Here is a 45,072-nt window from a genome sequence, read left to right on the forward strand (position 1 = left end):
AGGAGGTTTTTACAGTTTCGCTAGCCGTATCAGACTTGATGACTGTATAGAAATTCTGCGCTGCAAAATCGCGGTGGTCGTAGGCGCTTCTTACACCCAGCGTCCAGTTTGGAGACAATGCATAATTCAGGGAAAGTGAAGCGGTATTATTGTGAAAATATCCTTTAATACCTCTCTGCTGCACGCCAGAAGCATTATTGGACAATAGTCCTCCCGATACCGACAGTTTATTGCGCTGAATGAATCCACCGACATTGGCAGAAAACAATCCGTATTCGCCGCCAGTAACTGCTGCATTCAGATTTGACTTTTTGCTGAATAAGCCATTCGTTTCTCCATCGCCGGTCTGCAATTTTGCCGCGAATGTTTTGGAAATCACATGAATAACCCCGCCCACGGCATCGGAGCCATAAATGGCGGAGGAAGCACCTTTCAAAACCTCGATCCGCTCAATTTCTGAGGGAGAAATGGGTATGTAGCTATTGAAATGCCCGGTATTAGGATCATTTAAACGCAATCCATCGAGGATCACAAGTACCTGCTGGAATGTTCCGCCGCGAAGTACAATGTCACTTTGCGAGCCCATCGGTCCGCGCGCCTGGATTTCGACGCCTGGTACGTAGCGCAAAAGATCATCGATACTATGTACGGGCAGATTTTGGAAATATTCACCTTTGATAACGGCAATGTTACGGCCAGTTTGAGAAGCTCTTTTTTCAGCGAGCGAGGAGGTTACCGTGACCGGGTCCAGTGAAATCTCCTGGGCTGAGGCGAGCGGTACTGCAAATAGGAAAGTGAGAGCGATTTGAATGTAATGTCTATTCATGTCGGGTGATTCAAAAAATATTACTTCTACAAAATTACTATCTTGCCGGACTGTTAACATGCTCCGGTTTTAATCTAATGAGTAGTCCGGTTGAAATACCATTCAAAAATGTAATACTGCTGGACCGGCTCTCCGGGACACCTGTATACCTGCAAATAGCCCGCCAAATGATCAATGCGATCCAGCGCGGCCTGCTTACCAAAGGCGTGAAATTGCCCGGTACCCGATCGCTTGCTGAAACACTGGAAGTACACCGGAAAACGGTGGTAGCAGCATACGATGAGCTGGATGCGCAGGGCTGGATCGAAATGTTGCCTAATAAAGGCACTTTTGTAACCAAAAAATCGCCGGTTTCTACTGCTAGTCCGCTGGAATTCAATGCAAATGACCTGGTTAGCTATCCGAAACAAACCGGTTTTGCCTTTGACCAAAGCATGCTGCTCGACCGCCCGGTGTCAGTTTCCAAAGTGGATCTTGAATTTACCGACGGACTCCCGGATGTAAGATTGGCACCCATGGACAAGCTCGCGAAAACCTATTCCAGTGTTTTAAAACGAAATAATAACCGTAAGTATCTGAGTTATTCGCACGTTGAAGGCAATGCGTTTTTCAGGGAAAAGCTGGCGGGCTATCTCAACAATACTCGTGGATTGCACGTCAGCAAAGAGAATATCATCACTACCCGGGGCATTCAAATGGGCATTTACCTGGCTTCGATGCTTCTGATCAAAAAGGGAGACAATGTGGTCGTGGGTAACCTGAGCTACTATGTGGCCAATATGATTTTTCAACAAGCCGGCGCGAATATTCTTTCGGTACCGGTTGATGATCAGGGGATTTCGGTGGAGGCGATCAAGCGGCTTTGCGAAACGACGCGGATCAGGATGCTTTACATTACACCTCACCATCATTACCCTACCACGGTTACACTGAGCGCTGAAAGACGGGTGGAACTGCTGAATTTGTCGGTCAAATATGGCTTTATCATTCTGGAAGACGACCACGATTATGATTTTCACTATCATAGTAGTCCGGTTTTACCGCTGGCCAGTGCCGATAGTGCGGGAATGGTGGTATATGTCGGTTCATTTTGCAAAGCTTTGGCGCCGGGACTTCGGTCGGGTTACATTGTCGCGCCGGAGAACCTGATCACAGAACTGGGTAAATTCAGGCGAATTATCGATAGGCAGGGTGATTTGATGATGGAGCAGGCATTGGGTGAGCTTTTGGATGAGGGAGAAATTCAGCGGCACATTAAAAAGGCGCAGAAAGTGTACCACCAGCGACGCGACCAGCTCAGTGGACTTCTGACGGATCATCTCAGCGAATTTTTGTCTTTCAAATCTCCGCCGGGCGGTCTCGCGATATGGACCGAATGGCGAAAAGACATCAACCTCATGCGGGTTAGCAAAGCATGCCTGAAACACAATCTGCATTTACCACAAACCTTATTATTTCAGACGGGCCAACTAAGTGCAATGCGGCTCGGATTTGGAAATATGGACACCGAAGAGCTGAGCGAATCGATTCATATTTTACAAAAGGTATTAGAAAGTGATGGTTCCTAGCTTATTGCTGTATCACTTTTCCATGCACATTCATGAAGAAACGAACTTTTATCAAACTATCATCTGCCTTAATGACCGCTCCTTTATTTTCACCATTAACCGGCTGGGCTGCAAGCAATGGAAACCCAAGCGATAAGCTAAAAAACTGGGCTGGTAATCTGGAATACAGTACCGAGCGGCTGGATAATGCAAAGTCTGTGAAGCAGGTTCAGGAAATTGTGAAGAAGTACGACAAGCTGAAAGTCCTTGGGACGCGGCATTGTTTCAATAACATTGCGGACACGAAAGATCAGTTTGTTTCTTTGGTGAATGCCGAGGAACAAATTGTAATAGATGAAAAAAATAAAACGGTAACGGTTAATTCCGGTTTGAAATATGGTCAGTTAAGCCCTTACCTGCATCAAAAAGGCTTTGCATTGCATAACCTGGCTTCGCTGCCGCACATATCCGTCGCAGGTGCTTGTGCAACGGCTACGCACGGGTCGGGTGAGAAAAATGGTAACCTTTCGACGGCCGTTTCGGCGATGGAGCTGGTCACCGCGAGTGGCGATGTGGTACAGCTAAGCCGTAAAAAGGACGCGGATCAATTCAATGGGGCGGTGGTGAACCTCGGTGCATTGGGCGTAGTGACGAAAGTGACGCTGGACATTCAGCCCACGTTCCTGATGGGACAATATGTGTACGAAAATATTCCATTGGATCAGTTAAGAGACAATTTTGACAAGATTCAGGATAGCGGATATAGTGTCAGCCTGTTTACGAATTGGGCTACAAATGACATTACGGAGATTTGGCTCAAATTCAAAATGAACAGCATGAACCCACTTAAAGTGCAGCCGGATAAAGAATTTTTTGGCGGGAAACTGGCTACTAAAAACCTCCATCCGATCCCCGAATTGTCAGCAGAAAACTGTACCGAACAAATGGGTGTCGCAGGGCCGTGGTATGAACGTATGCCGCATTTCAAAATGGGTTTTACACCTAGTAGCGGTGTAGAACTGCAATCCGAGTATTTTGTCCCCCGTAAACATGCGGTGGACGCGATCATGGCGGTTTCCAGGCTTGGAAAACAGATTACCCCGCATCTATTAACCTCCGAAATTCGTACCATTGTGGCGGATGATTTCTGGATGAGCCCGTGTTACAAGCAGGATTCGGTGGCAATCCACTTCACCTGGAAGCAGGATTGGCCGGCTGTTAGTAAGCTATTGCCTATCATTGAAAAGGAACTCGCACCTTACAATGTACGCCCGCATTGGGGCAAACTTTTTACGGTTTCACCCGATCTGCTGGAAAAACGATATCCACGTTTTGCAGACTTCCGGGAGCTTGCAAAAAAATATGATCCAAAGGGGAAATTTCGTAACGATTTCCTGAACCTCAATATTTTTGGAGCCTGAATTGAATGATTCCGGCCATTATTTTTGTTGTCTAAATGTCTGTACAGATCTTTTTCTTACGTTATCCGTAAGTAAGATTTTGCTAATTCATCACCTCAATTAATCAGGTAATATAATGGCTACTAAAATAAAGGACATACCTGCCGCCGCCCAGGAAATTACGGCAGACAGGATTACGGAGTTATTTATGCAATATGTTTTGGAGAATAGTAAAAAGCCGGAGTCGGTCTACTTATTCTGCAAGCACATTGGAATGGTTGAGAAGGATTTTTACAAACATTTTGCTTCCATTGATTCGATTGAGAAAAGTGTGTTTGTCAGCTTTCACAAACTGGCCGTGAACCTGATCAGCCAGAGCGGTGATCTGGATTTACTGGGCTTCCGGGATAAGCTGCTGACTTACTACTACACTTATTTTGAAATTCTGACGGCAAACCGGAGTTATGTGGTGCTTGCATTGAAGCAAGAGAAGAACAGACTGAACAGTTTATTGAAACTGAAAGAATTCAGAACACATTTCAAGGCATTTATTACCGAGATCAGCGCGGGCTATCTCAAAGTAAAAAGCGAGAGGATACATAAAGCGCAGCAGGATGCTTTGGAAGAGGGAGCGTGGATACAATTTATGGTTACGCTGAAATTCTGGCTGGATGACGAATCGATCGGGTTCGAAAAAACGGATCTTTTTATCGAGAAATCCATCAGAGCCACCTTTGACCTGATCGATACCACACCACTCGAAAGTGTGATCGATTTTGGTAAATTTCTCATTAAAGAAAAACTGAAGTAGGAATGGAGACCATAGATAGCATACCTACTTCGAAAATACAACGTGCCACCAGATTGATTACCACCGGAGTTAAAATCGGGGGTAATTATTTGAAATATTACGGTGAAAAGATTACTAATCCCGAGTCAGCGCGGGACAATCTTAATACGAATAACGCTGAGGACATTTACGACGGTCTCAAAAACCTGAAAGGCAGCGCGTTAAAGCTGGCGCAAATGCTGAGTATGGAGAAGAATTTCCTTCCGCAAGCGTATGTGGAGAAGTTTTCACTAGCTCAATTTTCGGTGCCGCCATTGTCAGCGCCGCTGGTAGTAAGGACTTTCAGGAAATATTTTGGCAAATCGCCATTGGACCTATTTGATACGTTCGATCCAAATGCGATCAATGCAGCAAGTATTGGTCAGGTTCACAAGGCTACTGCCAATGGAAAAAATCTGGCGGTGAAAATCCAGTACCCTGGCGTTGCGGAGAGTATTTCTTCCGATCTCGCATTGGTGAAACCGATCGCCATGAAAATGTTTAACATTCAGACGAAGGACTCAGACAAGTATTTTAAGGAAGTTGAGACGAAACTGACGGAGGAGACGAATTACATTCTGGAAATTGCCCAGAGTACTGAAATTGCAGAAGCTTGTGCACACATTCCGAATCTGAGATTTCCTAACTACTATCCTGAGTTTTCCAGCGAGCGTGTCATTACGATGGATTGGATGACTGGCAAGCATTTGTCAGAGTTTGTAAAGACAAATCCGGACCAGTATACCGCCAATAAGATCGGGCAAGCGTTGTGGGATTTTTACATGTTCCAGGTGCATCAGTTGCGTAAGGTGCACGCAGATCCGCACCCGGGAAATTTTCTGGTGGATGATCAGGACAATTTGATCGCCATTGATTTTGGTTGTATTAAGGAGATTCCGGAGGCATTTTACACGCCGTACTTCGAACTGGCAGAGCCGGAAAATCTGAATGATCCGGCAATATTTCATTCAAGGTTATTTGAACTGGAAATATTGACTGATAAGGACACCCGCGAAGAGACCATTTATTTTTCGAACCTCTTCCGGGAAATACTCACGCTGTTGACCCAGCCATTCCAATCTGAAACATTCGATTTTTCTGATGAGCAGTTTTTTGCGAAACTGGCAGCATTGGGAGAGAAATATGCGAATGACAAAGAGCTGCGCAAAATGAATATGAACCGCGGCTCGAAGCATTTTATCTACATCAACAGGACATTCTTCGGACTTTTTAGCTTGTTGCACGATTTGAAGGCGACCGTGGATACGAAACAGTTTGTGGCTTAACAAGTAACAAAAACCCCTTTTAATGCAGGCAACCCATATTGCCTGCATTTTTTATGCCTGATTTTCTTTCGGCGGCTTTCTGCGTTTCACCAGCCTGAACAAATTATTATTCGCCTGTTCGGGCGTCTGATCACCCAATAAGATACCCCAGGGTTTCAAGCCATCGACGCGGTCAAATATGACTTTCATCATAGCAATCGCGGGAATAGACAGGAACATTCCTGAAAAACCGGCCAATGCACCCCCTACCAGAACACCAACAATGGAAACCAGCGCATTGATTCTTACTTTGGAACCGACTATCAGAGGCACAAGGAAGTTGTTATCAATAAATTGAACCGCGATAAAAACCCCGACAACTCCGAGCAATGTGTCCGGCTCGGGATGACTGATGAATGTGACCATTACGGCAAGTGCGGTGGCAACCAGCCCGCCAATGTAGGGTACCAGGTTCAGGATTGCTGCCATAATACCCAATAGTACTGCATACTGGACATTCAAAATCAATAACCCAACTGAATTGAGGATAGCGACCGTTGTCGTTTCCAAAAGTAGACCTACCATATAGCTTTGAATGATCGATTTGATCTGTCCGAGTGCTTCGAGCACCTTTTCTTTGTGTTTTTCCGCAAAAAGTACCACCATGAAATGTAGTAACATGGTGCGGTAGTAGAGCAACAAAAATGCATATATGGGTATGAGGATCAATGTCCCCAGCGGGCCTGTCACTACGCCCAAAGTTTCGGCACCCTGAAAATTTTCCAGTGTTTTCGTCTGAGCGTTTTTAAGGTATTCGGCTTGCTGGCGATAACTTACGCTATATTCCCTGCGAATCCATCTCCTCGCGTCTCGGTAAAATTCGTTGATATTTTTTTTCAGCTTAGGCCATTCGTCTGAAAAATCAGAAAGTTGCATGGATAGCAATACTGCCACCCCGGACACAAGTACAACAGCCAGTAACACAGCAAGACTGATCGCAATGACTTTGGGGACGCCGATCCGCATCAGCCAACTTTCCACGGGGCGGAGTAGCACTGCAATGAGCCCAGCAAGAGCCAGTGGCACAATAATATCCTGACCGAGGAATATGGCCAGCATGACGAGACCTATGCCAAGAAGGGAAAGAGAAAATTTTTGATAAAATTGGGTTTCGCTGGACTCAGTCAATTTGGGTTTTGTTTAGGGATTCTAAATTAGTTTGTGAAATATTAAATTTTATTAACTTTGTGTAAACACACTATAATAATTCATAATGGTCGTAATCAGTTACAAGATGATTAGGGAATTTGCGCTAGCACACCACGATTCCGCTACTTCTTTAAACTTGTGGTACAAAATAGTCCAAAAAACAAATTGGGCCAATTTTCACCAATTAAAGGAAACATTTAACTCCGTTGATTCTGTCGGAAACGACCGCTACGTATTTAACATTAAAGGGAACAACTATCGACTGGTTGCATTAATCAATTTTAATGTCAGAACTATTTACATTCTTTTTATCGGGACGCATAACGATTATGACAAAATTGACGCTTCGACCATAAAATTTAGAAAGAAATAATCATGGAATTTGAAAAAATAAAAACTGAGCCAGAATACGAAAGTATAATGGAGGATATTTTGGACATCATGAACAAGGGAGAGGCCAATATCTCTGACGTTGAGTCAAAAAAATTATACAAAATGGCCCTGGCAGCCCAGGCTTACGAACAGGAGCATTACTACATTGAGCCGCCAAGGACGCTGGAAGGAATGATTGAACTGCGCATGTATGAGATGAAATTGAAACAAAAGGACCTGGCCAAAACGCTGGGTGTTAGCGGAGCTAAGCTTTCGCTGATCCTAAACGGAAAGCAAAAACCGGATATTCCTTTCATCAAAGCCGTCCATACCAAGCTGAATGTTCCTGCTGATTTTATTTTGCAGCATATTTAGGCAGCCCTATTCGACCTTAAATTCAGGATTATAGATCAAGCCAACCACATTTCCCCAGGGGTCTTTGACGGAAGCCACCATGATTTCTCCTCCAACATTGGTCGGAGCTTCGTGGGTGGTAGCGCCCGCGGCAATGAATTTTTCATATTCGGAATGAATGTCTTCCACGCCCCAGTAGGTTACAACATTGTCACTTTTTTGATCTGCCGGGGTTTCGTCAGGCTGTAATCCTAATTCAAAGCCTGCGATATTGAAGCCGACATAAAACGGCTCGTCGAAATAAGGATTTGTTTCAAACACCACAGCGTACCATTTTTTAGCCTCGCTGATGTTGGAAACTTTGTAAATGTTGGTTCTTAGCCCAAGGATTTTCTTTGTCATGGAAGTGTAATTGAAGTTTGAATTAAAAAGTAAGTACGACTGCATTTATAACTGCTTCCTCATACATATACTGTTGTCCCAATCGGAATACTGCCCGTACCGTTCGGTGAGTAGATATCCCAGTTTTTGATACATAGCAACGGCTTCCGGTTGTTTTTTTCCTGTTTCGAGTACAGCAAAGCTGTTTTTCAGTTCCAATGCCCAGGTTTCTAACTCATTTACAATGCCGGATGCAATGCCTTTTCCGCGAAAAGATGGCTCCACATACATTCGTTTGATTTCAATGGTGGTGTCATCATATTTTTTGAAACAACCACAACCCACCGGAATATCATCTTCATACGCCAGCACAACAGTCGGAAGATCGGTAATGCGGTTGAACTCTTCGTAGTCAGCCTGTTGGGTGTTATAGATTCTGCATAGCTCGATGTCGAGTGCGTTTGTAAGTTTTTGAAAATCCGGATCGTCGCTGTTGGTACGTTTGATGCGTGTCATAAATTACATTCTAAGGCTACAATTTACTATGTTCCTGGCTAACTGATGTGTAAATATTAAGGTTCTCCATTTTCTCAAATGCGAATTATTAGTGAATATTGCCGGGTCACTTCCCTAAATAAAATCATGCGAGCAACTAGTTTCATTTGCGTTTTACTCCTTTCATGCTTTGCGTCTTTCGCTCAGGAAGGCTTCAAAGTGGTTCCGCTCGGCGTGAAAGGTGGAAATATCGATGGTAATATGTCGGCGTACATGGTGGCGCCGGCCCATTCAAATGATTTTGTCTGTTTTGACGGCGGTAGTGTGAGTCAGGGGATTGAAAAAGCAATTGCAAATGGGGTATTCAATGTCAAGCCGGATGTTGTCTTGAAAAAATACCTCAAAGCATACCTGATCTCGCACCCGCATCTCGATCATTTGTCGGGCATGATCATTAACTCCATTGACGATACAGTCAAAAATCTGTACGGGTTCAATACATGCATGGAAGTAATCAAAAATCATTACTTCAACTGGCAGAGCTGGCCCAATATGGGAAGTGACGGAAATGCGCCAGCTTTGAAAAAATACAAATACAATGTCCTTGCCGAAGATGCAGAAATATCTGTTGAAAATACGCAAATGAGTATGAAGGCTTTTAAATTAAGCCATTCCAATCCCTATGAGAGCGCAGCTTTTCTAGTTGCGAACAATGGGGATTATGTACTCTATTTTGGAGATACTGGGCCAGATGAGGTGGAGGGGACGGGTAGAATGAAAGCGGTTTGGCAGGCAGTCGCTCCTTTGGTAAAGGCAAAAAAGCTGAAGGGAATATTTCTCGAAGTATCTTACCCCAATGAACAACCTGATAAAAAATTATATGGCCACCTAACTCCCAAATGGTTTATGAAAGAGTTAAGTCAGCTTGCCGAACTGAGCGGATTAGAAAATGTAAAGGGTCTCAATGTGGTCGTCACGCACATTAAACCAGCAGGTAACAATGAAGAGTTGATCAAAAAACAGCTTTTGGCTGCGAATACATTGGGAGTAAATCTGATCTTCACTGAGCAGGGTGTCGCATTCGATCTTAAATAGCAATGGCCCGGATTTTAAACCCGGGCCATTTGTTTAGAATATCTTGCCTTGTGTATCTTTTTTGGGGTCCGCCGGAATTTTTAGATCTGTTCCCAGCTCATCATTGAATTTCTTAATGAGGTAAGCCGACAGCAGTGGTGAAGCTTCTTCATGATTCTGATGCACAAAGAAGTAGATGTTCTGAATTCCTTCGCTTACCCAAAGTTTCAAACGCTCAAACCAGTCATCCAGCCGGGTATAGTCCGAATCTACATTGGCGCCATTGTAACGAATGAACGCAGTAGGCGTGGTCAGGCGCATGTGTAGCAGGTCACGACGACCGGCCGAATCGGTAACAATGTGCGTGATGTTTTTCTTTTCAAGCACATTGTAAAGGTCGTCACTGTTCCATGACCCATCGTACCAGCCTGTATGCCTCAGTTCCAGCGCCAGTGGGAAGCCTGATGGCCATTCTTCCAGATAGGCTTTTAATGCTTCCCAGTTTTTTGGGCCAAAATTATCAGGCAACTGAAGAAACAGCATACCCAGTTTCTCTTGCAGATTCGAAATGCCGTCCAGGTAAATATCCGTTGGTTCCTTTGCATCTTTCAGCCGTTTCCAATGACTGATTCCCTGATGCAATTTGGGGAAGAACCTGAATTCTGCCGGCGTTTTAGTGTACCAGCCCTCGATCGTTTCAACCGGGAAATTGTTGTAAAACGTCGCATTAAGCTCGATACTGTTGAACTGGGTAGCGTAATAGGCGAGTTCGTCCTTGGTACCTTTGGGGTAAAAACTTTTCAGATCGGCCTTATTCCACTTAGCACAACCAATGTAAATATTCGGCTTACCCGACTGCCTGGCGTCTTCCAAAAGCTTTTTATTTGCTGGCGGATCAGGGGGTAATGTAAAATCAATGCTATCTGGGTCATCTACTTTTCCGAATTTCATGACTGGTTAAGTTAAGTGGAATCTGTATTTTAAAGGATATTATCTTCCGAAATCATCCTGTACTCTTACTATATCATCTTCATCGGAAGGACTACTAGGATCGGTGTGCTGCCAGATTTCTGCAACAAACCCCCATTCATCAACACCAACCAAACGGTGACGTTCCCCTTTTTTCAAATTAATTACGGTACCGATGGGTAATTGTTGCAATTCGGTTTCCTCGTCCGTATCGCTGATCACGATTCCGGCCTTTCCTCCAATTACTTTCCATATTTCGGCACGGCGGTGGTGATATTGCCATGACAGACGCTTATTGGGTGCTACTACCAGTATTTTCGGGCTTAGCTTTTCGTATCCTGCAAAATCTTCCAGCGAGAGATGAGGAAAAAACGTGGAGATAAACTTAGGAGCTTCACTTTCTTCCAAAACAAAAAAGCCTCCCCATGGACGGGAATGATCCTTACTTACAACTGTGAATCCTTGTTCGTCTATAAATTGCTGGACTTTTGCAAAAACAACATCCTTGTCAGCTGCCGCTGTAAATGACTGTATCATATTGAAATGGATAATAAGTAGAAATGGCGTGAGTTTCAAAATTAGGATAAAAAACAAAAAGATGCCCCAAAATATTCAGGACATCTTTTGAATTATATCTACTAATTTATACTATTTGTCCCACCAAACTTTGGTAGTAAAGTCGTCCGGCAATGTTGCGCCGGTTTGATAATTTGGATTTCCTGCTACTTCGTTGGTCGGATATCTGAGTCTTACCGGGATCGTTCCTCCTGTTACATTGCCGGGATAATTAGTCGGCGTCAGTTTAGGAAATCCTGTTCTTCTCCAGTCCGACCATGCTTCCCACCAGTTAAAGAACTTATTGACCCATAGCTGCTCTCCGATCATTTCCAATGCAGGTTTGGTGACGCCGTACGGATAAGTGGTGAGATACTTGGTAACAGCCGCGTCAGCAACCGTCAGCGTAGCATCATAAGGGGTATACATTTGCATGGAAGCCTTCACACCTGCATCGTAATGCGATTTGGCAGTTCCGGCAATTCCTGATCCGATTTTACGCTCAATGGCCTCTGCCAGAAGGAATTCAACTTCTCCATAATTCATGATCATGTATGGGTCCGCATCCTGCAGCATTTTCACATTAATGCGGGAATACGTTTTCGAAACATCAACAGTTTTTCCTTCCAGCTTGTCCAGCATGGCCTGATCGAAACCGTTCGGCATTCCTTTTTGTTTCACCGGATCCAGTTGGGTAGGAGTATAGGAAGTCGCAGTCCAGTCGCCAATTCCTCCGCTGATGACCATCAAACGCGGATCATCATCGGTGGCCACAGCCTGATTTGTACCTTTAAGAAAGTTAACCAAGGTTGCGCTCAGATAGGAAGGTTGCCCGCCATCACCAGGATCAAATGCGCGTGAAATACCATTCTGGTTCACCCATTCGCTCGGTCCGTCCGACATAGTGACCCACACGTTGTCCGCATTGCTGGCAAACACGCCGCCTGCTGCCGCTTTGCTTACATAAGTCGCCGCCTTGGCTGCATCTACATTAGAAATACGCATCGCCAGACGAAGCATGAGGGAATATCCCCACTTTTTCCATTTGGTGATATCGCCTTTGTAAATGAAGTCGGCATCTGTGAAGCCTTCATCACCGTTAGCGGCATTTAAACCAGCGGTAGCTTCTTCGAGTTCTTTCAAAAGGTCGGCGTAAATGGCATCCTGTGTATCATATTTTGGAAAGAAAATTCCCTCAATACCTTGGTTTGCTTCGAAATAAGGAACATTGCCATAGAAGTCGGTCAGACGCGCGAAGCTAAATGCACGGATGATCCGGGCTGCATTGCGCATGTTTTTGTACTTACCTTCTGCAAACCCGCCCGGACCAGATTGTTTCAGAATCTCCGCAACGTTTTTAAGCTGGTCATTATATGTAAATTCGAATGGCGCTGCATTCGTTTCCGCATTGCTACTGTACTTGTCGCCCGGTGAAATACCTCCGCCAGAGCTCGCCAGATGCTGGATCGCATAGGCGCACATCCCGATGTTGGTCCGCCAGTCGATGTAGCGGTTATCACCGGTGGTACCATTGGAAGCGATCGCCAGCTCGGTTGAAGTAAATATGAAGTTCAAATCTACCTCATTCAGAGCCTGCGGGTTGATATTCAGGTCATGTAATTGCTGGGTATCGCAGCCCGTCACCAGTACCACAGCTAATCCGTACTTTATATATTTTTTCAAATTTTTCATTTTTCAGTAATTAAAATGTTGCTCTCAAATTGAAGCCATAGCTACGTGTCGAAGGAAATCCGAAGTAGTCGAAACCTTGTGAGTTACCATTTGCGTAGGTGGACTCTGGATCAATGTTTGGAGTATTCTTGAACAGGATCGCCAGGTTACGACCAACGAATGAAAGCGTCAGGTTTTGAAGTGGAGTCTTTTCCAATAATTTTTTCGGGAAAGTGTAACCCAATGTCAGTTGTCTCAGCTTGACAAATGAGGCATCATATAGGTACATGGAAGTGACACCGTCTGTTTCACCGCCTACTGATCCCCAGTAATTATATGCTTCCTGCGGGGTCAATGTTTTGGTGAAAGGCTTGTATTCTGTTCCTTCCTGCGTTACACCGGTAACCGTTAAAGGAGCCTCGCCTTCTCTTCCTTGCAGTGAGTTTTTGCTAACTCCCCAGCTATCAAGTCTCATGTTCGTACCTGAAAGAAGGTCGCCGCCCACTTTGAAGTCAACCAGGAATGAAAGGTCTATACCTTTGTAATTGAATGCATTGGTAAGTCCACCCGTCATTTTCGCGATACCGTTTCCGATGATTTCGTATCCTGCTGATCCTACCGGACGTCCGTCGGGATAGAAAACTGGCTGTCCATCAGGAGACATTTTTTGAACGCGACCGGTGATCATCCCGAAAGGCTGGCCCACGATATTTTTTACATACGAGTTTCTGGTACGAGGTTCGTCCATTACTAACTCGTTTACACCGTCGATCAGTGACTTCACTTTGTTGTTGTTTTTCGCAAGGTTCAAAGTCACGTCCCAGGTTACTACGCTGCTTTTCAATGGAGTAACTGTCAATAACAATTCAACACCTCTGTTTTGTAGCTTACCAAGGTTTACCGAAGTACTACCGAAACCGGACGCTCTTGAAATGGTTGCATTCAGGATATCGTCGGTAGTTTGCTGATCGTAGTAAGTGAAGTCAACACCCAGTTTGTTGTTGAACAAACGGAAGTCGATACCAAACTCAGTTTCTGTCACAGTAAGGGGTTTCAGGTTGGCATTTGGAATGTTACCGCCGTTACCCATTGCCGAAGAGAATGATGCCATGGAGTAACCCAGATGCGGGTTTCCATTCAATGAGTAAGTCAGGTTGGTCGCGTATGGCCCGATGGTAACGTTGCCCACCTGTGCCCACGACGCCCGTACTTTACCGTAAGAAATCCAGGATGGCAATCCTTTGATCGCATCAGAAAATACAAAACTTGACCCGATAGAAGGATAAAGAATGCTGTTTGTTTCCGGGTTCAGTACCGAGAACCAGTCATTACGTGCAGTTGCGGTCAGGAACAGGAACCCGTCATAGGATACCTCAGCAGATCCGAGCAGCGAGTTGATACCCGATTCTTCCGGATAGTAATCGAACGATTTGCCTTTGATGTTGTTCAAAGCAGGGAAGAACTGAACATTGAATCCATTACCATAGATATTGGTCGATTCGAACTTTCTTCTCATGCGGTTACCACCACCAAATGCAGTAATTCCGAATTTGCCAAATTCTTTGGTGATTCCGATGGTATACTCTGCATTGAGCTCTGAAACATTCCAGTTACCAAGGCTTCTTGCACCACCGCGCTGATAACCAGTTCCTTCCGGAGTAAGCCCTTCCGAGCGGCGGGTATATTTATCCAAACCAACACGTCCCTGAATGAAAAGCCAGTCAGTAAGTTGGTATTTCAACTGACCCGAGGTAATGATCCTGTTTTTCTGATCGGATTTAATGAACTGATAGGCAGTCCAGTATGGGTTTTGTCCCCAGTTGTTATTTGCCTGTTGCAATTCTTCTCCTACCTCTTTACCCCAGATATTCAGGCTTGCCGCGTCGGTTCCGGCCGGTATTGCACCTGGTTTACTTGGATCACCGTAATAGTCCAGCACATTCATATCACCCGGAATTCTCCAGAGCGTCTGGATTGCATTTCCCGGTGAGTCAGATACGTTTGGTCTGTTTTTTGCTTTTTCTTCTGAATAAAGCACCTTAGCATCCAAAGTTAGTTTTTTTCCAAACTTGGCTTGTGTCGAAAGTGAAATATTGATTCTGTCAAAACCTGAATTTGGTATAATGGATGTGCTTTTTAGGTTGGTAACAGATGCACGGAAATTCTGAGTTTCACTACCTCCCGAGAATGCTAGGTTGTTGGTAAATGCATGTCCGGTTTTGAGGTAGCGAGAGAAATTATCGCCTCCGTAGGAATATGGGTGCATTTTTCCGTCAAATCCCACTACTGAGCTACCATCAAACTTAGGTCCCCATGAGTCATCACCCCATTCGTAGGCCTGGTTCTGGTTAGCAGGTTTCGAAGCTACTTTTTCAACATAGGATCCGGCACCATATGAATGCTGCAGATCTGAAAGGTCATTCAATTTTTCAAATACATAGTTCGATCCGAATTCAATGCCTATGCCTTTCCTCTTTGTACCGCGTTTGGTGGTTACGTTGATAACACCATTGGCAGCGCGTGAGCCATAAAGTGCAGCTGCATTGGCTCCTTTTAATACTGTAATTGATTCAATGTCGTCGGGGTTGATACTGGACAAACCATCCCCTTCATCAGAACCGCCCCAAAGGCCGGCCTGTCCGAAGTTACTGTTATCCATTGGAATACCATCGATCACATACAGCGGCTGGTTATTACCCTGCAAAGATTTATTCCCCCTGATAATTACACGAGACGAACCAGCCGGTCCACTCGCGATTTTGCTGACGTTCACCCCAGCGACGCGGCCAGCCAATGCATTACCAAGGTTGGCTTCGCGGGCAGCGGTAAGATTGCTTCCGTTAACCTCGGTAATGGAGTACGCAAGCGCTCTCTTGTCCCTGCTGATACCGAGGGCAGTCACCACGACTTCATTCAATGCGGTGGCCTCGGCTGCAAGCGAAACGTTCATAGAAGTTGCATTCGCTACCACCTCTTTTGAGACGTAGCCGATGTAGCTGAATGTTAATGTTTTGCCTTTTTCTACGGAGATGCTGTAATCTCCTTTGTCATTGGTTGTAGTGCCTCTTGTAGTTCCTTTCACTACTACGTTCACTCCGGCTATTTCGCCGCCGCTCGCATCACTTACTTTCCCGGATACTGTCATGTCCTGTGCATAGCCCGGAAGAGCGAGCACAGAGAACAGTACCAACATCTTAATCAGTAGATTTTTTTTCATACACTTTTAATCTGGTACGTATTGGTTAGGTTACACAAAGGGCATAATGCTAAAACTTAAATCAAATATACCACCGGTCAATCCATACTTATATAGTGCTTTTTTATCTAAAAATAACACATTTTTAACCTCTTTTTAATAGTAATGTTAAAATTTATAGCCGAAAAATGTAATTGAACGATCTGAGGGCTTATTTATGACTTTTGAAATTCAGCCTGATATAAAAAAGCACTATGAACTATTTTATCCCTTTCGCTTTCGGAAATGTCGCCAACCTCTATACGCAGATACATTATCTGACGGACTCAGGATATTTTAAATTCAGATAGCTGAGATTCTTGTCGATCAGCATGGTTAATGTTTCGCTGGAAGATGCGGAGCTGAAACTGTCCTCGGGAGTGTTGCAGACATAGTTCAGGAGTTTTTCCAAAGTGGATGTTGCCACGTGAAGGCGGGTGTCGGAAGATGCATAATATATGTACACAGTCCCGTCATCGTCCAGGATCCAGCCATTGCAAAAAACGACATTGGATACATCACCCACGCGCTCTTCGCCTTCCGGGGCAAGAAAATAGCCGCCTGGTTTGCAAATGAGCTTTGTCAGGTCATGCAAGTCAGTCAAAAACAGATAAAGTACGTAACGGAGACCGGCAGCTGTATTGCGGACGCCATGTGCCAGGTGCAACCAGCCGTCACTTGTCTTGATCGGAGCAGGGCCTTGTCCGTTTTTTAATTCGTAAATGGTATGATATTGCTTTTGGTCAACAATGTTCTCTTTTTCAATTTCAGCATTTTCAATGGATTTTGACAAACCCAAAGCAATTCCCCCGCCAGTTCCGGCTTCGATAAAACCATCCTGTGGACGTGTATAGAAGGCGTATTGACCATCTATGAACTCGGGATGAAGAACTACATTGCGCTGCTGAGGTGAAGGTGTTTTGAGATCAGGGAGGCGCTGCCAGGTTTTTAAATCTTGGGTACGCGCAATCCCGCATTGCGCAATGGCGGCCGACTGATCTTCCGGTGCCGCGTCCGGGTCCCGGCGTTCGGTACAGAATAGTCCGTAGATCCAGCCGTCTTCGTGCTTGGTAAGCCGGATGTCGTATACATTTCCGTCAGGTATCTCTGTTTCGGGAATGTGCAGCGGGTATTCCCAAAATTTGAAATGATCGATGCCGTTATCGCTTTCTGCCACGGCAAAAAAAGACTTGCGGTCATAACCTTCCACACGTGCTACTACGAGATACTTGCCGTTCAATTTAATAGCTCCGGCATTGAATGTAGAGTTGATGCCAAACCGCTTCATCAGAAAAGGATTGGTGTCGGGATTAAGATCATATTCCCAGTAAACCGGTACATGCGCGGCAGTAAGTACTGGATTTTGGTAACGGTCATAAATACCGTTACCCGTTTCCGCAGGCTGGTTTTGTCGGGAAAGCAGTTGCTCGTGTTCCTTTTGAATACCTAGTAGTCTTTTTTCAAAAATAGTCATAGTGCTGTTCGTATTTTGTCTTTTGACTCAGTGATTCGGTAATGTCTGATACCAGGTTTTCCAAAGTACAAACACGCATATCAATAACACAGCTGCGGTGATGCCAGCTTGCATGGGCATCAACAGGACGGCAAACACAGGCAAGGCGGTAATGGCTGTTTGTGCGGTAACGCCTGTTGCTGCATTGAACATGTCCCTTTTGAAATGATGATCGGGTACAAAGTCGGGACATTCTTTCTTTACAGCCTGTTCGACCGGTTCCCAAAATCCCCATGGCCGTACCGTTTTATAAAATTTCTTCAGTACTTCAATGTCCGTGGGGGGCGTAAGCAATGAGCCGGTTATCGCTCCGATAGTTGAAATCAATAAAATGAGTGGGAAATAAAACAATGGTAAGGTGCCCCGAAAGACGTAGGGACAGATCAATGCGCAAATGATACCGCCAAGCATCCCCCAAAAGAAACCATTGCCATTGAACCTCCACCAGTGCCATTTGAGTACATTGGAAGCAATGTAGCCACCATAAAGTGCAGATACGATCCATTGCAAGATGCTGTTCACGTCTTTTGCTAAAAATCCAAGCAGAATGCTGATCGTGACGACGATGAGGCCCAGTATGTAGTTCATGCGGGTGATCTGCACATTGCTGGCCCCGGGATTAAAGGATTTCAGGTAAATGTCATTGACCAAATACGCCTGGGCTGCATTGAAAGTACCTGCAAACGTTCCCATAAAAGCGCCCATTAGTCCGACGAGTACCAAACCGAGCAGGCCGGACGGAATATAGGCGTTCATTACTGCGGGAAGAATGCGTTCAAAATCGGTTTGCTGAAAGTGGGTAATGGGCAATGTATCATAGAAGAGCAGACCCAAAATCGTGATACCAATGATCAGAAGATAGCGAGTTGGTAGCAGTACTACATTGACGACCATGCTCATTAGCGCAGCCTCCCTCGGCGATTTGGAAGACAATATTTTTTGCATATCGTAATTGGGTGCAGGCCCGGCAAGACTTGCAAGAATACCTTTGGCAGTCATTAATGCGAAAAAATAGCCGAAAGGAGAGAAATGATCTTTTTTGATCTTCTCGTTGGCGGCAGGAATTATATCAGACCAGTCCAGACCTAATTCTTTTCCAAAAAACGGATTTGACCAACCTTCGGGAACCGGCAGACTGCCTGCGTCGGCCAACGCGAACACAGCAATGGCAGCGATTGAAACGGAAACAAAGACCATGATAATGTAATGGATCAGATCCACCCAGACAATGCTTTTCATGCCGCCCAGTAATGAATAGAAAACTGTAAACAGCGTGAATATAACTCCGTAAAAATGAGGTACATATTCAGGATTGATCGTAAAGGGGACGAAGGGATCAACTACCTGCCATGGAATAAAGATTTCGAGAAATTTGCCTAGTCCTATGAAGCCATAGGCCATAAAACCCAGGCAACTTATCAATGCAAAAGCGATGATGATCTTGTGCGACAGGCGGGCGTCGACCTGGTTGCCAAAGCGCGTCAGCATCCACTCGGCACCGGTGGAAACATTGGATCTGCGCAGCCATATCGACAAATACACCATCATGAAAATCTGATTGAAAACTGGCCACAGCCAGGGCAGCCATATGCTTTTTATCCCATAAACGAACATGATAGAAACCATCCAGACGGTACCGGAAATGTCGAACATCCCTGACGCATTGGATATACCAAGCATCCAGAATGGCATGGATTTTCCACCTAATAAATAGTCATTTTTACTTCGTCCGGCTTGTTTTTTAAGAACAATTCCGATCACTGTCACCAGCACCAGATAGGCGATGATGACCAGAAAATCAATCAGCTGTATCTTCATTAAGGCTTCACAAATTCGGGTTGTCCCGCAGTTTTGTGCTATTTAATGAAAATTAGATACAATCACAGATTGAATTATTTCGAATTCATACAAACATATTTACTATTCCAACGAGGTGTATAATACTATTTTATCAATAACTAGAATTATAAGTACTGATTTTATGAATATTATGATGATATATTGTGCTTTATGATGTACTATTCTCGTCAGTTGTTCCTAATTTGCACTATAAGGCCAATTTTTGTTGGTAAAATAACATTAGTGGCTTAATACATAATCTACCAGTACTGAATACATTTAAACCTAACTAATCTATAATAAGCCGGGCCTATGAGTGAAATTTACCGTGAAATAACTCCGCTAACGCAGTATGACTGTTTTACTGTATTCGCAAGGAGAAAAACCATTTTTGATTTTCCGCTCCACAGCCACGACGAGTATGAGCTTAATCTTATATTGTCGGGTGGTGGAGTCAAACGCATTATCGGCGACCATACCGAAGTAATCGACGACGCGGAACTGGTTCTGGTAGGCAATAATCTACCACATGGCTGGCTCATGAACTCGTATCAATGGCAGGAAGGAATGCCCGAAGTGTACGAGATCACTGTGCAGTTCCATCGCGACCTGTTCGATGATAAATTTCTCAAACGTAATCAGCTCTTTTTTGTCCGCTCGCTATTGGAGAAATCGGCCAAAGGGATATCGTTTTCGAAGGAGACCATTGAGCGAATTATGCCGAGGCTGAAAGGCCTGGTAGAGAAAAGCGGGTTTGACTCGATTCTGGAACTGATGTCTATTTTGCATGACCTTTCGGTTTCCAGAAATATGCGGACGCTATCCAACAGTACTTTTACGGACGATAATGTCAATTTTAACAGCCGGAGAATTGAGAAAGTCTTTGCGCATATGCGGGACCATTATGATAAGGAAATCAATCTGGAAGGAGTTTCTAAGCTGGCAGGTATGTCGGAAGTATCGTTCAGCAGGTTTATCAAGAAAAGAACGGGGAAGACATTCATTGAAAGCCTAAATGAAATACGGCTGGGCCATGCTTCGAGGTCTTTGATCAATACTACGAATACCATTTCGGAAATCGCGTACAAATGCGGGTTTAATAATCTGTCATATTTCAACCGGATCTTTAAGTCCAAAAACGGATGCACTCCGAAGGAATTCAGGGATAACTATTCGGGTACGCGGACATTTGTGTAAAGTCTATGAGTTTAAAGTAAAAGAGTCCAAAGTTTAGGATAAACCTGACTTTGGACTCTTTTACTTATAAACTTTAAACTCATGAACTATACTTTCAGCATCCAGCCAAAGACATCCTCTTCTTTGCCGGTTCTTAAATCTGTCAGGTATGTTTTTACTTTATTTACAAAAGAATCTTCTTTGATCTCCGGAAGCGGATAATCCACACCTTCGTAGGCGATGGTTGCGAACGGAGAAATCACTACCGCTGTTCCTGCGCCGAAAGCAGCTTCGAGAGTACCGTCTTTCAAGCCGTCAATAATCTCTTTCACACTGATCCTGCGCTCTTCCACGGGAATTCCCCAATGCTGTGCGATGGCGACAATGCTTTTGCGGGTAATACCGTCAAGCGTGGTTTCGGAAACGTATGGAGTTACCAGTTTACCATCAAGTATGAACATAATGTTCATCGTTCCCGATTCTTCTATGTAGGCATGCTCACGCGCGTCGGTCCAGATCAGTTGATCGTAACCTTCCTGCTGTGCAAGCTTGGCCGGGTATAATGAGCCGGCATAGTTACCTGCACACTTCGTTCCGCCGACACCACCTTCTGCGGCGCGGATGTAATGTGTTTCCACTTTAACACGCGGAGGTTTGGCGTAATAGGTGCCTACCGGGCTTGTGAATATGATGAAATAGTAAGAGTCAGATGGTTTGACGCCAATGTATGGGTCGGTTGCAAACATGTAGGGGCGAATGTACAGGGAGCATCCCGGTTGTGACGGAACCCAGCCTGCATCGAGACGAAGCAATTCTGTCAGTCCGTTCATAAAAACTTCTTCCGGAATGGTCGGCATGCAAAGGCGTTCAGCTGACTTATTCAGCCTTTTCCAGTTATCGATAGCACGGAAAAGAAGGACTTCGCCTTCCTCGTTTTTGTAGGCTTTCATGCCTTCAAAAATAGCCTGTCCGTAATGTAGCGCTGCTGTTGCAGGGCTTAGCGAAAGGTCGCCATAAGGAACTATCCGGGGATCGTGCCATTGGCCTTCCCGGTATTCGGCTATAAACATATGGTCGGAGATGTTCCGTCCAAAAACGAGATTGTCGAAATCAACCTCCTGCAAGCGGGACTTTGCCGTCTGCTGAACCTCTATTTGTATTGTGTCGGCTGTCATAATGCCAAAAATTTGGTTTTCAAAACACTGTTGTACGTGGCTGTCATTGCTGACTTTTTCTTAAATGCGGCTTCTTTCTATAGTCCCGCAATTTAAAAAAATAAATCTATAAATAACAGATATTTAGTACAACAATTATTTTTTTGCAGATAGCCTTGGTTGCCACGTAACTTCTTCAATTTCCAGCTCATACGTCATGATACGGCAGAGCATAAAAAGGTAATCAGACAACCGGTTGAGGTAACGGATCACAATGGATTCGACCTCTTCGCCCTGCTGCAAATGGATGACAGCTCTTTCGGCGCGACGGCAGACAGTCCGGGCAATATGGCCGAATGAAACGGACTGATGTCCGCCTGGTAAAACAAAAGATCTTAATGGGGGAATTTGCGAATCGATCTGATCCATTTCATTTTCAAGCAACACGATATCGTCTTCTGTGAGATCGGGCAGCATTTTCTTTTTCTTGTCAGATTCGGAAGCGAGATGTGAGCCCATTGTAAAGAGCCTGTCCTGAATTTCTTTCAATAAATCCCTCCGTTTTTCATTGACAGGCTGATCGCGGAGCATTCCGATATAACTATTCAATTCATCCACTGTGCCGTATGCATCAATCCGGACATGTGCTTTGCTCAGGCGCGTTCCTCCAATGAGGGACGTTGTGCCTTTATCGCCGGTCTTTGTGTAAATTTTCATTGCGGCTCATTTCGATAAGTTGTTGAAGAGTGTATGGTGATTTTTCGCTGGAAATAAACTCTTTCTCGATTTCCTCCATCTCTTTTTTGGAGTGTTGATTTATCAAGACAGCGACGGCCTTAGTTTTCAATGCTTTCATAGTATCTCATAGTTTGCGACGAATAACCATTGCCAATTAGGTTTTAGAAACTCCCCAACCTAATTTTGCACCCAAATTACTATGGCGAAAAAGACCTCTTCAGGTTACTGATTCATGAAAGTTACAACATTTGCAATAAAAATCTGGCGGTGGCTATCTCTATTATTCGTCATCGGGGCATTGATGTGGACTTATTCCCTGTTCCCGGATATGGTCGCGGTAGACTTCTCTGATAGCGGTCTGGCGGAGAAATATGTAAGTAAAGAACATGTGTTTTACATTGTGATGGGACTGTTTTTGCTGAACAATGTCCTCATCACCGGATTAGCAAAGCACATTCATAAAGTCGATGTAAATAATTTACCGATTTTGAACAAGAAGGCCTGGGCCGCAAACCGCCCGGAGCTGGACGAACATCTTACGAATTGGCTTTACTGTCTGGTTGCGGTAATCAACACCATTATCGGGTTCAGCCTTTTGGCCCTGGCGACTATCAATAGCATGCAGTATAAAATGGATGTTTTTGATTTTTCCTGGATTTACTACGCTGCCTGCGGCCTTATCCTTTTTGTATTTTTGCTTCCACTACGCCTGCTTTGGGCGCCCGCTCCGGAAGACAAGCTGTAATTGTTAAAAGGATGAAAGGAGAGGATATTCAGCTGGATAACTATGTTTACGAGCTGCCTGATGACAGGATTGCTCGTTACCCGCTCGACCAAAGGGATAGCTCCAAGTTACTGGTCTACAATAACGGCACCATTGCTCACGAACATTTTACTGATTTACCTTCGAATTTACCTGCGGAAACGCTTCTCGTTTTCAATGATACCAAAGTAATACCTGCCCGAGCATATTTTAAGAAGGAAACTGGCGCGGTCATTGAAATACTTTTACTACATCCCGAAGCTCCCACACGCGTCATTAATGATGCCATGCTCGTGATGCATTCCTGTGTTTGGGAATGTATGATCGGGAATAAAAAACGATGGAAATTAAAGGATACGCTCACCACAGAAATAACGGTTGGCAATGAGCTGGTGAAATTGCAGGTTGAGTATGCTGATTATGAGCGTAATCATGTGAAGCTTTCCTGGGATCAGGACATTGTATTTTTGGAAATTGTAAAGGCTTTGGGAGAAATTCCACTGCCGCCATACCTGAATCGGGATACAGAAGAACGCGACAGCCAGACTTACCAGACGGTTTACGCCCATCACGATGGAGCAGTAGCGGCGCCCACGGCGGGTCTTCATTTTACTCCCCATATTTTTGAAAAACTGAATGCGAAAGGCATCAGAAAGTCATTTCTGACATTGCATGTCGGTGCGGGGACATTCCAGCCTATCAAGGTGAGTTCGATCATTGAGCATCGTATGCATTCCGAGCAGGTTGTTTTTACGAAAGAGCTGATCGATGACCTTATTCAAAGCCCGGACATGATCGTTCCGGTGGGTACTACGTCGTTGCGTTCGCTGGAAAGTTTGTACTGGTATGGCGTCAAATTGTTCAGGAAGGAGACTTCTGCATTTCAGATTGAAAAATTGTATCCCTACACTTTTGAAAACCAGGAGCTTCCCACTGCTTCGGAATCCTTAAAAGCGATCTCGGATTTTATGGATCAGGAGAATCTGGCTGAACTGGTAGGGGAGACAGAGATCTTTATTTTTCCTGGTTACCAGTTTCGTTTGTGTAAAGGATTGATTACCAACTACCATCAGCCAGGCTCCACCCTGATATTACTGGTGGCAGCATTGGTCGGGAATGATTGGAAAAGGATTTATTCCGAAGCATTAAACAATGACTATCGTTTTTTGAGCTACGGCGATTCATCATTGCTTTGGAGGAATGAATGAAGGGGTTCGGTATTTCATTTGAAATAATTTTTGGTTAATTTGTCCACTGTTAACCGTACGATTATGGGACACCCGCAAGTTTCTGAGCAAAAATACTCCGTCGCAGAATATCTGCAAATGGAGGAGGAAAGTGAAATCCGTCATGAATATTATGACGGGGATATCTATGCTATGGCCGGAACTACGATGAATCATAACAGGATTGTGGGGAAAATCCGAAATCTCCTGGAAAGAAATTTTTTACCTGCGGGCTGCGATGTGTTTGCTGAAAACGTCAAAGTGGAGGTTATCCCTAACTTTTACTATCCATATCCCGATGTCATTGTAACTTGTTCTGCGGATGATATTAATGGGACATATATTGTAAAAGAACCTACGATTTTGGTTGAAGTGTTATCCAAATCATCGGCGTCATACGACCGCGAATTTAAATTAAGGCGTTATAAAAGCATTCCATCTCTTCAGTATTATTTGCTGGTTTCGCAAAATGAATATTATGTAGAGCTTTTCACACGAACAGAGCAGAAGGATATCTGGACCTATCAAACTTTCGATAATGTAAATGATGTGATCCGTTTCGAAAGAATGAATTTTGAAATGCAAGTTTCTTTAATCTATGAAAACATTAAGTTTATTACAGAAGAAGAAACGGTGTAGATAAATCATTTAACACTTACGACCTCACTCACCGCCGACACCCCATTCTCATTAAAGGCCTCAATCGCAAAGTAATAAGGTACTCCCACATTCAATGCTCTGAGCTCGAATGTATTCGGATCATCATTCCAAAATTGGTAGGTCTGATATAGTTTATCAGGAGCGATACCCCAAAGTACATTGTATCCGATCACGCCCGGGATTTTCTCCCACTTCAAATCTGCATTCCGCGTGTCTTTCTGTCTGACTGCTGTAAAGTTTTTAGGAGTAGGAGGGACTTTCCCAAAACCATTTCCAAAAACCCTGAATTCACTGATGGCCAGGTTCGGCGACGCTACGTGAATGTGCTCGTAGCGTACATAGCGGGCGCGCACGGGTGGGGCAAGCTCAATGTACGCACATGGCCGGTCCCGTTTGGGTTCCTGCGAGAGGTCACTCGCGAGATCCCACTTCTTCCCGTCTTTGGAAGTCAATATTTTAAACTGCGTGTAAACCCGTGCCGGATCATTATCGAAAATGTCGGATTTATAGTCTGTATAGTTGACCTGAATAGCTTTTACATCTTGTTCCGTCTGCAAATCAATGGTTAATGTTTCACCTGGTTTGTTTTGTTTTGCGGCCCAAAAGGTCCTGGGATTTTCGTCGGTAATTTTGGCGGCGGTCATTGTATCGAGCGTCGAGGAAGCATTAACTGGCTTTTTATAAGACAAAAGCATCCAGCCGGTAAATAATTCATCCGCTTTTCCCTGCCAGGTTTTGGTAGTCATTTTATGCGGAAAGTCACCAAATCGGGTGTTAGCGAACATCTGCCCGTCTTTATCAAATCCGGTTGGATACATTACAATGCGACGTTCCATTGCCCAATTCAGCCCGATCCACGAAGTTCCGGTATTCCAGTAGTTGCCATAATTATCCTGAAAAGTATTGCCGTGACCTGCTCCGGTTGCGAATCCACCCGGCTTGTAAGATACCGGATTGTAATTGGCATAGGTAAATGGCCCGAGGGGATCATCGCTCACATAGGTTCCGTTCGCGTAAACATTGTATTCGGTTCCCGGCGCGCCATATTGCAGGTAATATTTTCCTTTATGCTTGGTCATCCAAGCGCCTTCTGTAAACGGTTTGAAGGGATCAGAATGGTTGGGCCCGAAACGCTCCCAGCCGTGTTCGTACTGATTGAGCCAGAACATTGATTTGTACTGGCCTTTGAAAGCCAACCTTTTAGAATAGTCTAATTCTGAACCAAAAATCGGGTATACATTTGAAGAACCCCAGTACATAAACCATTTATCAGTATCGGGATCGTGGAAAAGTGCGGGGTCCCAGGGGCCGATGTCTTTGGGTAACCGGGGCGTCCAGCGGTTATAAAACTCCCAGATACCTTTTTCAGGGGCTACTGAATACAGGATAGGGCGCGACTCAAACGTAGATTGGAATAAAAACAATGTATCGCGAACGGAAACGGCAGCCGGGGCGCACATATCTTCAAACGGCCACCGGTTTGCGGTCAGGTACTTCCAATGGATCAAATCTTTGGAATGCCAGTAACCTCCCGAAATGGTTACGAAAAGGAAGTATTCATTCTTACCAGCGACTTTGTGGTTAATGATCACAGGGTCAGCGCCAGATCGGTAACTGATGTTATCATTCAATTGCTCGAAATTGTATTTGTAATCAATATCCATCGGATTGCAGTAGGTCGTTTGTGCAGAACCCGTGTAAGAGATTACCAATAAGAGAACTGATAACAAAATATAAGACAGCCGGGTGATCATGGTATGTTAGTGATTGTGTGCAGAAAAATCTTTTAATGATGCTAAAATAGGCACTTTTGAAATAATAAGTTTGACCGATTTTTAAAACATCCATGGATTGCCAAGGTTTAAAACTGATAACGTTTACCTTTGCCCTTCGATTTTTTTGAAATAAGAAATAGCATTAAAAATGACGATTGATTTTATTGAAGAGCTGCGCTGGCGCGGTATGCTTCACGATATGATGCCCGGTACACATGAGCAATTGCAAAAGGAAATGACCGCAGGTTATATCGGTTTTGACCCAACAGCGTCTTCTTTGCACATCGGTAATCTGGCTACGATTATGTTGCTGGTGCATTTTCAACGTGCTGGGCATAAGCCTTTTGCATTGGTGGGTGGTGCTACGGGAATGATCGGTGATCCGTCGTTCAAAGCATCTGAGCGCTCTTTTCTGGATGAGGATACCTTGCGTTTCAACCAGGAAGGGATCCGCAAACAGCTGGAACAATTCCTGGATTTTGATTGCGGGGAGAATTCGGCGGAAATGGTCAATAATTACGATTGGTTCAAGGATATTGGTTTTTTGCAGTTTCTCAGAGAGGCAGGCAAGTTTTTGAGTGTCAACTATATGATGTCCAAAGATTCTGTAAAAAAACGTCTGGAAACCGGGATTTCTTTTACGGAGTTCTCATACCAGCTTTTGCAGGGTTACGACTTTTACCATTTATATAAGCATAAGAATGTCCGGCTGCAAATGGGTGGTTCGGATCAATGGGGCAACATTACGACCGGTACCGAGATCATTCGCAGGAAGGAAGGGGACGAAGAAGGGTATTTCAAGGCATACGCATTAACTACGCCGCTTTTGACCAAATCGGACGGTTCAAAATTTGGAAAAAGCGAAGGTGGAAATATCTGGTTGGATGCTTCCAAAACCTCCCCTTATGAATTCTACCAGTTTTGGCTCAACCAAAGTGACGAGGATCTGCCGCGTTATTTGAGAGTTTTTTCTTTTAAAAACAAAGAGGAAATTGAAGCTTTGGAAACAAGCCACGCCGCTGAGCCGCATTTGCGGATCATGCAAAAAACACTGGCTGCTGAGCTTACTTCGCGCATTCACTCGGAAAAAGCATATCAGCTGGTGTTGAAAGCTTCGGAGGTTTTGTTTGGAAAAGCAACGTTGGAAACCTTGCAAAGCATTGAGGAAGATGAATTTGATACGATTTTTGATGGAGTTCCTCAAACCGAGATTACGAGTCAGGAATGGAGTGAATGTGGGAACATTACGGATTTGATCTCGACGGTAACCAGATCTGAGGTTTACGCTTCCAAAGGCGAAGCTCGCCGGGCGATCCAGCAGAATGCGGTGAGTGTGAACAAGGTGAAAGTAACTTCTGCTGAGCAGACATTAGGTGATTTTTCTTTGTTGCAAAATCGGTTTTTGCTGATTTCTAAGGGTAAGAAGAATCATTTGATTAAGGTGGTTTGATAGGTTGGTAGAAAGAAAGACTTGCCAAGTCTACATTCTGCCAATTAGGAAAAGTCCACGGCAGTTGTTCGTTTTCATACAAGAATATTAAACTTGAATGTCAGAGTCATTTAATTCAATTGAGGATGCATTTGCCTGGTTTTTAGAAAACATCTATAAAAACTTACCAGCTGACGAGAAAAAGGGTGAGTTGGTTATAGCTTGGCGCAATTTCACCCACAAGCAAGGGATATCTCAAAAGAAAATGATTACGATTTTAAAGCGATTTGGTTTTGACGTCAATATTTCTGTGACTTATAAGAAATAATCGTTTGAGAGACTTGGTAAGTCTTCAAGACTTGTCAAGTCTACATTCTGTCAATCATAAAAAATTCAATATCATTTGTAGGGTTTTCTTACAAAATTAATATCTTTGAATGTCAAAATCATTTAGTTCTATCGAAGAAGCATTTGCTTGGTTTTTGGAACACGTCTACAAAAACTTACCGCCCGAAGAAAAAAAAGGCGAATTGGTAAGTGCCTGGCGAAGTTTCAAGTTCAAACAAGGTATATCTCAAAAGCGGATGATTTCCATTTTAGAGCGTTACGGGTTTGATGTGAATATTTCGGTGACTTACAAGAAGTAACTTTTTTTGCGTCAAATTTGTAGGAAAATCTTACATTTTATCAAAACAAACTATAAACCACTATATCAATGAAAGCACTATCTAATTCTCAAAAAGATTTCAGTTCGATCACGGCGGCAGAAGCCGAGTTGTTGTCGGAGCAGTTTCATGTCGTCAAAGATTTGTTTCAAACCATTAGCTGTCATGAAATGATTGAATCCGTAAACACGATGGTCGAAAGTTTTTTATTTGACGAAGGGCTTGAAAATGTTAGTGTCAAAATGCGCGGTCATATAGCCAATAATCTTAGGCTGACTACATTCCTGGCTAGTTTGGACGAGATTTCTAGGAAGATAATGTATATTTATCCGTGAAAAATATTCAAAAAGCATCGAATTTTGAAGATATAGTTTCTTATGACAAAGCTTTTTGGTGGAGCAAATCTCCCGAAGAGCGACTGGAAGCAGCATTAAAATTGATCCAGTCTGCAAAGGAAATCTATAAGGCAAATTCCAAAAACAAGCCTTTAACAGATGGAACCAGAATATTTAAGTCTGATTCGCCTATTGAACGAAGAAAAAGTAAGACTTGGTAAGTCTTGAAGACTTGCCAAGTCCGTCTATCTATATAATCAACTTTTCCCGGAATAAGTATTCAAAACCGGCGCGGCGGTAGGGTTGTATTGATAAGACTGCCAGGTGCTATCTTCATAAATTTCGACAATCCGGTAACCTTTGTAAGCCGTTCCCCAGTTACCGCCGAAGTGGCCGTCGAAGAAGTATGGTTTTTTGCCGTACATTTTGGTACTGTCCTGATCGTGGTCATGACCATTGAAAATGGCTTTGATATTGGGCGTTTTCTCAAATAAATCGATCACTTCTTTGCATTCAATGCCATTGACCGTCCATTTGGCCGGAGTAATGTGCAGGAATACAAAAATTCCCTTCTTATCGCTGTATTTGGCTATTTCAGTACGCAGCCAGTTGGCATCCGGACACACATATTCGCCTTTTTCGTTGGAAGTATCGCCTACTACAAATGCATATTCGCCTTTTGAAAAACTATGATTGGTAGGATAGCCCCAGGTACTTTGCCAAACATCCAGCCCAACTTTATCATGGTTTCCGCGGCTTACATAATAGGGTACGCGTAAGTTTCCGAGCGTGCTTTTGAAATCGTAAAGTAAAGTAGGATCGTCGTGTATAAGGTCACCATTGAAAAAGAGGAAATCCACTCCTTTTTGGAGCTTTTCTTTATTGACCCAACTGATCAAATCCGAGTGAAATGATTTGAAATCAGTATCCGGCTGACCATAATGTCCGTCGGAGGCCACGATAAACCGCATTGAGATTCTGGCGGGAGACTCGTTTTTTTCAGGCCCGGAAAAATAGGTAAGCCCGGGAAGTACAGGGAGCAATTTTAGGAAAGAACGTCTCTCGAAATGCATGGTTTATCGGCTTGGGTTAGATTAGGTCAGGGGTAGTTTATTCTTTCAAAAATAGTTATTCATCCGTGATATTTTCTTTATTCTTGCACGTTGTTAACAATAATTAATATAAAATTCTAATTCATGGATCGCCTTATTCTGCAAAAAGCGGCGTCGTATTGTGCTTATCAGGAAAGGACACAAGATGAGGTTAGGCAGCGTTTGAAAAAATGGAATGTATGGGGCGAAGAGGCCGACGAACTGATTGCTGAGCTGATTTCGATGAATTACCTGAGTGAAGAACGCTTTGCGAAAACTTATGCGGGTGGTAAATTCAGGATCAAGAATTGGGGCCGAATGAAGATCAAGCAGGAGTTACAACGGCGGGGCCTGAGTACTTATAGCATTGAAAAGGGAATGAACGAAATTGAGGATAAGGCTTATATCGAGGGTCTTAGAATACTTTTGGAGAAAAAAAGAATTTTACTTTCTAAAACGGAAACAGATCAGTTTAAACTTAAAAATAAACTGGCACGGTTTGCACTAGGGAAAGGATATGAGAGCGAGCTGGTATGGAAGGAGTTGGAGAACTTGTAGGAAGACTTGCCAGGTTTTCAAAACCTGGCAAGTCTAAGGCATTAAAAATCTGAATCGAACGAAATTTTGTGGCCTGAGTCTTTGTCTTTTACTCCGCTCATTACACCAGCCTTTTGGTACTCACCCACGCGTTTTTCGAAGAAATTGGTTTTGCCTGGAAGCGAGATCAGTTCCATGAAATCGAACGGATTGGCTGAACCAAACTGTTTCGGGCAGCCTAATCTTTCGAGCCAGAAATCGGCAATGTATTCGATATATTGTTTCATCAGCTCCGCATTCATTCCTATCAGGGAAACGGGAAGCGACTCAGTTACAAATTCTTTTTCTATCTCAACGGCGTCCATCATAATCTCGATCACCCTTTCCTGTGGTAACTGATTGACAATGTGCCTGGTATAAAGCAGACATGCGAATTCACAATGCAGTCCTTCATCACGCGAAATCAGTTCGTTTGAAAACGAAAGTCCTGGCATTAGCCCACGTTTTTTCAACCAGAAAATAGAGCAGAAAGAGCCTGAAAAGAAAATACCTTCCACCGCGGCAAAAGCGATAATCCTTTCAGCAAAAATGGGGCTGTTGATCCATTTAAGAGCCCATTCTGCTTTTTTCTGAACACATGGAATGGTGTCAATGGCTCTCAACAAATGGTCTTTTTCAGTAGGGTCTTTGATATAGGTATCAATCAGCAAAGAGTAGGTCTCGGAATGGATGTTTTCCATCGCGATCTGAAAACCATAGAAGCATTTGGCTTCTGCATATTGTACTTCACTCAGAAAATTAACGGCAAGGTTTTCATTAACTATACCATCGGAAGCTGCAAAAAATGCAAGAACGTGAGAGATAAAATGCCGTTCTCCGTCACTGAGGTTCTCCCAGTCTTTCTGATCTTGTGACAGATCTATTTCTTCTGCAGTCCAGAATGAAGCTTCGTGGCGTTTGTACATTTCCCAGATATCGGAATGCTTGATCGGAAATAATACAAACCGCAATGGATCTTCAATCAACAGGGGCTCCTGCCTGGTAAGTTCTTGTGACATAGTGACTTTAAATTGTTACGGGGATCAGATTTATATAAATTTATAAGAATCCTGGCCGGAAGGGCGAGCCCGAAGGAAAACAAATCTACACGCTTTGAGCCGAAAATTCAAGGAGAAATCATGCAAATTGGTGAGGTATAGTCTTGCTTCTAGTGGAGCTTAAATGAGGAATGGTGGTATAATCCTCATAGTCCTTTGGTTACCGGTAATTCACTTTAAATTACTAAATAGCGATGATGAGAAAGGAATTGATATATTTGGTCAATTAAAATATACTAATCCATGGCGGTAACAGGGTTGAGAAGATATAAGCAATTGTTCGAAAACCTGGCTAATCCTGGCAGATATCTCTTCGATAAGCTTCAAGTTCGGGGGAAAACTCTGAATTTTGTCACTCGCCCTCATCCATTAAAATTTGAAGTCCCGGCCTGTCTGTATCTCGTGTTCAAGGAGATTTTCATGTCGGATGTTTACGACATTAAAAACCTGGTAGAAAGATTACCTGAAAGACCGTTAGTCATTGATGTAGGTGCCAATGTTGGATTTTTCGATATTTTGCTGTTGTCGAAGATCGGTAAGGCTGATATTTACGCATACGAGCCTCTTGAAAGCAATCTGAGGCAGCTGAAAAATACTTCCGAATCGAACATCCTTTTTAAGGAGAGCGTCAATATCAAGCCGTTCGCGGTGACTGGGTTGCCAGTGGAAGCTTTGAGCCTCTATGCAAACGATACCGACGATGCTCAGGTCGTAGCGTCAACCATCGGAGGCTTTAATGAAAGTAATGTGAAGGAGATCTCGGTATCTGCCATATCGTTATGTGATATATTGCAGGACATGCCGAGGGAAACCATAGATTTGCTGAAGATGGATTGTGAAGGAAGCGAGTATGAAATCATTTTCAACACACCGGTTGACCTGCTATCCAGAATCAACGTCATGTTAATCGAAGTCCATGATCTGGATGAAAAATTGAATGTGAAGACATTTAGTAGTTACCTTATTAATATAGGATACAAGGTGTCTTACACGCCCATTAACGGATTCTGCTACGCCTTAGAGGCTTGCAAGCGTATTTAAATTGGCATGATTAAAAACATTATCATAGACTGCGAAAGGATGCGCCATTCTTACAATGGGCTGTATCATTATTGCTATCATCTAGGAAATTCAATACTTAAGGTAATTAATGAAGATCAAGAGAATATCTCATTTTATTTGCCAGACCAAGCAGAGAATGTATTTGGAAAAGATATAAATCGACTTCCGCAGAATTTCACTCATAAGTTTTTGTTTCCAAACATTAAAAAAATCGATGTTTGGCATTGCACTTATCAAGGCTCTAAATATTACCCTTTTGGAAAAAATCTGGCGAAGATACTGACGGTCCATGATCTCAACTTCTTGTATGACAGAAACAGATCGAAGGCGAAGATCAGAAGACATTTGAGCGATTTGCAACGTAAGATTGACGATTCGCAACATATTGTTGCTATTTCTTCTTTTGTCCTGGATGATTTAAATAAGCATTTATCCTTATCAAATAAGTCGACTTCCGTGATTTACAATGGGTGTAATGTAGATGATTTGTCACCTATAATACAACCGGAAGTCATTTACAATGAGCCCTTTTTGTTCACAATAGGTACGATTGTCAATAAGAAGAACTTTCATGTTCTCCCTCCGCTATTGCACAGTAACAATTATAAGCTTGTGATTGCGGGGATTGAAAGCAGTAGGGATTATAAGAAGCAAATTCTCAAAGTAGCAGAAGCGTGGAATGTTGCAGACCGTATCGTATTTACGGGCCCTATATCTGAAAATGATAAAAAGTGGTATTTAAGCAATTGTACGGCATTTTTATTTCCGTCGATTGCTGAGGGATTTGGCTTGCCAGTGATTGAAGCGATGTATTTTGGAAAACCGGTGATATTGTCGAAATGTACGTCGTTACCGGAAATTGGCGGAGATTCAGCCTATTATTTTGAAAACTTCGACCCCTCACACATGCAAGAAGTCCTTGTGAATAGTCTGGAACACTATAATCGGACTAATCCTCACGACAAGATCAAAGAACGGGCCAAAAGCTTCTCCTGGGAGCGAACGGCTATGCAGTATTTGGAGCTATACCGGACTATATCTGTCTAGAAAATAAAGGATATTTGGGGCGCAGAGCTTTCAAATCCATTTTTTTCTCCTAAAAAACCACAGTACCACGAGCGAAGAGAGGATCATTAATAAAAGTGAAACCCAGAATCCCCAAGGCTCACCAGTCGAAGGGATATGATTGTAATTCATTCCGAAAATACCGGCGATGAGTGTGGGTGGCATAAAAATGATCGTTACCACCGTGAATATCTTGATAACCTGGCTTTGTTCCAGATTGATCAAACCCATGAACGTATTCTGAAGGTATTCCAGCCGTTCAAAATTGAAGGTGGTGTACTCCAGCAGCGAGCTGATATCTTTGAGAATGATCCTCAAATGTTCTTTCCTGTCCTCAGGAAAATACTGGCTTCTTAATATACCTGAGAGGACGCGCTGCTTATCAATGCTCGTTTCGCGCAGCATCATCGTGATTTCCTGCAGTCCACTGATTCGGATCAATACTTCCTGTCTCGCTTTTTGCTCGTGCGTAAGGTCTTTACTGATCGCCGAAATATCCCTGGAAATGCCTTCCAGAGAGTCAGCGTCTGCCTCAATGCGTGTTTCGAGCAGCAGCAGCATAAAATCCACTCCGCCTTGTATACCTTCCGGGCTGACCTTCATCTTTTTAACCGTGTCAGCAAACGTTTTTGAATCGCCACGGCGATAGGTAAACAGGACATTTTGATGAAGTATGAAAGAGACCGGGTATGTTTCGTAACCGTCACGATCTATCTTCAAAAAGTTAGAGTTCGCGTTAATGGTCTCGTTTTGTTCAAAAAAGCGGGAGCTGCTTTCAATCTCCACAATCTCCTGCGGCGTTTGAAAACTGATGTTACATTTGTTCTCCACCCATTCCTCTTCCTCGGCTGTTGGCGACTGCAGATCCACCCAGACAAGGTTTTTAACTTTACCTAATTCGCGAATGTCATTTTCGCGTTTGATCAGCCGCCCTTCTTTGAAAAATATACGTACCATTTTTTAAAGGTGGGAAAAAAGGGTGATGCAGGAAAGCCGCTCAGGAGAATTTTCTGCATTACTAGGAAGTAAATCGTATTTTTGCGTGATGCGAAATACTGCTTCTCCTGGGATCTTCACGACGCAATTCTGGTTGCTGGGCCTCAGCTCGTTCCTCTTTTCTTCCAGCTTTAACATGCTCATACCCGAACTACCGGGTTACCTTTCGTCCATGGGAGGGGCTGAATACAAAGGTGCTATCATTGGATTATTTACATTAACCGCCGGTTTGTCAAGACCATTCAGCGGCAGGTTGACCGATAGGGTGGGCAGGGTGCCTGTTATGGCTTTTGGGTCGATCGTTTGCTTCATCTGCGGGTTTTTGTACCCTATATTCACGACGGTAATGCCTTTTTTGCTTTTGCGGCTCGTTCACGGATTTTCCACAGGGTTCAAACCGACCGGAACAGCTGCTTATGTGGCCGACATCGTTCCAGCCAATCGCAGAGGAGAAGCGATGGGGATTCATGGAATGTGTATGGGAGTAGGTTCTGCATTTGGACCAGCAGTAGGTAGCATGATCAGCATGGCATTTTCGCTGAATGCGCTCTTTTACACCTCCTCACTTTTTGCATTCCTTTCTATTGCGATTCTCTTGAACATGAAAGAAACGCTAAAGGAAAAGCAGAAACTTTCGGTCAAATCTTTCCAGATCACTTGGCGCGATGTATTTGAGCCCGACGTATTCAGCCCTGCACTGATCACTTTTTTGTGCTATTTTGGCTTCGGGGCCGTTGCCACTGTAACGCCTGATTTTAGTGATTACCTGGGTCTGCAAAATAAGGGGTACTACTTTATGGTCTTCACGATTTTCTCCATTTTGGTACGTCTTTTTGCGGGAAAAATCTCTGATAAGCATGGACGTATGCCGGTCACGATTGTCGGATGTGGTATTTTGATCATTGCGATGATGATTACCGGCTATGCCAATTCAGTGAGTTTATTTTTAACCGGTGCTGCATTTTTTGGGGTTGCGATGGGGATACTCTCGCCGGTACTTTCCGCGTGGACGGTCGATTTGAGCCGGGACGATAACAGAGGTCGCGCAATAGCGACTATGTTCATATCCCTTGAAGCGGGTATCGGGCTCGGGGCATTTTTGTCGGCAGCGATTTTTGCAAACCAGCGGCATAATCTGGAAAACGTATTCTATTGCATGGCAGGCTTTGCGTTGGCCGGGTTGGTCTATGTTGTAATACTATATCAATTTAAAAGACGCCGCTCCCGTGTTATTTGAAGATACTTACCAAACCATTACCGCTGCTACGGAAGGCCTGTTTAAAGATAAAGGAAGCAGATTTTTGTCATTTGCATTCCCGATTTTCAGTGATAATGATGCCAAAATCTATCTGACGGAGCTCCGCGAACTTCATCCCAAAGCGGTTCATCATTGCTATGCATACCGGTTGGGGACTGACAGAATGAGTTATCGCATGAGTGATGACGGGGAGCCCTCAGGTACTGCGGGAAGACCGATTTTGAATACATTATACTCTAAGAACGTCACCAATATCCTGGTAGTAGTGGTGCGATATTTCGGAGGTACGCTGCTGGGCGTGCCTGGGCTGATCAATGCCTATAAGCTCGCGACGGAAGGTGCGCTGGAAAATGCCGAGATCGTAACCCGCCACTTTTTTAGCGTTTACAACCTTTCGTTTTCCTATATTCAGATGAATGACGTGATGCGGATCGTTAAAGAAATGGAGCTGCCTGTTTCGGAGCAAGTTTTTGAAATGGAATGTCAAATGAATGTGGAAGTCCGCACCACGCTTACCGAGCGGTTCATCGACCGGTGCGAGAAGGTGGAGGGGCTGGTAGTAAGCCTCCAAAGCTGATCATTCATTATCTTTCAGCATCCTGATAAAATCGTCGTCGTAGTCCTTGATCGCTTTCAGTAGCTCCTGCAATTCCTTTTCTTCCGGCGTACCTTTCTTCGCACCATATATTTCATCAGCTCGTTCTGATGCTTTTTCGTAATCACTTTCGTTTGTCAGCTTCATGATGGATAGATTTAATATTTCATCAAAAGTATTTATTGTAAGACAATGCACAAAAAAACCGGCCACGAGGACCGGTTTTTTTGAAATTTAGTTTGGATTGAAAATCCACACTAAATTAATATCCAGGATTCTGGGTCAATGTTGGCTTTCCGTCCAGCTGGCTGTTCAGAATTTCATCCTGAGGAAGCGGGAAGTAAAGGTTTTTGGCAGTAAATGTTTTACCAGCCATATAACCTCTCTTGCTGAATGTACGTCCTGATGGTTCTTTTCCAGGTACCGCTTCTTCCAAAGCATATTTGTTAAGCACTTTTTCTGCGATTCCCCAGCGAACCAGGTCGAAGAAACGGTGACCTTCCATTGCAAATTCAAGTCTTTGCTCCATACGTACGGCATTCCGAGCGTAATCTGCACCTTTGCCTGCAAAAGTACCAGCCGGATAAGGCTCTACTTTGTAAGTCACAGAAGCATCCTGAACCGATCCGGTTTTAGCGCGGTTCCGGATCTGGTTGACATATCCTTCGGCCGCAGCCAGGTTTCCAAGTTCTACTTCGCATTCCGCCAGCCATAATAAGACATGTGACAATTTGATCATGCGGAAGTTGTTGTTCACGTTCCTTTTGCTGGTAGAGTGGGTAGTACTGTTTTCCTCAGCCAGGTAGTACATCCATTTTTTACCGGTAAACGGACCTGCATACACCTGATCACGGATCCAGGAAGAACCCGGCATTGGGCCCCAATCCAGGAAGTTAACGCCGCGGCGTCCAACTGTCCAGTCAAGACGTGGGTCAACAGGTACTGTTTTGTCTAATGTAAATGCAGCAGAACTTACAATGCCCTGATCGTTTGGAAGATCCACTTTATTGTAAGTATCCAGCGTTCCGTCAGCAGCTGTACCGATCATCGGCAGCCCGTTTTCTGTTTTGAATGCATTCACAAGGTTGTGAGAAGCCTGGTAAAAACCGCAGCATCCACGTCCGGGAGCGCCCGCAGAATATGGCCAGTTGAGGTTGTCACCAGCATTACCATTGTTACCGTTTGTACCGTCATTTACTGAAAACTGTACTTCGAAAATAGATTCCGTGTTGTTGTTTCCGGTCGTTCTGTAATTGTCGTGGTAGTTGGCAACAAGTTTTTTACCTGAATTCTTTACCACGTCGTCCAGCAATGCCTTAGCTTCCGCCCATTTCTTCTCAAACAGGAATGATTTCGCCAGGAACGATTTTGCAGCCCATTGCGAAGCTCTTCCTTTTTGAGCCTGAGTAACAGGCAAGTTGTCCGCAGCAAATTTGAAATCAGCTTCGATTTTAGGCCAGATATCCTCGGTATTAGGAACTTTGGTTGAATTAGGATCAGCAGCTACATACACCTTTTCGTCAATGTAGGGAATTTTGTTCCACATCTTTTTAGCTTCGAAATGGAAGAAACCTCTCAGAAAACGTGCCTCGGCTATTACCTGAGTTTTTTCAGCTTCGGTCATATCTTTTACCAGCTCACCATTAACGATCTGGATCACTTCATTGCATCTTGCGACACCGTCATACTGATGCCACCATTTGCCAAGGAAATAAGTGTTATCCGAAAGCCAGTTGTACTGCTCGATGAAAGATTGCTCTGGCTGGTCACCGGCATCTGTTCCTTTTACTGCATCATCGCTGGCAATACCACCGAAAACATAATTTGAAACTGTCGACTGACGACCTGTATTCCCGGACCCTACTCCATCCACAAGTGAGTAAGCGCCGATCAACAATGCGTTGACGCCGTTTTTATTACTCAATTGTTCCAAAGAAGCACGTCCCTGTGGTTTTAGATCGAAAAAGCTGTCGGAGCACGAAAAGCTCAGGCCAATTAAGACGATTATTAAGGTTATTTTTTTCATTGTTATAATATGAAATTTCGTGAATGTCAAAGGATTAGAAACCAAAACGTAAGCCAACAAGGTATGATTTGGAGACAGGGTAAGCGCCTTCATCCACACCCAAGTGTTTGTCCTCATTGTCATTACCAGACCTTCTCAGGTTGATATCCGGATCAAGACCGGTGTATTTGGTGAATGTGAACAGGTTTTGTCCTTGTACATAAACTTGCGCCGAAGCGATCTTTACTTTTTTCAGAAGCGCTGAAGGCAACGTGTAAGTCAGCTGGATGTTTTTAATCCGGAAGTAAGAACCGTCTTCCAGGAAGTAAGAAGATACCTGCTGGCTGGTCGCATCACCTGAGTTAAGTCTTGGCAGTTTTGCATCATCACCTGGTTTTTTCCAAGAGTTGTAAAGCATATCCTTAGACCTGTTACCCTGGAATACGTTGAAATCTGTCCAGTACCTCGTGTAGTTGAAGATCTCGTTTCCTTGTACGCCTTGTCCAAACACGGTCAGATCGAATGCTTTGTAGCCAACATTCAAGTTCACACCGTAGTTGAAATCCGGGTGAGGGCTTCCGATGATCGTTCTGTCGGCCGCGGTAATGATACCGTCACCATTGACGTCCCTGAATTTGAAAACACCTTCACGTGTGTAAGAACCAAATTTAGGAGCTGCATCCGCTTCCGCCTTGTCTTTAATCACACCATCAACAAAGTAGCCATAGTAGCTTCCGATCGGGGAACCTGCTTTTGAAGCGGACATGGCAGGAAGACGTGTTGCAAATCCAAAAATCGTGGCATTGGGGTCATTGTTCAGCTTAACCACTTCGTTTTTATAGTGGCCAAAGTTCACACCCACTGTATAATAGAAGTCTCCTTTTCTGTCGCGGAAATTCAGACCAATATCAAAACCTTTGTTAGTAACCTCTCCAATGTTAGTGTAAGGAATTGTACCTGTACCCGCAGTTCTTGGAATAGCGATCTGAGTCAACATATCGGTTGTCTTACGATTGTAAACGTCAAGAACAAATTCAAGTTTGTTGTTCAGCAACACCGCGTCAAGACCTATGTTGGTAGAAGTATTGGTTTCCCATTTACCATTGGCATTACCAAATTGCACAAGGTCAAATCCACCAACGATAGAAGTTCCGGTACCGTTGATATCGTAAGCATTGTTTTGTGGATCCGGCGCGTAGAGCGTATATGCGTTGTAAACGTTCGGTATCAGCTGGTTACCAGTTTTACCCCATCCAAAGCGCAGTTTCAAATCGTCTATGAATTTTTTGGTCGGCTTCATGAAGCTTAGCTCTGTCATCCGAAGGCCCACCGAGAATGCAGGGAAGATACCGTAACGGTTGGCTTCCGAGAAACGGGAGGACCCGTCGCGACGTAATGTAAAGTCAGCCAGGAAGAGGTCTTTGAAACCGTAGTTGATTTTACCAAATTGAGAGAACAAAGCACTTCTTGTTGCTCCTCCACCGGCATTAGCCAAACCTGCCGCCGAACCTGCATCCAGGTAACGGTAGTCAAGGTCATCAAACGCAAAACCGCTTCTGCTGGCCTGGAAGCCTGCCGAGTAAGTTTTAACAGCTTCCGTTCCTACCAAAACGTTCAGGTTATGAGCTCCAAAAATTTTCGAATAGTTCAAGGTGTTGAACCAGGTGATAGAGCGGTCAAGGTTATTGATCACGTTCATGCTGTTTGCATTTCTAGCCTCAGCAGCCTCGATATCTCTGTGGAAATATTCAGAACGGTTCGTCTGGTTGTATTCAAGACCGAAGCTGGTACGGCCTGTCAGACCTGGTAAGATGTCGATAGAAGCGAACATGTTACCGAATACGTGCGTACCTCTGGTAATGTTGTCTTTCTCACGATACAAACGCGCAAGCGGGTTAGGCGCATTTCCAAGGTTACTACCGCGGCTTCCTGCAAAGCCATTGTACGGGGATGTGTTGGTTCCACCCAATTCAGCAGGACCGCCGGTGATATCAAACACAGGAATGATTGGGTGAACCCGGATCGCAAACATAATCGGGTTACTTTCGTCATTGTTAGTGATACCCTGTCTTTCATCATATGAAAATGTCAGGTTTTCCCCTACTGTGATTTTTCCTTTGGTAAATTCAGTGTTAGCACGAACAGAATATCTCTTGTATTTGGTATATCTCAAAATACCGTCTTGCTTGAAATGGTTAGCCGAGATAGCATACTTAGCAGATTTTGAACCACCTGTCGCGCCAATCTGATAGTTGGAAATCGGTGCCGGGTCAAAAATGACATCCTGCCAGTCAGTACCTTCTTTGTTCGCTTTTGTAATGTTGAATGCTGTTTTACCAAGATTTGGATCAGCAATGTCATTCGTGTAAGTGTAGTTCGAAGGAAGCTCACCGTAGACGTTTGGATAGATATAATCCGCAACAGTCTGCTCACCGTTGGGTCCAAATTTATATTGAACTGATGGAGAAGTCACAGATGGGCTTTTACCCGCTCCAAGGTCAGACTGATACAAATACTCACCTAGTTCTTTAGTATTCAACAGGTTCAGCATTTTGCCAGGTCTCTGAGTACCTGTGTAGAAGTCGAATGTAATGCTTGGCTCACCTGGTTTACCTTTTTTGGTAGTGATGATCACAACACCATTTGCAGCGCGCGCACCGTAAATAGAAGCCGCAGACGCATCTTTCAATACCTGCATCGACTCAATATCATTCGGGTTAAGCTGGTTCAGAGTTCCCTGAGTAGGTACTCCGTCAATGACGTAAAGTGGGCTGTTGTTGTTAATAGATCCAAAACCACGGATACGAACCATGGTACCTCCACCGGGAGAGTTATCATTTCCGACGGTTACACCGGCAGCACGTCCCTGTAGCATTTGGGTAACACTCGCAGATGGTACTGCGGTAAGCTCTTTCGGACTGATTACCGTAACAGCCCCTGTAATATCCTGTTTACGCTGAGAAGCATATCCGGTCACAACGACTTCGGTCAAGCTCTTGATATCATCGGCTAATGTAATGTCGATGACAGATTTTGCACCGATTACGATTTCTTGTTTTATATAACCAATGGATGAAAATACAAGCGCGGCATCAGCACCTTTCGCCTCGATAGAGTAACGGCCGTCTGCATCGGTAACTGTTCCTGTGTTTGTGCCTCTCAATTGCACGTTGACACCGGGGATCCCCGCTCCATCTGCGGCAGATGAGACCTTGCCGGTAACCTGTCTTTCCTGCGCGTAAGTGGTGCCGGAATATAGCACTGCCCACACCAATAGGGTTACGGAAGTCAAAAAGACTCGTAAATTTTGTTTCATACAAATAGGGAGTTAGATGGTTAAAAAAGTATTAAAAATTATCAATATAAAGTCAAATATAGAAATTGGGACGACAATAGAATATAGTGATTGGTGATATTTTTATAATTAATATTAATGTACCAACGGTTACTTAAAATTTATTCTTGGAATAGTATAACTATGCAATCGTTTGCATACTGGACCAAAACTTGAAAACAAACAATCCGATAGGACTATACGCAGCTCTGTATATTGTGAAAAATAATTGCAACTCTGAAGGCTTTTTTGTGGTTATTCAGTAATATGCTTTTTCTGCCGGAAGGCGCACACAAAACATTGCTGATATTTTGGAATACTTAAATGGCTTAGAAATCGCGGATCAGGACCTGATCGAAGTTCAGGGTGCCCGCGAGCATAATCTTAAAAATATTGATGTCAACATTCCGAGGAATAAGCTGGTTGTAGTTACCGGAATCAGCGGGAGCGGCAAATCGTCACTGGCATTTGATACGATATATGCCGAGGGCCAGCGTAGGTACATGGAAAGCTTTTCCTCGTACGCACGTGGCTTTATCGGTGAAATGGAAAGGCCCGACGTGGACAAGATCAGCGGGCTGTCGCCAGTGATTAGCATTGAACAAAAAACCACTTCCCGTAACCCGCGCTCAACGGTTGGTACGGTAACAGAGATCTACGATTTTCTACGCTTACTGTACGCAAGAGCGGGTGAAGCCTACTCCTATGTTACCGGAAGACGAATGATCAAACAGTCTCAAGATCAGATTATCAACCAGTTACAAACTCAGTTCCTGGGCCGCAAAATCGTATTGCTGGCTCCGGCTGTCAAAGGACGTAAGGGTCACTATCGCGAATTATTTGTACAAATAGCACGGCTTGGTTATACGAAAGTGCGGGTGGATGGGGAGGTACTGGATATTACCCCAAAAATGCAATTAGACCGATATAAGGTCCATGATATTGAAATTGTAATTGATCGGGTTGTTCCAAAGAAGGAAGAGGATGACGCACAGTCACGCTACCGGCTCAGTCAATCGGTTGCAACGGCCATTAAGCAGGGTAAAGGTGCGTTAATGGTGCTGGACGATAAAGGAGAAACGTTCTATTTTTCCCAAAATCTGATGGACCCGGAGTCGGGTATCAGCTACGATGATCCGGCACCCAATGCATTCTCTTTTAACTCGCCTTACGGCTGGTGCCCGACGTGCCAGGGCCTGGGTGTGATCGAGGAAATTACGGAAGATTCCATTATGCCGGATAAATCCCTCAGCATTACCCGTGGCGGCATCGCGCCCATGGGTGAATACCGGGAGGCGTGGATTTTCAAACAGCTCGAAGTACTTCTTAAACCATTTAAAATAACACTGGTTACTCCTTTGGACAAGTTTCCGGAGGACGCGATCAAGCTGGTACTGTACGGTAGCGAGGATGCTGTTCCGGTACCTTCTAAAAAATACCCTGGTACGGAATGGGAAACCAAGTTTGACGGTATCATCAACTTTTTGAAACGTCAGCAAGAATCGGGTAATGATAAAATTCAGGATTGGCTGAAAGACTTTATGGTCACCCAAACCTGTCCTGAATGTAATGGAAAGCGTCTCCGCAAGGAATCGCTCCATTTCAGAATTGACGGAAAGGACATTGCCGAACTCTCAAACAGCGATGTTCGAGAACTGGCTGACTGGCTGGTGAACCTGGAAGACAGACTGGAAGAACGCCAGCGTGTGATCGGACATGAGGTACTCAAAGAAATTCGCAAAAGAGTGGGGTTTTTATTGGATGTAGGTCTTGATTACCTGACACTTAACCGTTCACTTCGAACACTTTCGGGTGGAGAAGCACAGCGGATAAGGTTGGCGACGCAGATTGGGACACAGCTCACCGGCGTACTTTACATTATGGATGAGCCAAGCATTGGCTTGCATCAGAGAGACAATGTACGGTTGATCAACTCGCTCAAAAGCCTGCGTGACCTTGGCAACACCGTTTTGGTGGTGGAGCACGACAAGGATATGATGCTTGCTTCGGACTACATTCTGGACATTGGACCGGGAGCGGGACGTCACGGCGGTAATGTCGTGGGAGCAGGAACGCCGGAAGAATTTCTGAAAAACGGATCGTTAACAGCCGAGTATCTGAGTGGACGGCAGACCATTGAAATACCCAAAAAACGTAGAAAAGGCAATGGAAATGGCATTAGTCTGAAAGGCTGTACGGGACACAACCTTAAAAACGTAAATATGTCATTCCCGCTGGGGACGATGATTTGTGTCACGGGCGTGAGTGGAAGTGGGAAATCTTCACTGATCCACGAAACGCTCTTTCCGTTATTGAACCATCATTTTTATAAATCCAGAAGGGAGCCGCTACCTTATAAGTCCATTGAAGGATTAGAGCATATTGACAAGGTTATTGAAGTAGATCAGTCGCCGATCGGCAGGACGCCACGTTCTAACCCGGCAACTTATACCAACCTGTTTACAGACATTCGTAGCCTTTTTGCAGAACTTCCGGAAGCTAAAATCAGGGGCTACAAACCAGGACGTTTTTCTTTTAATGTCAAAGGCGGCCGTTGCGAGGATTGTGAAGGCGCTG

General features: G+C 44.1%; 41 protein-coding genes (1 of these 41 cut by a window edge). 22 read left to right on the plus strand and 19 right to left on the minus strand.

The annotated features are described in order from the left end of the window. A protein-coding gene (locus tag ABIO93_RS11105; RefSeq protein WP_348067509.1) for a TonB-dependent receptor crosses the window boundary here: on the minus strand, window positions 1–826 show its start. Its footprint begins 1,136 nt before the window's first position; 826 of the gene's 1,962 nt are visible here — the first part of the coding sequence; its start codon is at window positions 824–826; its stop codon lies beyond the left edge, outside the window. A 77-nt stretch (window positions 827–903) separates the two neighbouring features. Between ABIO93_RS11105 and ABIO93_RS11110 the strand changes: the two genes are divergently transcribed. From ABIO93_RS11110 to ABIO93_RS11125, 4 genes are all read left to right on the plus strand, one after another. Then, window positions 904–2,394 carry a PLP-dependent aminotransferase family protein gene (locus ABIO93_RS11110; protein WP_348067511.1) on the plus strand — a complete coding sequence of 497 codons (1,491 nt, stop codon included), beginning with the start codon at window positions 904–906 and terminating at the stop codon, window positions 2,392–2,394. A gap of 32 nt (window positions 2,395–2,426) precedes the next feature. Further along, window positions 2,427–3,794 (plus strand): D-arabinono-1,4-lactone oxidase, encoded by a 1,368-nt coding sequence (locus ABIO93_RS11115; protein WP_348067513.1) that lies wholly within the window; start codon window positions 2,427–2,429, stop codon window positions 3,792–3,794. 115 nt (window positions 3,795–3,909) lie between these two features. Continuing rightward, window positions 3,910–4,584, plus strand: a complete 675-nt coding sequence (locus ABIO93_RS11120; protein ID WP_348067515.1) for a TetR family transcriptional regulator C-terminal domain-containing protein — start codon at window positions 3,910–3,912, stop codon at window positions 4,582–4,584. A gap of 2 nt (window positions 4,585–4,586) precedes the next feature. Further along, window positions 4,587–5,888: an AarF/ABC1/UbiB kinase family protein gene (locus tag ABIO93_RS11125; protein WP_348067517.1), complete on the plus strand. Its 1,302-nt coding sequence runs from the start codon at window positions 4,587–4,589 to the stop codon at window positions 5,886–5,888. Between the two features lie 51 nt (window positions 5,889–5,939). Here the strand turns inward: ABIO93_RS11125 and ABIO93_RS11130 are convergent, their stop codons facing one another. Further along, window positions 5,940–6,986, minus strand: a complete 1,047-nt coding sequence (locus ABIO93_RS11130; RefSeq protein ID WP_348067586.1) for an AI-2E family transporter — start codon at window positions 6,984–6,986, stop codon at window positions 5,940–5,942. 175 nt (window positions 6,987–7,161) lie between these two features. On the opposite strand from ABIO93_RS11130, the gene ABIO93_RS11135 reads away from it, so the two are divergent. Both ABIO93_RS11135 and ABIO93_RS11140 read left to right on the plus strand, forming a co-directional pair. Next, entirely contained in the window at window positions 7,162–7,449 is a 288-nt protein-coding gene (locus tag ABIO93_RS11135) for a type II toxin-antitoxin system HigB family toxin (RefSeq protein WP_348067519.1), read from the plus strand. Between the two features lie 2 nt (window positions 7,450–7,451). Further along, window positions 7,452–7,823: a helix-turn-helix domain-containing protein gene (locus ABIO93_RS11140; RefSeq protein ID WP_348067521.1), complete on the plus strand. Its 372-nt coding sequence runs from the start codon at window positions 7,452–7,454 to the stop codon at window positions 7,821–7,823. 6 nt (window positions 7,824–7,829) lie between these two features. On the opposite strand, the gene ABIO93_RS11145 is transcribed toward ABIO93_RS11140, so the two are convergent. Further along, window positions 7,830–8,204 (minus strand): VOC family protein, encoded by a 375-nt coding sequence (locus ABIO93_RS11145; RefSeq protein ID WP_348067523.1) that lies wholly within the window; start codon window positions 8,202–8,204, stop codon window positions 7,830–7,832. A gap of 45 nt (window positions 8,205–8,249) precedes the next feature. Beyond that, the gene (locus ABIO93_RS11150) at window positions 8,250–8,699 is read right to left on the minus strand and encodes a GNAT family N-acetyltransferase (protein WP_348067525.1); all 450 of its coding nucleotides are present in this window, start codon (window positions 8,697–8,699) and stop codon (window positions 8,250–8,252) included. Between the two features lie 126 nt (window positions 8,700–8,825). Here ABIO93_RS11150 and ABIO93_RS11155 point away from each other — a divergent pair, with 126 nt between their 5' ends. Next, window positions 8,826–9,773: a 3',5'-cyclic-nucleotide phosphodiesterase gene (locus ABIO93_RS11155; RefSeq protein WP_348067527.1), complete on the plus strand. Its 948-nt coding sequence runs from the start codon at window positions 8,826–8,828 to the stop codon at window positions 9,771–9,773. Window positions 9,774–9,806: 33 nt separating this feature from the next. On the opposite strand, the gene ABIO93_RS11160 is transcribed toward ABIO93_RS11155, so the two are convergent. The 6 genes from ABIO93_RS11160 to ABIO93_RS11185 form a co-directional block, all read right to left on the minus strand. Continuing rightward, the gene (locus tag ABIO93_RS11160) at window positions 9,807–10,703 is read right to left on the minus strand and encodes a DUF72 domain-containing protein (protein ID WP_348067529.1); all 897 of its coding nucleotides are present in this window, start codon (window positions 10,701–10,703) and stop codon (window positions 9,807–9,809) included. A 39-nt stretch (window positions 10,704–10,742) separates the two neighbouring features. Beyond that, complete coding sequence (locus ABIO93_RS11165) at window positions 10,743–11,258, minus strand: phosphoheptose isomerase (RefSeq protein ID WP_348067531.1); 516 nt, start codon at window positions 11,256–11,258, stop codon at window positions 10,743–10,745. 111 nt (window positions 11,259–11,369) lie between these two features. Beyond that, entirely contained in the window at window positions 11,370–12,968 is a 1,599-nt protein-coding gene (locus tag ABIO93_RS11170; RefSeq protein ID WP_348067533.1) for a SusD/RagB family nutrient-binding outer membrane lipoprotein, read from the minus strand. Between the two features lie 10 nt (window positions 12,969–12,978). Next, complete coding sequence (locus ABIO93_RS11175; RefSeq protein WP_348067535.1) at window positions 12,979–16,164, minus strand: SusC/RagA family TonB-linked outer membrane protein; 3,186 nt, start codon at window positions 16,162–16,164, stop codon at window positions 12,979–12,981. A 292-nt stretch (window positions 16,165–16,456) separates the two neighbouring features. Beyond that, complete coding sequence (locus tag ABIO93_RS11180; protein ID WP_348067537.1) at window positions 16,457–17,656, minus strand: glycosidase; 1,200 nt, start codon at window positions 17,654–17,656, stop codon at window positions 16,457–16,459. A gap of 27 nt (window positions 17,657–17,683) precedes the next feature. Further along, entirely contained in the window at window positions 17,684–19,513 is a 1,830-nt protein-coding gene (locus ABIO93_RS11185; RefSeq protein ID WP_348067539.1) for a sodium:solute symporter family protein, read from the minus strand. 333 nt (window positions 19,514–19,846) lie between these two features. Here ABIO93_RS11185 and ABIO93_RS11190 point away from each other — a divergent pair, with 333 nt between their 5' ends. Continuing rightward, window positions 19,847–20,731 (plus strand): AraC family transcriptional regulator, encoded by an 885-nt coding sequence (locus tag ABIO93_RS11190; protein WP_348067541.1) that lies wholly within the window; start codon window positions 19,847–19,849, stop codon window positions 20,729–20,731. A gap of 86 nt (window positions 20,732–20,817) precedes the next feature. Here the strand turns inward: ABIO93_RS11190 and ABIO93_RS11195 are convergent, their stop codons facing one another. Next, window positions 20,818–21,885: a branched-chain amino acid aminotransferase gene (locus tag ABIO93_RS11195; protein WP_348067543.1), complete on the minus strand. Its 1,068-nt coding sequence runs from the start codon at window positions 21,883–21,885 to the stop codon at window positions 20,818–20,820. Window positions 21,886–22,020: 135 nt separating this feature from the next. Then, complete coding sequence (locus ABIO93_RS11200) at window positions 22,021–22,581, minus strand: cob(I)yrinic acid a,c-diamide adenosyltransferase (RefSeq protein WP_348067545.1); 561 nt, start codon at window positions 22,579–22,581, stop codon at window positions 22,021–22,023. A 253-nt stretch (window positions 22,582–22,834) separates the two neighbouring features. On the opposite strand from ABIO93_RS11200, the gene ABIO93_RS11205 reads away from it, so the two are divergent. The 3 genes from ABIO93_RS11205 (at window position 22,835) to ABIO93_RS11215 (ending at window position 25,230) form a co-directional block, all read left to right on the plus strand. Next, window positions 22,835–23,347, plus strand: coding sequence for a hypothetical protein (locus ABIO93_RS11205; protein WP_348067547.1), 513 nt, complete (start codon window positions 22,835–22,837; stop codon window positions 23,345–23,347). An 11-nt stretch (window positions 23,348–23,358) separates the two neighbouring features. After that, complete coding sequence (locus ABIO93_RS11210; RefSeq protein WP_348067549.1) at window positions 23,359–24,573, plus strand: S-adenosylmethionine:tRNA ribosyltransferase-isomerase; 1,215 nt, start codon at window positions 23,359–23,361, stop codon at window positions 24,571–24,573. Window positions 24,574–24,636: 63 nt separating this feature from the next. Further along, window positions 24,637–25,230: a Uma2 family endonuclease gene (locus tag ABIO93_RS11215; protein ID WP_348067551.1), complete on the plus strand. Its 594-nt coding sequence runs from the start codon at window positions 24,637–24,639 to the stop codon at window positions 25,228–25,230. A 5-nt stretch (window positions 25,231–25,235) separates the two neighbouring features. Here the strand turns inward: ABIO93_RS11215 and ABIO93_RS11220 are convergent, their stop codons facing one another. Continuing rightward, on the minus strand, window positions 25,236–27,005 hold the full coding sequence (locus ABIO93_RS11220; RefSeq protein WP_348067553.1) for a discoidin domain-containing protein: 1,770 nt from the start codon (window positions 27,003–27,005) through the stop codon (window positions 25,236–25,238). A 175-nt stretch (window positions 27,006–27,180) separates the two neighbouring features. Between ABIO93_RS11220 and tyrS the strand changes: the two genes are divergently transcribed. The 5 genes from tyrS (at window position 27,181) to ABIO93_RS11245 (ending at window position 29,676) form a co-directional block, all read left to right on the plus strand. Next, window positions 27,181–28,476, plus strand: a complete 1,296-nt coding sequence (tyrS, locus tag ABIO93_RS11225) for a tyrosine--tRNA ligase (protein WP_348067588.1) — start codon at window positions 27,181–27,183, stop codon at window positions 28,474–28,476. A gap of 97 nt (window positions 28,477–28,573) precedes the next feature. After that, window positions 28,574–28,783 carry a hypothetical protein gene (locus tag ABIO93_RS11230; RefSeq protein WP_348067555.1) on the plus strand — a complete coding sequence of 70 codons (210 nt, stop codon included), beginning with the start codon at window positions 28,574–28,576 and terminating at the stop codon, window positions 28,781–28,783. Between the two features lie 109 nt (window positions 28,784–28,892). Then, the gene (locus ABIO93_RS11235) at window positions 28,893–29,102 is read left to right on the plus strand and encodes a hypothetical protein (protein ID WP_348067557.1); all 210 of its coding nucleotides are present in this window, start codon (window positions 28,893–28,895) and stop codon (window positions 29,100–29,102) included. A 68-nt stretch (window positions 29,103–29,170) separates the two neighbouring features. Then, on the plus strand, window positions 29,171–29,455 hold the full coding sequence (locus tag ABIO93_RS11240) for a hypothetical protein (protein WP_348067558.1): 285 nt from the start codon (window positions 29,171–29,173) through the stop codon (window positions 29,453–29,455). Then, the gene (locus ABIO93_RS11245; protein WP_348067560.1) at window positions 29,452–29,676 is read left to right on the plus strand and encodes a hypothetical protein; all 225 of its coding nucleotides are present in this window, start codon (window positions 29,452–29,454) and stop codon (window positions 29,674–29,676) included. Before ABIO93_RS11240 ends, ABIO93_RS11245 begins: the two co-directional genes overlap by 4 nt. 36 nt (window positions 29,677–29,712) lie before the next feature. Here ABIO93_RS11245 and ABIO93_RS11250 read toward each other — a convergent pair whose 3' ends face one another. Then, the gene (locus ABIO93_RS11250) at window positions 29,713–30,528 is read right to left on the minus strand and encodes a metallophosphoesterase (RefSeq protein ID WP_348067562.1); all 816 of its coding nucleotides are present in this window, start codon (window positions 30,526–30,528) and stop codon (window positions 29,713–29,715) included. Between the two features lie 123 nt (window positions 30,529–30,651). Here ABIO93_RS11250 and ABIO93_RS11255 point away from each other — a divergent pair, with 123 nt between their 5' ends. Further along, window positions 30,652–31,104, plus strand: a complete 453-nt coding sequence (locus ABIO93_RS11255; protein ID WP_348067564.1) for a regulatory protein RecX — start codon at window positions 30,652–30,654, stop codon at window positions 31,102–31,104. A gap of 41 nt (window positions 31,105–31,145) precedes the next feature. Here ABIO93_RS11255 and ABIO93_RS11260 read toward each other — a convergent pair whose 3' ends face one another. Next, window positions 31,146–32,141 (minus strand): ribonucleoside-diphosphate reductase small subunit, encoded by a 996-nt coding sequence (locus ABIO93_RS11260; protein WP_348067566.1) that lies wholly within the window; start codon window positions 32,139–32,141, stop codon window positions 31,146–31,148. Window positions 32,142–32,423: 282 nt separating this feature from the next. Here ABIO93_RS11260 and ABIO93_RS11265 point away from each other — a divergent pair, with 282 nt between their 5' ends. Next, the gene (locus tag ABIO93_RS11265; RefSeq protein ID WP_348067568.1) at window positions 32,424–33,221 is read left to right on the plus strand and encodes an FkbM family methyltransferase; all 798 of its coding nucleotides are present in this window, start codon (window positions 32,424–32,426) and stop codon (window positions 33,219–33,221) included. 6 nt (window positions 33,222–33,227) lie between these two features. After that, the gene (locus tag ABIO93_RS11270; protein ID WP_348067570.1) at window positions 33,228–34,289 is read left to right on the plus strand and encodes a glycosyltransferase family 1 protein; all 1,062 of its coding nucleotides are present in this window, start codon (window positions 33,228–33,230) and stop codon (window positions 34,287–34,289) included. Between the two features lie 30 nt (window positions 34,290–34,319). Here ABIO93_RS11270 and corA read toward each other — a convergent pair whose 3' ends face one another. Beyond that, window positions 34,320–35,264 carry a magnesium/cobalt transporter CorA gene (corA, locus tag ABIO93_RS11275; protein WP_348067572.1) on the minus strand — a complete coding sequence of 315 codons (945 nt, stop codon included), beginning with the start codon at window positions 35,262–35,264 and terminating at the stop codon, window positions 34,320–34,322. Window positions 35,265–35,289: 25 nt separating this feature from the next. On the opposite strand from corA, the gene ABIO93_RS11280 reads away from it, so the two are divergent. Then, the gene (locus ABIO93_RS11280) at window positions 35,290–36,540 is read left to right on the plus strand and encodes an MFS transporter (protein WP_348067574.1); all 1,251 of its coding nucleotides are present in this window, start codon (window positions 35,290–35,292) and stop codon (window positions 36,538–36,540) included. Then, window positions 36,530–37,138, plus strand: coding sequence for a YigZ family protein (locus ABIO93_RS11285; protein ID WP_348067576.1), 609 nt, complete (start codon window positions 36,530–36,532; stop codon window positions 37,136–37,138). The genes ABIO93_RS11280 and ABIO93_RS11285 overlap by 11 nt, the downstream gene beginning before the upstream one ends. Here ABIO93_RS11285 and ABIO93_RS11290 read toward each other — a convergent pair whose 3' ends face one another. From ABIO93_RS11290 to ABIO93_RS11300, 3 genes are all read right to left on the minus strand, one after another. Next, window positions 37,139–37,303: a hypothetical protein gene (locus ABIO93_RS11290; RefSeq protein WP_348067578.1), complete on the minus strand. Its 165-nt coding sequence runs from the start codon at window positions 37,301–37,303 to the stop codon at window positions 37,139–37,141. It lies immediately after the preceding gene. 115 nt (window positions 37,304–37,418) lie between these two features. Beyond that, the gene (locus ABIO93_RS11295) at window positions 37,419–39,182 is read right to left on the minus strand and encodes a RagB/SusD family nutrient uptake outer membrane protein (protein WP_348067580.1); all 1,764 of its coding nucleotides are present in this window, start codon (window positions 39,180–39,182) and stop codon (window positions 37,419–37,421) included. A 34-nt stretch (window positions 39,183–39,216) separates the two neighbouring features. Further along, the gene (locus tag ABIO93_RS11300) at window positions 39,217–42,477 is read right to left on the minus strand and encodes a TonB-dependent receptor (RefSeq protein WP_348067582.1); all 3,261 of its coding nucleotides are present in this window, start codon (window positions 42,475–42,477) and stop codon (window positions 39,217–39,219) included. Window positions 42,478–42,806: 329 nt separating this feature from the next. On the opposite strand from ABIO93_RS11300, the gene uvrA reads away from it, so the two are divergent. After that, the coding region (gene uvrA / locus ABIO93_RS11305; protein ID WP_348067584.1) for an excinuclease ABC subunit UvrA at window positions 42,807–45,072 on the plus strand (2,266 nt) is incomplete at its 3' end.

The sequence above is a fragment of the Dyadobacter sp. genome, from assembly GCF_039919315.1.
Classification (GTDB): domain Bacteria; phylum Bacteroidota; class Bacteroidia; order Cytophagales; family Spirosomataceae; genus Dyadobacter.

What these genes read in the sequence shown, in the direction of transcription:
- ABIO93_RS11180 (WP_348067537.1), bottom strand. Translation starts at nt 17,656, where the DNA reads ATGACTATTTTTGAAAAAAGACTACTAGGTATTCAAAAGGAACACGAG.
- ABIO93_RS11155 (WP_348067527.1), top strand. Translation starts at nt 8,826, where the DNA reads ATGCGAGCAACTAGTTTCATTTGCGTTTTACTCCTTTCATGCTTTGCG.
- ABIO93_RS11195 (WP_348067543.1), bottom strand. Translation starts at nt 21,885, where the DNA reads ATGACAGCCGACACAATACAAATAGAGGTTCAGCAGACGGCAAAGTCC.
- ABIO93_RS11300 (WP_348067582.1), bottom strand. Translation starts at nt 42,477, where the DNA reads ATGAAACAAAATTTACGAGTCTTTTTGACTTCCGTAACCCTATTGGTG.
- ABIO93_RS11295 (WP_348067580.1), bottom strand. Translation starts at nt 39,182, where the DNA reads ATGAAAAAAATAACCTTAATAATCGTCTTAATTGGCCTGAGCTTTTCG.
- ABIO93_RS11255 (WP_348067564.1), top strand. Translation starts at nt 30,652, where the DNA reads ATGGATCGCCTTATTCTGCAAAAAGCGGCGTCGTATTGTGCTTATCAG.
- ABIO93_RS11265 (WP_348067568.1), top strand. Translation starts at nt 32,424, where the DNA reads ATGGCGGTAACAGGGTTGAGAAGATATAAGCAATTGTTCGAAAACCTG.
- ABIO93_RS11145 (WP_348067523.1), bottom strand. Translation starts at nt 8,204, where the DNA reads ATGACAAAGAAAATCCTTGGGCTAAGAACCAACATTTACAAAGTTTCC.
- ABIO93_RS11290 (WP_348067578.1), bottom strand. Translation starts at nt 37,303, where the DNA reads ATGAAGCTGACAAACGAAAGTGATTACGAAAAAGCATCAGAACGAGCT.
- ABIO93_RS11220 (WP_348067553.1), bottom strand. Translation starts at nt 27,005, where the DNA reads ATGATCACCCGGCTGTCTTATATTTTGTTATCAGTTCTCTTATTGGTA.
- ABIO93_RS11200 (WP_348067545.1), bottom strand. Translation starts at nt 22,581, where the DNA reads ATGAAAATTTACACAAAGACCGGCGATAAAGGCACAACGTCCCTCATT.
- ABIO93_RS11110 (WP_348067511.1), top strand. Translation starts at nt 904, where the DNA reads ATGAGTAGTCCGGTTGAAATACCATTCAAAAATGTAATACTGCTGGAC.
- ABIO93_RS11120 (WP_348067515.1), top strand. Translation starts at nt 3,910, where the DNA reads ATGGCTACTAAAATAAAGGACATACCTGCCGCCGCCCAGGAAATTACG.
- ABIO93_RS11150 (WP_348067525.1), bottom strand. Translation starts at nt 8,699, where the DNA reads ATGACACGCATCAAACGTACCAACAGCGACGATCCGGATTTTCAAAAA.
- ABIO93_RS11170 (WP_348067533.1), bottom strand. Translation starts at nt 12,968, where the DNA reads ATGAAAAATTTGAAAAAATATATAAAGTACGGATTAGCTGTGGTACTG.
- ABIO93_RS11270 (WP_348067570.1), top strand. Translation starts at nt 33,228, where the DNA reads ATGATTAAAAACATTATCATAGACTGCGAAAGGATGCGCCATTCTTAC.
- ABIO93_RS11210 (WP_348067549.1), top strand. Translation starts at nt 23,359, where the DNA reads ATGAAAGGAGAGGATATTCAGCTGGATAACTATGTTTACGAGCTGCCT.
- ABIO93_RS11235 (WP_348067557.1), top strand. Translation starts at nt 28,893, where the DNA reads ATGTCAAAATCATTTAGTTCTATCGAAGAAGCATTTGCTTGGTTTTTG.
- corA (WP_348067572.1), bottom strand. Translation starts at nt 35,264, where the DNA reads ATGGTACGTATATTTTTCAAAGAAGGGCGGCTGATCAAACGCGAAAAT.
- ABIO93_RS11230 (WP_348067555.1), top strand. Translation starts at nt 28,574, where the DNA reads ATGTCAGAGTCATTTAATTCAATTGAGGATGCATTTGCCTGGTTTTTA.
- ABIO93_RS11215 (WP_348067551.1), top strand. Translation starts at nt 24,637, where the DNA reads ATGGGACACCCGCAAGTTTCTGAGCAAAAATACTCCGTCGCAGAATAT.
- ABIO93_RS11190 (WP_348067541.1), top strand. Translation starts at nt 19,847, where the DNA reads ATGAGTGAAATTTACCGTGAAATAACTCCGCTAACGCAGTATGACTGT.
- ABIO93_RS11135 (WP_348067519.1), top strand. Translation starts at nt 7,162, where the DNA reads ATGATTAGGGAATTTGCGCTAGCACACCACGATTCCGCTACTTCTTTA.
- ABIO93_RS11125 (WP_348067517.1), top strand. Translation starts at nt 4,587, where the DNA reads ATGGAGACCATAGATAGCATACCTACTTCGAAAATACAACGTGCCACC.
- ABIO93_RS11175 (WP_348067535.1), bottom strand. Translation starts at nt 16,164, where the DNA reads ATGAAAAAAAATCTACTGATTAAGATGTTGGTACTGTTCTCTGTGCTC.
- ABIO93_RS11115 (WP_348067513.1), top strand. Translation starts at nt 2,427, where the DNA reads ATGAAGAAACGAACTTTTATCAAACTATCATCTGCCTTAATGACCGCT.
- ABIO93_RS11165 (WP_348067531.1), bottom strand. Translation starts at nt 11,258, where the DNA reads ATGATACAGTCATTTACAGCGGCAGCTGACAAGGATGTTGTTTTTGCA.
- ABIO93_RS11260 (WP_348067566.1), bottom strand. Translation starts at nt 32,141, where the DNA reads ATGTCACAAGAACTTACCAGGCAGGAGCCCCTGTTGATTGAAGATCCA.
- ABIO93_RS11280 (WP_348067574.1), top strand. Translation starts at nt 35,290, where the DNA reads ATGCAGGAAAGCCGCTCAGGAGAATTTTCTGCATTACTAGGAAGTAAA.
- ABIO93_RS11185 (WP_348067539.1), bottom strand. Translation starts at nt 19,513, where the DNA reads ATGAAGATACAGCTGATTGATTTTCTGGTCATCATCGCCTATCTGGTG.
- ABIO93_RS11205 (WP_348067547.1), top strand. Translation starts at nt 22,835, where the DNA reads ATGAAAGTTACAACATTTGCAATAAAAATCTGGCGGTGGCTATCTCTA.
- ABIO93_RS11250 (WP_348067562.1), bottom strand. Translation starts at nt 30,528, where the DNA reads ATGCATTTCGAGAGACGTTCTTTCCTAAAATTGCTCCCTGTACTTCCC.
- ABIO93_RS11160 (WP_348067529.1), bottom strand. Translation starts at nt 10,703, where the DNA reads ATGAAATTCGGAAAAGTAGATGACCCAGATAGCATTGATTTTACATTA.
- ABIO93_RS11140 (WP_348067521.1), top strand. Translation starts at nt 7,452, where the DNA reads ATGGAATTTGAAAAAATAAAAACTGAGCCAGAATACGAAAGTATAATG.
- ABIO93_RS11130 (WP_348067586.1), bottom strand. Translation starts at nt 6,986, where the DNA reads ATGCTGGCCATATTCCTCGGTCAGGATATTATTGTGCCACTGGCTCTT.
- ABIO93_RS11240 (WP_348067558.1), top strand. Translation starts at nt 29,171, where the DNA reads ATGAAAGCACTATCTAATTCTCAAAAAGATTTCAGTTCGATCACGGCG.